Source organism: Kitasatospora sp. NPDC087271 (genome assembly GCF_044744605.1).
Taxonomy (GTDB): Bacteria; Actinomycetota; Actinomycetes; order Streptomycetales; family Streptomycetaceae; genus Kitasatospora.
On the sequence record NZ_JBIUYQ010000002.1, the window covers coordinates 512,449 to 560,375 of the forward strand.

The following is a 47,927-nucleotide window of genomic DNA, read 5'->3' on the forward strand; positions in this document are numbered from 1 at the left end:
GTCCGCCCTTGGCGCGCTTGCGCTAGGACGTCCTACTTGTTCAGGGCTTACAACCCCGAGGGTGCCGCGGGCAGCGCGCCGTCGGAAGGGTGGGGGTGACGGACCGCGTGACGCAGCTCTCAATTCGGGCGCCTTCAGGACACCAGCGCACGTTATCCGGGCGCGAGCCCGTACGTAAGGGGGTTCTCGGTATCGGTTTCGGACCGCCCCGGCCGGACCGCCTGACTGCGGCACCAGGGACGATAGGTCTTCCGTACGGTGATATGGGAGGCTTTGGACGTGACTGATAACGGACAAATCAGGGTTTTCCTGCTCGACGATCACGAGGTTGTCCGGCGGGGCGTGCACGACCTGCTCTCGGTCGAGGACGACATCGAGGTGGTCGGCGAGGCCGGCACCGCCGCCGAGGCGCTCACCCGGATCCCGGCGGTCCACCCCGACGTCGCGGTGCTCGACGTCCGGCTGCCGGACGGCAACGGGGTCGAGGTCTGCCGGGAGATCCGGTCCCGGCTGCCGGAGATCAAGTGCCTGATGCTGACCTCGTTCTCGGACGACGAGGCGCTGTTCGACTCGATCATGGCGGGCGCGTCCGGCTACGTCCTGAAGGCGATCCGCGGCACCGACCTGATCACCGCCGTCCGGGACGTCGCGGCCGGCAAGTCGCTGCTCGACCAGGTCGCCACCAGCCGGGTGCTGGCCCGGCTGCGCGACGGCGGCGAGAAGGAGGACGAGCGGCTGGCGCAACTCACCAAGCAGGAGCGCCGGATCCTCGATCTGATCGGCGAGGGGATGACCAACCGTCAGATCGGCAACGAGTTGCACCTGGCCGAGAAGACGGTGAAGAACTACGTCTCCAGTCTGCTCGCCAAGATGGGAATGGAGCGACGCACCCAGGCGGCGGCCTTCGTGGCACGGCACCAGGCGGACCAGCAGCACTGACCAGAACGGCGATCACAGAACTGACGACTTGTCAAGGGCCCCCGCACGGGGGCCCTAACCTCTGGCTGTGACTTTCAGCCAGACCCTCTCCTGCTCCCCGGCCCGCCCCGACCTCTCCGCGCCGCCGATAGGGACCCTCAGTCCGCCCGTCCCGCGCGCCGCACTCGCCGAGGTCCTGGGCCGCTACCGGGTGGGGGGACTGCTGACCGCCGAACCGGTCGCCGAAGGCCTGCTGAACCGCGGGTACCGGGTCACCACCGAGACCGGCGCGTACTTCCTGAAGTGCTACGTCGACGCCGCCACCGCCAGCCGCCCGAAGATCGTCGCCCACCACCGGGCGATGGCCGGGCTCCAGGCCCTCGGGCTGCCCGTCGCACCCCCGCTGACCTGCGCCGAACGAGCCGGCACGGTGGCCGGCTACGGCGGCCGGCTGTTCGCGCTGTTCCCCTGGGTGGATGGCCGACACCGGCACGGTACCGACCTCTCCCCGCCGCAGTGCGACGCGCTCGGCGCGCTGCTCGGCCGACTGCACGGCGCGCTCGACGACGTGTGCGCCCCCTTCGAACAACCCCCGGGCTACCGCACCGCCGACCCCCTCGACAGCGCCGACCTCGCCCGCGACCTGCGGCGCCACGCCCGCGCCCACCGCCCGTACGGCGACCTGGACGCGCTGGTCGAACGGAGGCTCACCGAAAGGCTGGAACTGCTCGCCGAACACGCCCACCGCCGCCCCGCCCCGCAGACCGCCCCGCCCACCGGCTGGACCCACGGCGACTTCCACGGACTCAACCTGCTGTACGGCGACGGCCCCGACGGCGGCCCGGTCGCGGCCGTCCTGGACTGGGACAAGCTCGGCCCGCAGCCGCGCGCCGAGGAGGCCGTCCGCGCCGCCACGCTGCTCTTCAACGACCGGACGTCCGGCACCCTCGACCTGGTGCGGGTCCGCCACTACTCGCAGTCCTACCGGGCCACCGGAGCCGCCACCGCCGAGCACCTGGCCGCCGCCGTCCACCGGGTCTGGTGGGAGCGGCTGAACGACTTCTGGATGCTCCAGTGGCGCTACCAGCGGGCCGACCACCGGGCCGACCCGCTCTACCCCGCCTCGGCCGGCCAGTTGACGTGGTGGTGCCAGGAGTACGAACAGGTCCTGGACGCCTTCGCCAACTGACCGGTGTCAGCCCGGCCCGATCAGGGCGTCGCCGGCGGCTGGGTCGCCGGCGGCTGGGTGGCCGGCGGGTTCGACTTGGTCGCCGGCGGCGGCGTGGCCGCCCCCGTGCTGCCGCCGCTTCCCGTGCTCGGGGTGGTCGGCGCCGTGCTGGGCGTGCCGGGCGCCGTGGTGGGCGGCTGCGTGTGGCTGGGGGTCTGGCTGGGCGACGCGGGCGTCGAGTGCTTGCCCGAACCCGGAGACGGCGACATGTTGTTGTTGCCGTTGTTGTTGCCGTTGTTGTTGCCGCCGCTGCCGCCGTTGTTGTAGCTGCCGCCGTTGCCGCCGTTCTCGGTCGGCTGCGTCGGGCGCCGGCTGCCGGTGTTGGACGCGGGCGGGCTCTGCGAGCCGCTCTGGGGCGGCGTGCTGGGCTCGGTCGTGCTGACCGCCGGGAGCGGTGTCGGCGGCACGGTGTGCGAGTTCGTGGGTTCGTTGCCGCTGAACGCGAACGCCATGCCGACCCCGGCCGCGAGCAGCACGGCCGCGGCGCCGGCCACCCAGGCCCACGGCCCGCGCCGGCGGCCGGAGCCGCCGTCGTCGTCGCCACCACCGCCGTAGGGGCCGCCGGCCCCCGGGTAGGGCGTCGACGGGGTGTGCGGGCCGCCCGGGCCCCCCATCCCCTGGTAGGGCAGCACCGAGGTCTGGTCGCCGGGGCCGATCGCGCCGAAGGCCGCGGTGGCCGCGGTCTGGTCGGGCCGGATCACCTGGGTGGCGTCGGTGTTCCCCTGCCCCGCGGCGGCCAGCCCGGCCGTGGTGCCGGCCCAGCCCGCGCCGCCCGCGCCGTGCATCTCGCGCAGCGCGTGCTGGACGTGCGCGCGGAACTCGTCGGCGTCCTGGAAGCGGTCGTCCGGGTTCTTGGCCAGCGAGCGCAGCACCAGCTGGTCCAGCCCGACCGGCACCCGGCCGTTGGCCTGCGAGGGCGGCACCGGCATGTCCTGGACGTGCTGGTAGACCACCGAGAGCGGGGTGTCGCCGGTGAACGGCGGGCGCAGCGCCAGCAGTTCGTACAGCATGCAGCCGGCCGCGTACAGGTCGGAGCGGTGGTCGACGGGCTTGCCGAGGGCCTGCTCGGGCGAGAGGTACTGCGGGGTGCCCATGACCATGCCGGTCTGGGTCATGGTGCTGGCCGTGCCGGTCAGCGCCCGGGCGATACCGAAGTCCATCACCTTGACGGCGCCCGCGGTCGTGATGATCACGTTGGCGGGCTTGATGTCCCGGTGGACGATGCCGTTGCGGTGGCTGTACGCCAGCGCCTCCAGCACCCCGGCGATGATGATCAGTGCCTGGTCGACCGGCGGCGCGTCCTCGTCCACCAGCAGCTCGCGGACGGTCCGGCCCTCGACCAGCTCCATCACGATGTACGGCGTGGACTCGTCCCCGGCGTACTCCTCGCCGGTGTCGTAGACCGCGACGATCGAGTGGTGGTTGAGCCCCGCGACGGCGTGTGCCTCGCGGGTGAACCGCAGCCGGGCGATGTCGTCCTGGGCCAGCTCGCCGCGGAGCAGCTTGACCGCGACCGTCCGTCCCAGCCGTACGTCCTCGGCCGCGAACACCTCGGCCATGCCGCCGCGGCCGAGCCGGTAGGTCAGCCGGTAGCGGCCGTCGCCGACCGTGCCCAGCGGCGCGGCCGTACCGCGGCCGGGGGTCTGCGGGCCGCCGGGCCCGACCGGGGGAAACGCGCTGGTCGCGGCGTCGCTGCCGGGTCCGGGCATCCTCGGCGTCCCGCCGGTCCGGCCGTCAGCTCCGGCACCCGTTCCGTCATCCGGCTGCTGCGTCTGTGCCATCGCTCCTCGCCCCGGGCGTTCGCTCGGATCGCGGTGCCCTGTCGCTTCGTATCCCCGAACGCTACCGCCTCCGGCGCGGGCCCGTGGCACGCCCGAACCGGCCGGAAAGCGTCAGAGCAGGCCATTCCGGTCGACCGGAAGGTCAACCACCAGCACCACTGCGGGCCGCTCACCGGTGGTGTGCCCGGTCTTGGTCTTCGACTTGTTGTCCTGCGCCTTGTTGACCACGATCGCGATGATGATGCCGGCCAGCACGAGCACGCCGACGATGATCACGATGACGACCGCGGCCGTCGAGCAGCCGCCGCCGCTGGGCGCCTTCGGCTGCTGGTACGGCGGCATCGGCTGCGGCGGCGGGGTGTGCGCCCGCTGCGGCGGGGCCTGCTGGAGGTACTGGGGGTGCGGCGTGTGCGGCCCCTGCGGACGCGGCGGCTGGAAGGCCGGCGGCGGGGTCCGGTACTGCGGCTGCTGCGGCGGCGGAGGCTGCTGGAGGTACTGGGGGTGCGGGGTCTGCGGGGTCTGCGGCGCCGCGTGCACCGAGCGCGGGCCCTCGTTGATCACCAGCGGCGTACTGGCCTGCAACGGGTGCCCGCTGCCGCCGCCCTTCGCGGCCGCGATCAGCCGCTCCGCCTCGTCCCGCATCGCCGCCGCGCTCTGGAACCGGTGCGCCGGGTCCTTGCGCAGCGCCTGGGCGACGAAGGCGTCCACCGCCGGGGTGACCGACCGGTTGAGGGTGGACGGCGCCGGCGGCTCCTCCTGGACGTGCTTGTAGGCGATCGAGAACGCCGAGTCGCCGTCGAAGACCAGCTGCCCGGTGAGCATCTCGAAGAGCATCACGCCGACCGAGTAGAGGTCGGAGCGGGCGTCCACCGGCTTGCCGAGCGCCTGCTCGGGCGACAGGTACTGCGGGGTGCCGACCACCATGCCGGTCTGCGTCATCGACGTGGCGCCCGGTTCCAGCGCCCGGGCGATGCCGAAGTCCATGACCTTGACGTTGCCCTTGCGATCGAACATGACGTTGCCGGGCTTGATGTCGCGGTGCACCAGGGACATGTCGTGCGAGGCCTCCAGCGCGTTCAGCACGCCGACGACGACCCGCAGGGCCTCCTCGGTCGGCATCGCGCCGTACTGGGCGACCGCCTCGTTGATCGCCTCGCGCAGGCCCTTGCCGTCGACCAGCTGCATGACGATGTACGGGGTGCTGGAGCCGTCCGGCGCGACGTCCTCGCCGCTGTCGTACACCGTGACGATGTTCGGGTGCTCCAGCCGGGCCACCGCCTGCGCCTCGCGGCGGAACCGCTCCTTGAACGAGGCGTCCCGGCCCAGCTCGTTGTGCATGCTCTTCAGCGCGACCTGCCGGTCCAGCACGCTGTCGTACGCGAGGTGCACCGAGGCCATGCCGCCCTCGCCCAGCAGCCGCTGCAGCACATAGCGGCCGTTGCCCAGGGAGGAGCCCCCGACCGCCGCGTTGCCGTGCTCGCTCATGGTCCTCTGCTCCCCCTCGGCGCGGCCGTGGCGCCGCGACCGTGACGTTCGGTCTCGTCCGTGCGTGGTGGGCCGGGCCCGCGGGCCTGGCGGACCCCTGCCGCGGCGGTGCGACCGGCCTGCGACAGGGGTCAGGGTATCGGCTGACGCCGACGGTGATCGGTCCAGGGCCGGTCCTGCCCCCGGACCGCCGGGCGCCCTCCGGCGGCGCCCCGGCCCGGGCGGACCGTCGTGGTACGTCCGGTGTCGGCGGCCCGTTACAGGTACGGGCCGGAGCGGATGCCGCGGCCCTGACCCGGCTCGTCCTCGTCCGGCTCGCCGCCGTGCAGACCGGGCGGCAGAGCCCGCCGCATCTGCTCCAGCTGGGCCCGCGCCGCCATCTGCTGGGCGAACAGCGCGGTCTGGATCCCGTGGAACAGGCCCTCCAGCCAGCCGACCAGCTGGGCCTGGGCGATCCGCAGCTCCGCCTCGGTCGGAATGCTGTCCTCGGTGAAGGGCAGCGACAGCCGTTCCAGCTCGGCGACCAGCTCGGGGGCCAGACCGAGCTCCAGCTCCTTGATCGAGCTGGCGTGGATGTCCTTCAGCCGGGCCCGGCTGGCCTCGTCGAGAGGCGCCGCCCGGACCTCCTCCAGCAGCTGCTTGATCATGCTGCCGATGCGCATGACCTTCGCGGGCTGCTCGACCATCTCGGTCACCGGGAGCTCACGCGGCAGGTCGCCCTCGTCCTCGTCCCCCGCCGAGCCGGCGAACCCCTGGCCCACGGGCAGCCCGTCCGGTCCGACGATCAGCACCTTCTGGCCGTCCTGCGACTGCCCGCCCGCGGCCTGGAATGGCTGCTGAAACGAGCGCTCGTTCATCGGATTCGTCATGAACAACATTCTCTCTCACTGGGGTTGGTCGGGCGGAAGCCCCCGTACAACCGCCGTCCTGAGCCACCGCTGACGACGGTACGCCCCCGGGCGCCGCCCCGGAATCCGTACGGATACTCAGCTCCCGGCCCGCCCCGGCCCCCCTGGGGCGTGCACACACCCCTCACGAAACCTACCCCGCCGCCCCCACCCCGCGACTCACCCCCGGCGCAGCCGCAGCCCGATCAACCCCAGGCCGCAGCCGATCAACCCCAGCCCCGCGCCCAGCGGGAACTGGACGGTCGAGGCGTCCCGCCAGCGGGCGGGCAGGACGGCGGGGACGGCGGCGGCGACGGCCTGGGCGGTCGCGGCGGCGGCCGCGGTGGCGGCGTCCGGTGCGGCGTCGGCGCCGGGAGCCGCCGCGTCCGGGGTGCCCTGGTCGGCCTCGGGCCGGTCCCCCGCACCGGCCTGCCCGGTGCTCCGGTCAGGAACCTGGTCGGGGTTCTGCTCGGGAGCCTGCTCGGGGTTCTGCTCGGGAGCCCGGTCCGGCGCCCGCTCCGGGGCGGTGTCGGCGCGCTCGGGCGCCCACACCACCCAGCGCCGGTAGACCCGGGCGTCGCCCCGGCCGGGGCGCGGGTGCCGCGGCGGCCCGACCGCCGGAACGGCCGCCGGCTCCGGCCTGCCCACGGCGGCGGGCTCAGCGGTGAACGGGGACGGCGACGCCGCCGCCGGCCCGACGGCGGCGGCGGCCGCCGATGCTGCGGCCAGCGGGAGCGTGAGCCCGAGCACGGCCGCCGCGATCAGTCGCTGGGCCCGGCCCGGGCCGGTACGGCGGGTACGACGGTGGTGCGGCGCGGCGGGCAGCGGCCCGAGGAGGTGCGTTGGTGCGGCCACGGTCGGAGGTCCTTCCGACGGCCGACCGCGCGCGGCGGGGTCGGCGGCGGGACAGCTCCGAACCAGCCTCACACAATCCGACGATCAGGGCATTTCGGACGTCCCGCCTCGGGCCGCAGGCCCTCGGACCAGGATCAGGTCCGCAGCACGACCTTGCCGACCTGCTCCCCCGCCTCCAGCACCCGGTGCCCGTCGCCGGCGTCGGTCAGCGGCAGCACCCGGTCGATCACCGGCTTCACCACCCCGGACTCCACCAGCGGCCACACGTGCTCGCGCACCGCCGCCACGATCGCCGCCTTCTCCGCCAACGGGCGCCCACGCAGATTGGTGGCGATCACCGCGGCGCGCTTGCGCAGCAGCGCGTTGAGGTCGAGCTCGCCCTTCACGCCGCCCTGCAGCCCGATGATCACCAGCCGCCCGTTGACGGCCAGCGCGTCCACGTTCCGCTGCAGGTACTTGGCGCCCATGATGTCCAGGATCACGTCCACCCCGGCCCCGCCGGTGGCCTCCTTGAGCACCTCGACGAAGTCCTGCTCGCGGTAGTCGATCGCGATGTCGGCACCGAGTTCGACGCACCGGGCCAGCTTCCCGGCGCTGCCCGCGGTCACCGCGACCCGCGCGCCCACCGCCTTGGCCAGCTGGATCGCCATGGTCCCGATGCCGCTCGCGCCGCCGTGCAGCAGCACCGTCTCGCCGGGCCGCAGGTGGGCGGTGAGGAACACGTTGGACCACACCGTGCAGGCGACCTCGGGCAGCGCGGCGGCCTCCTCGAAGCCCAGGCCCTTGGGCAGCGGCAGCAACTGCCCGGTCGGCACCGCGACGAGCTGCGCGTACCCGCCGCCGGACAGCAGCGCGCACACCTCGTCGCCGACCGCCCAGCCGGACACGCCCGGGCCGAGGGCGACGATCCGCCCGGCGCACTCCAGCCCGGGGTAGGGCGAGGCGCCGGGCGGCGGGTTGTAGTTGCCCTGCCGCTGGAGCAGGTCGGCGCGGTTGACGGCGGTGGCCGCCACCTCGACCAGGACCTCGCCCTCGCCGGGCACCGGGTCGGGCACCTCCGCCCACACGAGTGCCTCGGGACCACCGGGTACGGGAATCGTCATCGCATGCATGCCCCGAACCTACTGCGCGTCATGGCGAGGAGCGGGCAAGGCCCGCGTCAGCCGGTCGACTTGATCACGATCACCCGGTCGGTGAGCTGGAGCACGGCGGCCTCGGGCTCGGTGTAGTTGAGCACCCGCCGGCCGCGGACCACCGCGACCACCAGGTCCTCGCACGCGCGCGGGCTGTGCCCGGCCTCGGCCCGGGTGACGGGGCGCTCGACCACGTCCAGGCCGTTGCCGTAGGTGAGCAGGTCCTCCATGACCGCGCCGGCGTGCGGGCTGAGCATCGACAGGCCGAGCAGCCGCCCGGCCGAACTGGAGCTGGTGACGACGACGTCGGCGCCGCTCTGCCGCAGCAGCGGGGCGTTCTCGTCCTCCCGGACGGCCGCGACCACGGTGGCGCCCTTGTTCAGCTGGCGCGCCGTCAGCGTGACCAGGACGGCGGTGTCGTCCCGTTCCGGCGCGACCACGACCCGGGCGGCGGTGGGCACCTCGGCCCGCAGCAGCGTGTCGGTGCGGGTGGCGTCGCCGACCACGCCGACCAGCCCGTGCCGGGCGGCCTGGTCGATCACCTTGCGCTGCGGGTCGACGACGACGATCTCGTCCTTCTTCACGCCCTGCCCGAGCAGGGTGTCGACGGCGCTGCGGCCCTTGGTGCCGTACCCGATGACGACGGTGTGCTCGCGCACGGTGGACCTCCAGCGGTTCAACCGCCACTGCTGGCGGGTTCGTTCGGTGAGCACCTCCAGCGTGGTCCCGACCAGGATGATCAGGAACACCACGCGCAGCGGGGTGATCACGAAGATGTTGGTGAGCCGGGCGCCGTCGCTGTACGGGGTGATGTCGCCGTACCCGGTGGTGGACAGCGTCACGGTGGCGTAGTACGCCGCGTCCAGGAAGCTGACCCCGTCGCCCGCGTTGTCGTTGTAACCGTCCCGGTCGACGTAGACGATCAGCGTCGTGGCGACCAGGACGGCGAGCGCCAGCAGCAGCCGGGAGCCGACCTGCCGGAGGGCCGGCGCGCTCCGCCGGGCGGGCAGCACGATCCCGGCGTCCGACCACGGCTCGGTCCCCGGGGCGGGCGCACCCCGCAGCCTGCTCATGCGGTCACCTCCCCGCTGTCGTGGGGCGCGCACGCCCCGGTGGGCCCGTTCACGGCGCCTCCAGCAGTTCGACGGGTTCGCCGGCCGCCGCGCCGCCGGGCGGGACCACGGCCAGCGCCTCGGCCCGGGCGAGGCCGCGCAGCATCGCGGGCCCGTCGAAGGCGAGCGGGACGACGCCGTCGGCGGTGCGCCGGACGGGCAGCAGCCGGGTGTCCACCGGGTGCCCGGGCAGGCCGACGGCGGTGGGTGCGAGGGCCGGGGTGACGGCGGACCGCCCGCTGCGGGCGTGCAGCAGCGGCAGGGCGAGGGTGACCGTCCCGGCGACGGCGGCCAGCGGGTTGCCGGGCAGGCCCACCAGGTGCCGCCCGCCCGGAAGCCCACCCGGAAGCCCGGCTGGACCCCCGCCCGGAAGCCCGCTCCGGGCGGGGCCGGCCGACGGGCATGCGGCCGACGGGAGTTCGGCCAGCAGCATCGGGTGTCCGGGGCGGACGGCCACGCCGTCCACCAGCAGCCGGGCCCCGGCCTCGGCGAGGGCCCGGTGCAGGAAGTCGACCGGGCCGGCCGCCGTTCCGCCGGTGGTGACCACGATGTCGGCGGTGGAGTGCCGCAGCGCGTCCCGGAGCAGCCCGAAGTCGTCCCGGACGGACCGCACTTCGGCCACCTCGGCACCGGCCGCCCGCAGCCAGGGCGGCAGCAGCGGCCCGAGCGCGTCCCGGACCAGGCCCGGACCGGGGACGCCCGAGGCGAGCAACTCATCCCCGAGGACGAGCAGTTCGACCACCGGGCGACGGCGCACGGCGAGCCGGTCGTGACCGCAGGCGGCGGCCAGGCCGAGCACGGCCGGGCCGACCAGGGCGCCACCGGGCAGCAACGCCTCGCCGCGGCGGCACTCCTGGCCGCGCGGGCGGACGTCCTGACCGGTGGTCAGTGATTGGTGGCCGCAGTCGTGCAGCAGCGTGCCGTCCGTGCGGCCGTGCTCACGGCGCAGGACCGCGGTGGCGCCGGGCGGCAGTTGGGCGCCGGTGGCGATCTCGACGGCGGCGCCGTCGGCCAGCGGCGCGGACGCGGCCCGGCCGGCCAGCACCCGCCCGGCGACCCGCCAGGGGCCCGGCCCGGCGACCGCCCAGCCGTCCATCGCGGAGGTGTCGAAGGCCGGCAGGTCGGTCAGCGCGGTGAGCGGCTCGGCGAGGGTGCGGCCGAGCGCCTCGGCGAGCGGCAGCCCGACCGCCGGCAGCGGACGCAGCCCGGCCCGGCGGGCGGCCTCGCGGGCCTGCGCCCAGCTCAGCACGCCGGGGCCGGTCGACGGGGCGGCCACGGTGGTCTGGCCGACGGCGCTCACGGCTCGCCCGGCCCGGCGTCGGCGCTCCAGCGCTCGGCGAGCGCGGCGGTCCGCCGGGCGGCCTCGGCCACGGCCTCCGGCCCGCCGCCCTGCTGGGCGGCCGCGTAGCCGATCAGAAAGGCGGTCAGCGGCGCGGCCGGGCGGGCCACCCCGTGCGCGACCACCCGGGCGAGGTCGAGCAGTCCCCGGACGTCGACGTCCAGGTCGATGCCCAGGTCGGCCCTGACCTCGGCGATCCAGTCCTCCAGCGTGCGCTCCATGCGCCCATGCTGCCTGATCGGCGGTTTCCCCGGAGTGTTCGCCCCGTGTGCGGCGCGCGTCGTTTCCCGCACGGACACCCACGCGGGCCGTGAACACGGACCCGGAGGGCGCCCCTACGACCGGTCGCGCTCCCGGGCCTGTTCGAGGTCCTCCCAGGTGTCGCAGTCGTAGGCGACGTTGTCGGTGTCGGCCACCAACTGCCGGGCGAGACCGCCGGTGAGGCGGCGCAGCGGGAGGCCGGCCGGATCGCCGAGGGCGGCCAGCGCGGTGCGCAGCGGGGCGGTGCGGTAGGCGGCGGCGAGCGGCTGGTCGCGCCCGCCGGCGTCGACCAGGACGGCGGCGTCGACGGCCGGACCTGCCTCGGCGAGGGCGGTGACCAGCCGGTCGACGGTCCGCCGGTCCAGGAACGGCAGGTCGGCGGCGAGCAGCAGCACGGTCGGCGCGGTGACCAGGTCGAGTCCGGCGGCGACGGCGGCGACCGGCCCACCGCCCGGCGGCTGCTCCCTGGTCCAGCGGACGCCGGTGCGCGCGGTCGGCCGGCCGGGGCCGACCACGACGGTGGTGCGGGCGCCCGCGCAGGCGGCGAGCACCCGGTCGAGCAGGGTGGTCTCGCCCACGGTCAGCCCGGGTTTGTCGGCCCCGCCGAGGCGACGGGCGGCCCCGCCGGCCGGGACGATCACGTCGTAGGGCGTCATGCGGCCAGTATCCGCCCTACTCTGCTCCGCCCGTCCCGGGCTCCGGGGACTTCCCGGGCTCCTCGGGCTCCGTGGACTCCGTGGACTCCTCGGGCTCCTCGACGAGCTCGTCCTCGACGATCTCCGCCTCGATGATGTCGTCCTCGACGATCTCCGCCTCGACGATCTCGCCCCCTCGCGCCGCCCGGGCGGCGTTGGCGGCGGCGCCCAGTTCCAGGATGGCCGGCAGCGTCAGCTCCCCGTACCGCTCGTTCATCGCGGTGACCAGTGCCTCCGGGTCGTGCGGGTGCTCGGCCAGCAGCCGGTCGAAGTCCTGGAGGTACTCGCCGGTGAAGGCGAGCACCCGGGCGGCGTCGTCGCCCTGGTCGGGGGCGCGGTGGCCGGCGATGACCCGGTCCACGCCGAGGTCGGCGATCCGGCCGAGGTTGTGGCCCCAGGTGGTGCGCTGGGCCGGGGTGGTGTCGGCGGTCCAGACGTGGGTGCCGTTGTAGGCGAAGTCCCCGGCGATCACCGTCCGGATGCTCGGCACGTGGACGACCGTCGAGTCGCCGCAGTCGGCCTGGCCGAGCAGCAGCACGGGGATGACCTGGCGGTCGAGCATGAGCGGCTGCGGCAGCAGCGGGGCGGGGATCAGCGGGTGGTCCGGGATGTCGTCGCCGTAGACCGGCTTCCACTGGGCGACCTTGGCGGCGGCGGTGCGCCGGATGCCGTCGACCACGGCGGGCGCGGCCAGCAGCCGGGCGTCGGGGAAGAGCCTCAGCACCTCCTCGGCGCCGAAGTAGTGGTCGGGGTGGTGGTGGGTGACGACGATGGCGAGCAGTCGGCGGCCCTTGCCGGCGACCCATTCGGCGAGTTCGCGGCCGGCGCTGCGGGTGAGCTGGGCGTCGACCAGGATCGCGGTCCGCTCGCCGAGGATCAGGGTGGAGGTGGCGAAGAAGGCCGATTCGGGGCCGGTGAAGACGGCGACCTCCAGCGGGCGGGCGGGCCGCTCGGGGTCCGGGGCGGCGGCCTCGGCGGCCGTGCGCTCCGCGCCGGCGCCCTCCTCGGACGGGGACGACGTCACTGGCTGCTCCCTCTGGTCGGCGGTCGGACTTCCTGCGCCCTACAGCATGGGAGTACCGGTGTCGGATTGCGCGGAAGGCGCGCCCGGCGGGCCGCGCCTTCCGGCTCAGGTCACACCGCGGTTCAAACGGCCGGCGCTTCGGCGTTGTGGGCGGCCTGCCCCAGGGCACGTAACCGCCCGGGGCCCGTCCGTCGTGACGACGGACGGGCCCCGGGCGGTTACGTCGTGGAGGTCAGCGCTTGACCGCGCCGCGCAGGCGGGCCAGCCGGTCGGAGACGCCCCAGGCGGTCACCCGCCACAGCGCCTCGACCACGATGTTGCGGCTCATCTTGGACGCGCCCAGCTCGCGCTCGACGAAGGTGATCGGCACCTCGGCCACCTTGAACCCGGCCTTCACCGTGCGCCAGGCCAGGTCGACCTGGAAGCAGTACCCGGCCGAGGCCACCTCGTCCATGCCCAGGCCCAGCAGGGTCTCCTTGCGGAACGCCCGGTAGCCGCCGGTGACGTCCCGGATCGGCACGCCCAGCGCCAGCCGCGAGTAGGTCGAGCCGCCGCGGGAGAGCAGCAGGCGCGACTTCGGCCAGTTCACCACCCGGCCGCCCGGCACCCAGCGCGAGCCCAGCACCAGGTCGGCGCCGCGCAGCGCGCCCAGCAGCCGGTCCAGTTCCTCGGGCTGGTGCGAGCCGTCCGCGTCCATCTCGACCAGGACGTCGTAGCCGTGGTCGATGCCCCAGCGGAAGCCCGCGAGGTAGGCGGCGCCCAGGCCCTCCTTGCCCTTGCGGTGCATGACGTGCACGTTCGGGTCCTCGGCGGACAGCTTGTCGGCCAGTTCGCCGGTGCCGTCGGGGCTGTTGTCGTCGGCGACCAGCACGTGGGCCTCGGGGACCGCCGCCCGCACCCGGCCGACGATCCGCTCGACGTTCTCCGCCTCGTTGTAGGTCGGAATGATCACCAGGACCCTGCCGAGATCAGCAAAACTCTGCTGGTTCACGGTCACGTACAAACCTCTCGGCCGATGGCGGGGAGTGTCAGAACACCATCGCCCGCACTCTGGAACGCGGCTCCGCCGGCAGCCCGCCGACGGGGTGACCACGGTGGAAACTGCTGTGCAGGGCGGAGACTACTGCGTCCTGGCATCCTACTACCGCGCCCGGGAACCACCGGTCCGGCCAGGGCACTCCCCTCCGGTACCCGCCGTTTCCTCGCGGGCGACACCGGTCGGCTAGGGTCGATGACCTTGCCCGTGCCCGGCCCCCCGCACCGCCGGGCCCGTTGCCCCGACGATCCGGCACACCCGCCACCCAGCGAAGGAGTAGGACCGCGCGCATGGACAGGCTCATCAACACCGTCCGCCCGTACGCCTGGGGGTCGCTGACCGCCCTGCCCGAACTGCTCGGGCAGGAGCCGACCGGCGAACCGCAGGCCGAGCTGTGGATGGGCGCCCACCCCGGCGACCCGTCCCGGGCCGACCGGGGCGAGGGGCCCCGCCGGCTGGACGAGCTGATCGCGGCCGACCCCGAGGGCGAGCTCGGCGCCGCGACCGTCGCCAGGTTCGGTCCGACCCTGCCGTTCCTGTTCAAGATCCTGACCGCGGGCATCCCGCTGTCCATCCAGGCCCACCCCACGATCGCGCAGGCCCGCGCCGGGTTCGCCGCCGAGAACGCCCTCGGCGTCCCGCTGGACGCCCCCGAGCGGAGCTACCGCGACGCCAACCACAAGCCCGAGATGGTCTGCGCGCTGGGCGCCTTCGAGGGGCTCTGCGGCTTCCGGCGGCCCGCCGAGGCGGCCGGGCTGATGGCCGGGCTCGCGGTGCCCGGGCTCGCCCCGCTGATCGACCTGCTGGCCGTCGAGGACGAGGCCGAGGCGCTGCGCGGCACGCTGGCCGCCATCCTCACCATGGACGGGAAGGCCGCCGAGGAGACCGTCCGGGAGACGGCCGAGGCCCTGGCCCGCACCGACCCGGCCGGCGACTACGGGCCGTACGCCCGGATCGCCGAGGACTTCCCGGAGGACCGCGGCCTGATCGCCGCCCTGCTGCTCAACCACTTCCGGCTCCGGGCCGGCGAGGCGCTCTACCTGGACGCCGGCGTGCCGCACGCCTACCTGGCGGGTGCCTGCGTCGAACTCCAGGCCAACTCCGACAACGTGCTGCGGGCCGGCCTCACCCCCAAGCACGTCGACCTGCCCGAGCTGCTGAAGGTCCTGGTCTTCGAGGCCGGCGCCCCCGAGCTGCTGCACCCCCGCCCGGTCGACGGCACCGCCGGCGAGGAGCTCTACCCCGTCCCGATCGACGAGTTCCGGCTCTCCCGCTTCGTCCTGGACGGCCGGGACCGCGAGATCGACGGCCGCGCCCCGCAGATCCTGCTCTGCACCGAGGGCACCGCCCGGCTCACCGCCGCCGACGGCACCACCCTGGACCTCGCCCGCGGCCGGTCGGCCTTCCTCCCCGCCACCGGCGCCCCCACCCGGCTGTCCGGCACCGCCACGACCCTCTTCCGCGCCACCGTCACCGTCTGACCGCGCCCGGGGGCCACGCGCCGAGGGCTCGCCTCCCGGGTGGGAGGCGAGCCCTCGGTGTGTCCGTGCGGCGGTCAGCCGACCCGTTGCCCCGGGCCGCCGGCTCCGACCTCGACCGGCACCTGTTCCTGATCCTGGCCCCCGCCCTGGCCCTTCTCCCCGGACTGGGCCGGAACAGCCCCGGCGGCCTCGCCGGTCGCGGGCGCCCCGATCGACGCGGCGGCCGCCGGCTGCGGGGCACCGCCCGGCCAGCGGCGCTCGACCGCCTTGGCCACCTTGCGGCCCAGCTTCTGCACGGGCAGCTCCACCAGCCGGTACATCACCCAGCTCGCCAGCATGATCACGACGAGGTACTCGGCCGTCCAGATCAGCTTGCCGCCGGTCGTCGGCGGCACCTTGGGCACGTGCAGCAGCGGCTGGATGGTGTGCACCAGCGGGACGTGCAGCAGGTAGAGCGAGAAGCTGATCCCGCCGAGCCAGGTGAGCGGCTTCGGGAAGCGGCGCTTGCGCAGCGCCATGCCGATGCCGAACGTGATCCAGGCCCCGAGGTAGGAGCCGGCCCAGGCCATCCAGCCGGCCGTCCAGGTGTTCTGCTCCATGCCGTCACGGTTGTACATCCAGGCGACGGCCACCCCCGCGACGACCACGAAGCCGCAGCACAGGATCGCCTGGAGGCGGTCGATCTGGCGGTTCTCGGCCCGGTAGATCGCGGTGCCCGCGAACATCGTCGCGAAGATCATCAGGGTCTCGAACATCGGGGCCCGGCTGTTGTTGTACATCAGCACGAAGCCCAGCAGACCGAGCGTGATCGCCCCGACCCGGGTCAGGTTCGGTCGGCCGCTCAGCACGCAGGCGAAGCCGAACAGCACGATCAGGACGGAGCCCCAGACCAGGTTGCGGGTCGAGGTGATGTCGCTGGTCAGCGTGTGGGAGGCGATGGAGGTGCCGAAGAGCAGCGCCACGCCGGCGAAGCCGACCGCGATCGGGCCGCTGCGGCGGTGCTGGCCGACCGTGAAGAGCGCGGTGACCATGTAGTAGAAGACCATCTCGTAGCTGAGGGTCCACATGACGCCCAGGCCGTTCCAGACGCCCATGAAGTCCTGCAGCATGGTCGAGTTGGCGGCCACGTAGATCAGGTCGTGATCGGTGGCGAAGAGCGCGACCGAGCCGTCGCCCTTCGGGATGATGGCCAGCGCCACCGTGATACCGATGATCACCGGCGGCCAGAGCCGGAAGATCCGTCCGATCCAGAACGCCCGCACGTCCCCGCGGCGCTCCAGCGAGGCCGGGATGATGTAACCGCTGACCAGGAAGAACAGCATGACGCCGTAGAGGCCCAGGTCCGCGTGCCACCAGATGAAGGACGCCACCCCGTCCGGCAGCATCTTCAGGACGTCGAAGTGGTGGAGCGCCACCACCAGGGCGGCCACGCCGCGAAGCGCGTCGAGCCAGCCCAGCCGACTGGCCGATCCGCCCGCCCGAGCCTGCTTGCTTCCCCCGGCCCGGCGGGCGGACAGCTGTCGTATCGTTTTCACCGCACGGACAGTAGCTCATCACACTGATGCGTTCGCCTCGGTGACGGTCGGACGAGGCCCCCCGATGCCCCCGGCCGCTGCTAGTCCCGGGTCATGTCGACGAAGCGCGAGTAGTGGCCCTGGAAGGCCACCGTGATGGTGGCGGTGGGGCCGTTACGGTGCTTGGCGACGATCAGGTCGGCCTCACCGGCGCGCGGGGACTCCTTCTCGTAGGCGTCCTCACGGTGGAGCAGGATGACCATGTCGGCGTCCTGCTCGATCGAGCCGGACTCGCGCAGGTCGGAGACCATCGGCCGCTTGTCGGTGCGCTGCTCGGGGCCACGGTTCAGCTGGGAGAGCGCGATGACCGGGACTTCCAGCTCCTTGGCCAGCAGCTTCAGGTTTCGCGACATGTCGGAGACCTCCTGCTGGCGGTTCTCCGCCCGGCGGGAGCCGCCGGACTGCATCAGCTGGAGGTAGTCGATGACGACCAGCTTGATGTCGTTGCGCTGCTTGAGCCGGCGGCACTTGGCCCGGATCTCCATCATCGACAGGTTCGGGGAGTCGTCGATGAACAGCGGCGCCTCGCTGACGTCGGGCATCCGGCGGGCGACGCGGGTCCAGTCGTCGTCCGTCATGTTCCCGGAGCGCATGTGGTGCAGCGCGACCCGGGCCTCGGCGGACAGCAGGCGCATGGCGATCTCGTTGCGGCCCATTTCGAGCGAGAAGATCACGCTCGGCAGCTTGTTCTGGATCGAGCAGGCGCGGGCGAAGTCCAGCGCCAGGGTCGACTTGCCCATCGCGGGGCGGGCCGCGATCACGATCATCTGGCCGGGGTGGAGGCCGTTGGTGAGCGCGTCGAAGTCGGCGAAGCCGGTCGGGACGCCGGACATCTGGCCGTTGCGGGAGCCGATCGCCTCGATCTCGTCGAGGGCGCCCTCCATGATGTCGGCGAGCGGCGCGTAGTCCTCGTTGGTGCGCTGCTCGGTGACGGCGTAGATCTCCGCCTGGGCGGCGTTGACGATCTCGTCGACGTCGCCCTCGGCCGCGTAGCCCATGCCGGCGATCCGGGTGCCGGCCTCGACCAGACGGCGCAGGACGGCGCGCTCGTGGACGATCTGGGCGTAGTACTCGGCGTTGGCGGCGGTCGGGACGGAGTTGACCAGGGTGTGCAGGTAGGAGGCGCCGCCGACGCGCTGGAGCTCGCCGCGCTTGGTGAGCTCGCCGGCCACGGTGATCGGGTCGGCCGGCTCGCCGCGGGCGTACAGGTCGAGGATCGCACCGTGGACCATCTCGTGCGCGGGCCGGTAGTAGTCGGCCGGCTTGAGCACCTCGACCACGTCGGCGATGGCGTCCTTGGAGAGCAGCATGCCGCCGAGGACCGACTGCTCGGCCGCGAGGTCCTGCGGGGGGACGCGCTCGAAGCCGTCCACGCCGCCCTGGCCCTCGTCGTCGCGGCGCTGCCAGCCGCCGCCACCGCTCTGCGAACCGTCGCGCTGGGAGCCGCTCCGGCTTCCCTTGCCGCCCTTCTGGAAGCCGCCCTCGCGACCGCCGCCGTCCCGGTTGCCCTCCCGGCCGCCGCCCTGGCCGGTGCGGCTGCGGGAGACCGGGAGCCGGTCGCCGGGCCCGTCGGGGAAGGACGCGTCGTCGAAGGCGCCGGCCGGGAAGGGGTCCTCGGCGGGCTGCCAGTCCTCCTCCGGCGGCGGGGCGTCGTGGTCGTCGTACTGGGGGCCGGTCACGCGTGTTCCCCGATCAGCGAGTGGTGCGAGTTGGAGCGGGCCTTGCCGGTGGCTGGGTGGAGCGGATCCGCTCCTCTTTGTACGCCACGGCACCGACAAATCGGACGCCGGGGCGGGCGGGAGTGTCGGGCGGAGGGCCCACGCTAAGGCGCCGGGAGCCGTTCAGCCAAGGCGGTTATCCACAGGGGGTGTGGACGAGCGGCCCCGGGCTGTGGAGAAGTGCCGCAAAGCTGTGGACGCCCCTGTGGAAGGCTCTGTGGATAACCAGACCATCTGCCCACCGTCAACCTGTTGACCAGGCATTACCTCTTACCGGGCCTGTGCATGAGAAATTCTTCACACGCAGCCGGGCGCCCGCGGGCGCGAAGCGGACCGAGCGCCTCGCTCAAGAATTCGAGTAATGGCCAACTGCCACTAGCAGTCATTACCTGTGGATGAGTAGCCTGGAGCCCATGACCGCCCCTCCCGCAGCCCCGACCCCCTCCAGACGCCGGCACGACCGGGAGATCCTCGCGCTGGCCGTCCCGGCCTTCGGCGCGCTGGTCGCCGAACCGCTGTTCCTGATGGCCGACTCGGCGATCGTCGGCCACCTCGGCACCCCGCAGCTGGCCGGGGTCGGCGTCGCCGCCGCCGCACTGTCCACCGCGACCGGCGTGTTCGTCTTCCTCGCCTACGCCACCACCGCGGCGGTGGCCCGCCGGATCGGTGCCGGGGACCGCCGCGGCGCCGTCCAGCAGGGCGTCGACGGCATCTGGCTCGCCCTCGGCCTGGCCGTCCCGGTGGTGCTGCTCACCGTGCTGCTGGCACCCTGGGCGGCCGACGTCCTGGGGGCCTCGGAGACCGCCGCCCCCTACGCCGTGACGTACCTGCGGATCAGCGCCCTGGGCATCCCCGCGATGCTCATGGTGATGGCCGCCACCGGCGTGCTGCGCGGCCTCCAGGACACCCGCACGCCGCTGCTGGTGGCGATCGCGGGCTTCACCGCCAACATCGGCCTGAACGCCGGCCTGGTGTACGGCGCCGGGCTCGGGGTGGCCGGCTCGGCCTGGGGCACCGTGCTCGCGCAGACCGGGATGGCCGCCGTCTACCTGGTCGTGGTGGTGCGCGGGGCGCGGCGCGAGCACGCCTCGCTACGGCCGGACGCGGCCGGCATCCGGGCCAGCGCGAGGGCGGGCGGTCCGCTGCTGGTCCGGACGGTCAGCCTGCGCGCGGTGCTGATGATCGCCACCGCGGTGGCCGCCCGGCTGGGCGACGACCAGGTGGCCGCGCACCAGATCACCATGACGCTGTTCAGCTTCCTGGCCTTCGCCCTGGACGCCATCGCGATCGCCGGCCAGGCGATCATCGGCCGCTACCTGGGCGCCGAGGACGTCCCGGGCGCCAGGGCCGCCACCCGCCGGATGGTCGAGTGGGGCATCGGCTCGGGCGTGCTGCTGGGACTGCTGGTGGTGGCCGCCCGCCCGCTGTACGTCCCGCTGTTCACACCCGATCCGGCGGTGCAGGGGCAGTTGGACACCGCCCTGCTGCTGCTCGCGCTCAGCCAGCCGGTCGCCGGCCTGGTCTTCGTGCTGGACGGGGTGCTGATGGGCGCCGGGGACGGCCCCTACCTGGCCTGGGCGGCGATCGCGACCCTGGCGGTGTTCACCCCGGCGGCGATCGCGGTGCCGGCCACCGGCACCGGGCTGGCCGGACTGTGGTGGGCGATGAACCTGTTCATGCTGGTCCGCGCGGCCTTCCTGGTCGGGCGGGCGCGCGGCGGCCGCTGGCTGGTCACCGGGGCCGTCCGGGGCTGACGGCGCCGGGGCCGAGGCGCCGGCAGCGAACGCTCCAGCACCGAACGCGCCGGAACACGACCGAGGGCCGGACTCCCGGAGGAGTCCGGCCCTCAGGCCACTGCTACGGAACTCAGGCAGCGACGACGGCGACGTCGAGGTTGGCCTGGACGTCGGCGTGCAGCTTGACCGAGACCTTGTGGGTGCCCACGGTCTTGATCGGCGAGGCGATCGCGACGGCGCGCTTGTCCACGGCCGGGCCGCCGGCGGCCTTGATGGCCTCCACGACGTCGGCCTGGGTCACCGAACCGAACAGACGGCCGGCGTCGCCCGAGCGAACGGCCAGCTTGACCTGGACGCCCTCGAGCTTGCCCTTGACCTCGTTGGCGGCCTCAAGGGTCTGGATCTCGTGGATCTTGCGGGCGCGACGGATCGCGTCGACGTCCTTCTGGCCGCCCTTGGTCCAGCGGATGGCGTAGCCACGCGGAACCAGGTAGTTGCGGGCGTAGCCGTCCTTGACCTCGACGACCTCGCCGGCGGAGCCGAGACCCGGCACCTCGTGCGTGAGGATGATCTTCATTACTTGGTCACCCTCTCTTAGCGCGCGGTGCTGGTGTAGGGCAGCAGCGCCATCTCACGGCTGTTCTTCACGGCCGTGGCGACGTCACGCTGGTGCTGGGTGCAGTTGCCGGTGACCCGGCGGGCACGGATCTTGCCACGGTCGGAGATGAACTTCCGCAGCAGGTTCGTGTCCTTGTAGTCAACGTAGTTGACCTTGTCCTTGCAGAAGACGCAAACCTTCTTCTTCGGCTTGCGAGCAGGCGGCTTCGCCATTGTGTGCTCCATTTGGGGTTCACGGCCCGGCCTGCGTCCTCAGGACGCCGGCGGCCGGGCCGCACGAAATCTGTCAGCTCTTAGAACGGGGGCTCTTCCGAGAAGCCGCCACCGGACGGGGCGCCCCAGCTGCCGCCGCCCTGCTGGCCGCCGGACGGAGTGCTGGACGCCCACGGGTCGTCGGAGGGGCCGGACTGGCCGCCGCCGCCGGAGTTTCCACCCCAGCTGCCGCCGCCCTGCTGGCCGCCACCGCCGCCCCAGCCGCCCTGCTGGCCACCGCCGCCGCCCTGCTGGCCGCCGAAGCCGCCACCGGGGCCGCCGGGGCCACCGGACCGGTTGGCCCGGGTGACCTTCGCGGTCGCCGAGCGCAGGCTCGGGCCGACCTCGTCGACCTCGACCTCGAAGACCGTCCGCTTCTCGCCTTCCTTGGTCTCGTAAGACCGCTGGCGCAGTCGGCCCTGCACGATGACGCGCATGCCGCGCTGCAGCGACTCGGCCACGTTCTCCGCCGGCTGCCGCCAGACGTTGCACGTGAGGAAGAGGCTCTCGCCGTCCTTCCACTCGTTCGTCTGACGGTCGAAGGTGCGGGGGGTGGACGCGATACGGAACTTCGCGACCGCCGCACCCGACGGGGTGAAGCGCAGCTCGGGGTCGTCGACGAGATTGCCGACGAGGGTGATGACGGTCTCGCCTGCCATGGTGGTGATGACCTCTCGGGAAGATGTCCGTTCACCGCTGTTTCACGTGAAACAGCGGACGCGAGCTACCCGAGACCCGAAGGCCTCAGAGGTGGCTCAGTGGGTGTCCGGGCGCAGGACCTTGGTCCGCAGAACCGACTCGCTCAGGCCCATCTGGCGGTCGAGCTCCTTGACGACCTCAGGCGTGGCCTTCAGGTCGATGACCGAGTAGATGCCCTCGGACTGCTTGTTGATCTCGTAAGCCAGACGGCGACGACCCCAGGTGTCGACCTTCTCCACCTTGCCGCCGGCGTTCCGGACGACGGTGAGGAAGTTCTCGATCAGGGGGGAGACAGCGCGCTCCTCGACCGAGGGGTCGAGGATGACCATCACCTCGTAGTGACGCATGGGTAACCCACCTCCTTTGGACTCAACGGCCACGGTCTCTCCGTGGCAGGAGGGTTGTGCAGCGTCGGCACCGGAGCAGTGACGACACCGGCCACCGTAGCGGCCGGGTCCGACAATCGGGCCCCGCTCACCCGACGGGGTGGTCGCCCGGAAGAGGGCGCAAGGGGGCACAACTACACCAGTGCAGACGGCACAGCCTACCCGCACCCGGACGGCCGAACAAAACGCATAGGGGTTGTGAGACCGACCCAACCGCCGCAATCTGGACGGAACGGGATTCCTGCCCGTTCGTCTCCACGCCAGGAGGTGGGACACATGGCCCAGTCCGTCCACCGCATGCCCGCGCTCACACTGAACACCGACGGCCACCCGCACCCCCGCGAGAACGCCCTGGTGGGCCTCACCGCCGTGCTGGGCGTGATCGCCTTCACCACCTCGTTCTTCCACAACCTGCACCTGCTGACCTCGTGGACCGGCCTGTTCGGGATCATCACGGGGCTGCTCGGCATGTTCGTCTCGGTCACCACGGCCGAGCGCTTCGTGCTGATGATCACGCTCGGCGCCTCCGCCATCGGCTTCTACCTCGGCATCGCCCGGGGCGGCCTCTGGGGCTGAGCCGCCCCGGTCGCACCGTTCCGGAACCCTCGGCGCCCCCGTGGCGTATCTGCAAGGAGACAGGTACGCGACGGGGGCGCCGTCGCGCCCGCAGCGGCGGGCGCCCGGGCCCCGGACGATAGGGTCAGCCCGAGAACCTGGGCCCACCGCAGCCCGACCGACGAGGAGCACCGAGCAATGAGCCTGCGCCTGAGGACGATCACCCGCGAGGAGCACCTCGCCTTCATCAGGAGCCGCGCCTCGGCCAGCCACATGCAGGTGCCGTCGTGGGGCGACGTGAAGGCCGAGTGGCGCTCGGAGTCGATCGGCTGGTTCGACGAGGCCAACCAGCTCGTCGGCGCCGGCCTGGTGCTCTACCGGCAGCTGCCCAAGCTCAAGCGCTACCTCGCCTACCTGCCCGAGGGACCGGTCATCGACTGGTTCGACCGGGACCTCGACCGCTGGCTCTCCCCGATGCTCGCGCACCTCAAGTCGCAGGGCGCGTTCTCGGTCAAGATGGGCCCGCCGATCGTCATCCGCCGCTGGAACGCCCCCACCATCAAGGAGGCCATCGCCGGCAAGCAGGCCAAGCGCCTGCGCGACGTCGAGGCCGACTGGTACGAGGCGCGCGCCTTCGAGGTGGCCGACCGGCTGCGCAAGGCCGGCTGGCTGCAGGGCGAGGACGGCGGCGCCGGCTTCGGCGACGTCCAGCCGCGCTACGTCTTCCAGGTGCCGCTGGCCAACCGCTCGCTGGACGACATCCACAAGAACTTCAACCAGCTCTGGCGCCGCAACATCAAGAAGGCCGAGAAGAGCGGCGTCGAGGTGTACCAGGGCGGCTACGACGAGCTGCCGATCTTCCACCAGCTCTACCTGGTGACCGCCGAGCGCGACAAGTTCACCCCGCGCCCGCTGTCCTACTTCCAGCGGATGTGGAAGGCCCTCACCGCCGAGGACCAGAACCGGATGCGGCTCTACATCGCCTACCACGACGGCGAGCCGCTGGCCGCGACCACGATGCTGGTGGTCGGCGAGCACGTCTGGTACTCCTACGGCGCCTCGGCCAACCACAAGCGCGAGGTCAAGCCGTCCAACGCGATCCAGTGGCGGATGATGCGCGACTCCTACGCGCTCGGCGGCGGCGTCTACGACCTGCGCGGCATCAGCGACACCCTGGACGAGAACGACCACCTGTTCGGCCTGATCCAGTTCAAGGTCGGCACCGGCGGCCAGGCCGCCGAGTACCTCGGCGAGTGGGACTTCCCGCTCAACAAGCTGCTGCACAAGGCCCTCGACCTCTACATGTCCCGCCGCTGAGGAGGCTGACCCGATGACGCTGTCGCTCTACCTCGACACCGAACGCTGGCGCACCCACCAGCGCTCCGTCCTCGCCGAGTTCCCCGGCCTGGTGCCGGTCGCCAAGGGGAACGGCTACGGCCTGGGCAACCACCGGCTGGCCGAGGAGGCGACGCTGCTGGGCACCGGTGTGCTGGCCGTCGGCACCGCGTACGAGGCGGCCGACGCCGCCGAGTGGTACGGCGGCGAGCTGCTGGTGCTCACCCCGTACCGGGTCGGCGAGGAGGTCCTGCCGCTGCCGCACGCCCGGGTGATCCGGACGGTGGCGAACCTGGACGCGCTGCGGGCGCTGCGCGGCGCCCGGGTGGTGGTGGAGTGCATGACCTCCATGCGCCGCCACGGGGTGAGCGCCGCCGACCTCACGGCCGTCGCCGCCGAGCTGGACGGCGTCGCCTTCGAGGGCCTGGCGCTGCACCTGCCGATGGACCGGCCGGACGGCTCCAGCCCGACCGAGGAGGTCGTCCACTGGGTGGACACCGCCCGGGCGGCCGGGGTGCCGGTGCACACCGTGTACGTCAGCCACCTCGGCGCGGCCGGCATGGAGCAGCTGGCCCAGCGCTACCCGGACATCGTCTTCCGGGCCCGGATCGGCACCCGGCTCTGGCTGGGCGACCACGGCGCGCTGGAGGTCCGGGCCACGGTGCTGGACGTCACCCCGGTGAGGAAGGGCGACCGCTACGGCTACCGCCAGCACCCGGCGCCGGCCGACGGCCACATCGTGGTGGTGGCCGGCGGCACCGCGCACGGCATCGGCCTGGAGGCGCCCAAGTACGTGCAGACCATGGCCTCCCGGGCCAAGGGCATCGCCCGGGCCGGCCTGGCGACCGTCAACAAGACCAAGTCGCCGTTCCACTGGGCCGGCAAGCAGCTCTGGTTCGCCGAGCCGCCGCACATGCAGGTCTCGCTGCTGTTCCTGGACGGCGAGACCAAGCCCCCCGCGATCGGCGAGGAGCTCGGCCTCCAGGTCCGGCACACCACCACGCACTTCGACCGCGTGGTGGACCGCTAGGGCGACCGAAGCGCCCGTGAGCGCCTACGCCTTCTCGGCCGGTTCCGGCAGTCCTGGCTCGTCCAGCCACTGCTCGGAGCCGGCCGGCGCGTATCCGGCGTAGCTCTCCTCCTCGCGCAGCGTCCGGGCGGTGCCCAGCACGAACACGTCCGGGGCCCGGTCGAGCACCCCGCCCGACGGGTCGTCGCTGCCGTCCCAGCGCACCGGGTCGCGGTCCGGCTGCAGGGCGTCGCGGACCACCATGACCACCAGGTAGAGCGTGCCCAGCAGGTGCAGCACGACCGCGAAGTGGTACCAGGCCTCGCCGATCCCGTGCTGCTTGGGCCCGGTGACGAAGCCCAGGTGGGACCAGATGCCCAGGGTGTACAGCACCTCGCAGGCCTGCCAGATCAGGAAGTCCCGCCAGCGCGGCCGGGCCAGCACCGCGAGCGGCAGCAGCCAGAGCGCGTACTGCGGCGAGTACACCTTGTTGACCAGCACGAACAGGGCGACCACCAGGAAGGCCAGCTGCGCGAAGCGCGGGCGGCGGGGCGCCGAGAAGCCGAGCCACGCTATGGCCAGGCAGCCGAGGACCATCAGCACGCCGATGTAGAGGTCGAGGTCGGCCAGCCCCGTGCCCCGGCTCTGCATCAGGATCAGCCAGAACGAGCCGTAGTCCTCGGCGCGGTGCTTGCTGAACACGTAGAAGGTCGACCAGCCCTGCCAGTTGGCCGCCATGATCGGCAGGTTGACCAGCAGCCAGGAGCCGGCCGCGCCGGCCAGCATCACCCGGAACTCGCGCCACTTCCCGGCCCGCCAGCAGAGCACCAGCAGCGGGCCGATCAGCAGCACCGGGTAGAGCTTGGCCGCGGTGGCCAGGCCGATGAAGACACCCGCCCAGCCGGGCCGGGAGCCGGACCACCAGGCCATCGCCACGGCGGCCAGCGCGACCGCGAGGAGGTCCCAGTTGACCGTGCCGTTCAGCAGCAGGACGGGCGCGAGCGCGAACAGCAGGGCGTCCCAGGGGCGGCGGCGGTGGGTGCGCGAGAGCGCCACCACGGCGACCACCGCGCAGGCCATCAGCAGCCCCGCGTTGATCGCCCAGAACCACCGCTCCTGGTCCTGCGCGGTGCCGGCGCCGGGCGTCAGCCAGGCCGCGACCTGCATGAACAGGCCGGTCAGCACCGGGTATTCGAGGTACTGCAGATCCCCCGAGGTGCCCGGGATGCGGTCCACGTACGGATGCAGCCCGGCCGAGAAGCCGCGGCCGGAGAACAGGTGCGGGATGTCGCTGTAGCAGGCGTGGATGTACTGCGGCGAACCCGGCTGGAACCAGGCCTGGTTGTAGCAGGGCGCCTTCTGCACCATGCCGAGCACCGAGACCACGATCACCGCCAGCGCCAGGAAGCGCGCCGGGATCCACCACGAGACGCCCAGCAGCGCCCGACGGCCCGGCGGGCCGCCGATCACCTCGCTGCCGGCCGCCGCCACCGGGTCCTCGTCGGCCGGGACGACCACGGTGTTGACCGGCGGCGCGGCCGTGGCGACGGCCGGCCCGACCGGTCCTGCGGCGTCGCCGGGCCCGGCCGGCCCTGCGGATTCGTCACGATCGCTCGACGTCATGCCGGACATCCTGCCGCACCGGCCCCACCGGGACGAGGAGGACCCCGCAACGGGCCCGGCCTCCGTCGCCCGGTGGCACGGCGAATCATGACGAAACGGCGGTGGCGGCCCTCCGGAGAGGGCCGCCACCGCCGTTCGGTTCATCCGCTCAGCGGGTGGTGGTCAGGGCAACAGCCCGTTCTGTCCACCGCCCCCGCCGGTCGAGGACGGGGTCGACGGCCTGCCGCTCGGCTTGGTGGTCGTCGGCGGGGGGTCCGTCGGTGGCGCCGTGGGCGGGGGCGTGCTGCAGCCGAGGAGGCCGCAGCTGCTCGTCGGACCGGGGTTGGTCGTCTTGTGCGTCGACGTCTGGCTCGGCTGCGTGCCCGGGCAGTCCACGCCCGGGACACAGCCCGGGCCCTGGCTGGACACGGGCGGCTGCGGCTGGTTGTTGTTGGTCGGCGGCGGCTGGTTGTTGGCCGGCTGGGTCGCGGGCGGGGCCGACGGGGTGTCGCTCGTCGTCGGCGTGGGCGTCATGCTCGGCGAGACCGGGGCGCCGGAGGAGTCCACCTCGGTGCCGACCGGCTGCGGGGTCGGGAAGTCCATCTTCTTCTCGTTGGCCAGCGCGGCCTTCATGTACCGGGTGAAGACGTCGGTCGGGATGTCACCACCGTGGATGGACTCCTTGCCGCCGGTGCCGTTGAGCGACAGCCGCTCGTGCTTGCTCGGGTCCTCGCGCCACATCGCGACGCTGGTCACCAGTTGCGGGGTGTAGCCGACCCACCAGGCCGACTTGTTCTGGTCGGTGGTACCGGTCTTGCCGGCCACCGGGCGGCCCAGCTCCTTGGCCTTGAAACCGGTACCGTTCTTCACCACGTTCACCAGCACGTCGGTGACGTTGTCCGCGACGGCCGGCTCCAGGGCGACCTTGGCGTCCTTCTTGCCGAAGCCCGGGCGCTCGATGCCGTTCACCTCGACCTTGGTGACCGAGTAGGGCTCGGCCTCCTTGCCGCTGGCCGCCAGGGTGCCGTAGGCGGTGGCCATCCGGATCGGGCTGATGGTGGAGGTGCCGAGGGCGAAGGTCGGGGTCTTCGGGTCGGCGAAGCTCTCCTTCCTGACGCCCATCTGCTCGGCGATGTTGGCCACGTTCTGACCGCCGACGTCCTGGTTGAGCTGGACGAAGGGCACGTTGAACGAGTTCTGCATGGCCGCCCGCAGCGAGACGTAGCCGCGCTTGCCGGAGTCCTCGTTCTTCTGCCGGTAGGGCTTGCCGTCGTCGCCGATCACCAGCGAGCCGTCCGGCTTGCGGATCTCGGACATGTCGTCGGACAGGTAGCGGCTGTCGGCGTTGATCCGCTTCGGCTTGCCCTTGTCGTCGGTGGCCGTCTGGACGCCGATCTGCATGGCGGTCGCCAGCACGAAGGGCTTGAAGGTCGAGCCGACCTGGACGCCGATGGCGTCGGCGTTGTTGTCGAAGTGGCCGTTCTCCACGCCGTCGCCGCCGTAGAGGGCGACGATCGCGCCGTCGCCGGGGCGGATGCTGGCGGAGCCGAACTGGATGAAGGTGTCGTTGTTGGGGCGCTTCTGGGCGTTGAGGTTCTCGCCCTTGACGTCGTCGACGGCCTTCTTCAGGGCGTCGACCTTGTCCTTCTCGAAGGTGGTGTAGACCTTCAGACCGCCCTTGTCGATCATCTGCTGGGTGATCGTCTTGTCGGTGGCCATCAGGTACTTGTTGGCGGTGTCGACCAGGTAGCTGACCTCACCGTTCATGTTGGAGCTGGGCTTCTGCGGGATCGGGTCGGGGAAGGTGGTGCACTTCGCCCGCTCCTCCGGGGTGATGGCCTTGGTCTTCACCATGTTCTCGAGGATCCAGGCCCACCGCCCCTGGGCCCGCTCCTTGTTGGCCGGGTTGCTGGGGTCGTAGTACGACGCGCCCTTCAACAGGCCGGCCAGCATGGCGCTCTGGCAGAGGTCGAGGTCCTTGGCGTCGACCCCGTAGTAGGCCTGCGCCGCGGCCTGGGCGCCGTTCGAGCCTCGACCGAACCAGCTGGTGTTCAGGTACCCCTTGAGGATGTCCGGTTTCTGCATCTTCTGATTGATCTTCAGCGTGATGAAGAACTCCTTCAGCTTGCGGCTGAGGGTCTGCTCCTGGCTGAGGTACGCGTTCTTCACGTACTGCTGGGTGATCGTCGAGGCGCCCTGGGTCTCGCCGCCCTTGGCCATGTTGTAGACGGCGCGGAGCATGCCCTTGGGGTCGATGCCGCTGTCCTCGCGGAAGGTCTGGTTCTCCGCCGCGATCACGGCGTTCTGCAGGTTGGGGCTGATGTCGGAGAGCTCGACGATCTGACGGTTGGTCTCACCCTTGCGGGTCATCTCCGAGCCGTCGGCCCAGTAGTAGATCGTGTTCTGGTCCTTCATCAGATCCTTGAGCTTCGGGATCTCAGTGGTCTGGTAGAGGTAGAACACCCCGCCCACGCAGGTGGCGAAGACGATCAGGAAGCCGCTCAGCCACTGCCGCCAGGACGGCAGCCAGCGCCGGACGCCGGTCTTGCCGAAGCGCGGGTAGTCGATGAACCGCTTCTTGCCGGGGCCTGCGGCGGCGGCCGCGGACGCGGCGGCAGCACCGCGCCGGCCGCCCTTGCCGCCCTTCTGGGCGGCCTTGCGCATCTCGGCGCGGCCCATCCGGGGCTGCTGAGCGGTCTCCCGTTCGCCCGGGGGGCGCCGGCGGCCGATGCCGTCCGAGCTCACCTCGTCCCGGCCGGGTCCGCCCTGACGGCCACCACCACCCGGGGGCTGCTGCCCGTCACCGCCCGGGCTGGGCGTCCTTCGCCGTCGTTCACTCATGTTGCAGCCACTCCTCGCCAGGCGGTTCCAGCCTGAAGGCAGGGTTCACGTCCGATGCCCGCCAACCGCCCTAACCCCGGAGGTGGTCCTCGTGCACACGCGACAGCGTACGCAGCCGGGAATCCCAACTAATCGGGCATCAGTCCCCAATGACCGCAAAACGGCAGCAGATCATTACACGCCCGTTGCCAATCACTCCTGCGCGTCGGCTTGTGATCACCTTCACGCGTGCCCCCCTTGCCCGTTCCGAGGGCCCGGTTTACTGTTCTCGATATATCGAGCCGATACATCGACGCGGCATACCGCCCGATGCAGCGGCCGGACGACGGCCGAGAGGAAGGAGGACGACGGCAATGGGCAGGCGCTCAGGAGTGCTGGAGTTCGCCGTTCTCGGTCTGCTCCACGACGCCCCGATGCACGGCTACGAGCTGCGCAAGCGGCTCAACGTCCTGCTCGGAACGTTGCGGGCGTTCTCGTACGGAACGCTCTACCCGTGCCTGAAGAGCCTGGTCGCCCAGGGTTTCCTGGTCGAGGACAACCCGGACGTCGAGTACGTCCCGGCCACCGCGCTCAACGGCAAGCGGTCCAAGACCGTCTACCGACTCTCCCCCGAAGGCAAGCAGCGCTTCGAGGAGCTGCTCGCCGACTCCGGGCCCGACGCCTGGGAGGACGAGCACTTCGGCGTCCACTTCGCGTTCTTCGGCCAGACCGACCGGGCCGTGCGGATGCGCGTCCTGGAAGGGCGCCGCAGCCGGCTGGAGGAGCGACTGGAGAAGATGCGCAACTCGCTGGCCCGCGCCCGCGAGCGGTTCGACGACTACACCGTCGAGCTGCAGCGGCACGGACTGGAGTCGGTGGAGCGCGAGGTCCGGTGGCTCAACGAGCTGATCGAGACCGAGCGGGCCAACCGCACCGGCCGGACCGGGCCCGCCACCGGCGGCAACACCACCGCCGTACCCCACAAGACTTCGGACGGCCGTGGCCAGGAGGAAGGGTCCCAGGACCCGCCCGGGCCACCGTACGACCGCCCGGGGCGCTCCGCCCAGGAGCGCTGACACCGCGTCAGCCCTGTGCCGCGCGGCAGGAGTGGGCGCCTCGCGCCCGTACAAGCAGTCATCGAAGAAGCAGGACGAGTGCCGTCGACCCCGGCGGCCCTCATGAGATCACAGGGAGCAACCGGAATGGGTTCGGTTCGCGTAGCCATCGTGGGCGTGGGCAACTGCGCCGCGTCGCTGGTGCAGGGTGTCGAGTACTACAAGGACGCCGACCCGGCCGGCAAGGTCCCCGGGCTGATGCACGTCCAGTTCGGTGAGTACCACGTCCGCGACGTGGAGTTCGTCGCCGCGTTCGACGTCGACGCCAAGAAGGTCGGCTTCGACCTGGCCGACGCCATCGGCAGCAGCGAGAACAACACCATCAAGATCTGCGACGTGCCGCCGACCGGCGTCACCGTCCAGCGCGGCCACACCCTCGACGGCCTGGGCAAGTACTACCGGGAGACCATCGAGGAGTCCGACGAGACCCCGGTCGACGTCGTCCAGGTCCTCAAGGACCAGCAGGTCGACGTCCTGGTCTGCTACCTGCCCGTCGGTTCCGAGGCCGCCGCCAAGTTCTACGCCCAGTGCGCCATCGATGCCAAGGTCGCCTTCGTGAACGCCCTGCCGGTGTTCATCGCGGGCACCAAGGAGTGGGCGGACAAGTTCACCGAGGCCGGCGTGCCGATCGTCGGTGACGACATCAAGTCCCAGGTCGGCGCCACCATCACGCACCGCGTGATGGCCAAGCTGTTCGAGGACCGCGGTGTCATCCTCGAGCGCACCATGCAGCTGAACGTCGGCGGCAACATGGACTTCAAGAACATGCTCGAGCGCGAGCGCCTGGAGTCCAAGAAGATCTCCAAGACCCAGGCCGTCACCTCGCAGATCCGCGACCGCGAGCTGGGCGCCAACAACGTCCACATCGGCCCGTCGGACTACGTGGCCTGGCTGGACGACCGCAAGTGGGCGTACGTCCGCCTGGAGGGCCGCGCGTTCGGCAACGTCCCGCTGAACCTGGAGTACAAGCTCGAGGTCTGGGACTCCCCGAACTCCGCCGGTGTCATCATCGACGCCGTGCGCGCCGCGAAGATCGCCAAGGACCGCGGCATCGGCGGCCCGATCCTGTCGGCCTCCTCGTACTTCATGAAGTCCCCGCCGGTGCAGTACTTCGACGACGAGGCCAAGGAGAACGTCGAGAAGTTCATCCGCGGCGAGGTCGAGCGCTGAGGTCGAGCGCCGGAGCCGGCGGCGGGTGACCGCCGCCGGCCGCGCCGGAGGGCCCACGATCATCGGATCGTGGGCCCTTCACCGTTTCTCGGCGAATGTTTCACGTGAAACGGCGGCCGGTTCCATGGCACTCTGGGCGGGTGGCGATCACCGAGAACGGCAGCACCCACCAGTCCGCACACCGTGCCACGCTTCTCGGTCTGCTCCGCGGCCGGGACTTCCGGCGGCTGCTGACCGCCCGGGTGCTCTCCCAGCTCTCGGACGGCGTCTTCCAGGTCTCGCTCGCCGCCTACGTCGTGTTCTCCCCGGAGAAGCAGTCCTCCCCCGCCGACATCGCCTCGGTGCTGGCCGTGATGCTGCTGCCGTTCTCGGTGATCGGCCCGTTCGCCGGGGTGCTGCTGGACCGCTGGCGCCGCCGCCAGGTGCTCTACTACGGCAACCTGGCCCGCTTCGGGCTCGGCCTGGGCACCGGCGCCCTGCTCCTGGCGGAGGCGCCGACCTGGCTGTTCTTCGCCTCGGCGCTGCTGGTCACCGCGCTCAACCGGTTCATCCTGGCCGGCCTGTCCGCCGCCCTGCCCCGGGTGGTCGAGCAGGACCAGCTGGTCACCGCCAACGCGCTCTCCCCCACGCTGGGCACGGTCGCCGCCGCCTCCGGCGGAGGGGTCGGCTTCCTGCTGCACCAGGTGATGACCCCCGGGCCGAAGGCCGACGCCGCGCTGGTCACGGTGGCCGCGCTGCTCTACCTGTCGGCCGCACTGGCCGCCCGCCGGATGGACCGCGACCTGCTCGGCCCGGAGAAGCACGGCGACCGCCCGGCGCTCGGCCAGGCGCTGGTCCGGGCCGCCGTCGAACTCGGCGCCGCCGTGCGCCACTTGGTGCGGGACTGCCGGCCCGCCGTGCACGCGCTGGCCGCCGTCACCGCGGCCCGGTTCTGCTACGGCGTGCTGATCGTGGTCGTGGTGATGCTCGCCCGGTACACCTTCAACGACCCGGCCGACAGCGCGGCCGGACTGGTCACGCTCGGCCAGGCGGTCGGCCTGTCCGCCGCCGGGTTCTTCGTCGCCGCGGTGATCAGCCCCTGGTGCACCCGGCGGCTCGGCCTGGCCGGCTGGATGACGGTCTGCCTGGCGGCCCCGGTGGTCTTCGTCCCGGCGCTCGGCCTGAGCTTCACCCTGCTGCCCTGCCTGCTCGCGGCGCTGCTGCTCGGGGTGGTCACCCAGGGCACCAAGATCTGCGCCGACACCGTGGTCCAGGAGTCGGTCGAGGACGAGTACCGCGGCCGGGTCTTCGCGATCTACGACGTGCTGTTCAACGTCGCCTTCGTGACCGCCGCCCTGGTCACGGCGCTGGTGCTGCCGCTCTCCGGCCGCTCGGTCGTGGTGGTCGTCGGGGTCGCCGCGGTGTACGGGCTCTCGGCGCTCCTCTACCTGCGCTCCGCCCGGCGGTACGGGCCGCTCCCCGGCGACCAGGCCTCCTGAAGGCCCTCGGCCCCTCGGAACGGGGGCGTCCGACCGAGTCGCTAAGGTACGTCAGACCTGTCGGAGCGACAGCACTCGGCCTCGGGGGACGAACTGATGAGCACACCGCCCGGCCCGTACGGGCCACCTCCGCCGTACGGGCCGCCCCCGCAGCCGGCCCCGCCGTACGGGCAGGTGCCGTACATCCCGTCGCAGCCCCAACCCGCACCGCCCGGCTTCGGACCGCCGCAACCCGGACCGCCCCAGCCCGCACCGCCCGGCTTCGGACCGCCCCCGGCCTACGGCCAGCAGCCGCCCGGCTACGGCGCCCAACCGCCGTACGGCCAGCAGCCGCCCGCCGGCCCGTACGGCTACCCGCCGCCCGCCCCGGCCGACGAGGCGCCCGCCGCGAAGCGCGGCGTCAAGGCGAAGCTGCGGATCGTCGGCGTGGTCGGCGGCTGCCTCGCGCTGGCCGTCGGCTACTTCGTCAGCGGGCCGAGCGTCAGCAGCGCCAAACCCGGCGACTGCGTCCGGGTGAGCGGCACGCGCGATGTCGAGATCGTCAAGTGCACTGACACCAAAGCGAATTACCGGGTCCTTTCGACGTTCGGCGACACCACCGACGTGAACCGCTGCCGGCAGACACCGCAGACCACCAGTGCCGTCTCGGGCAAGAGCGGACGCCGCTGGAACAAGAAGCGGTACGTGCTCTGCCTCGGCCCGATGACCCCGGCCGGCGCCCCGCTGCCGGGGAAGGCCTGACCTCTCCACCACCACCGCATCCCCGGGGGATCTCTTGTCCGTTCCGCCGCCCCAGCTGCCGTACGGTGCCCCGTCGCCCGACGACGGCAACCCCTACGCCACCGGAAACCCCTACGGCCGGCCGACCCCGCCACCGCCGCCGGGCCCGCCGCCCGGCTACGGCTACCCGGCCGCCCCGCCACCGCCCGACCAGCCGTACGGCTACCCCCCGCCGCCCGCGCCCGGCTACGGGTACGGGTACGGATACCCGCCGCCGGCGCCGCAGGACGGTCCCGCCTGCCGCTTCTGCGGCGGCTTCCCGGCCGTGGACGCCACCGTCCGCGGCCACCAGGGCCTGGTCCTGGCCTACCGGATGCTGCGGATGCCGGGCCCGTTCTGCCGCACCTGCGGAACGGCGACGGTGCGCGACCTGTCCGCCCGCACCCTGGTCCAGGGCTGGTGGAGCCCGGCATCGGTGCTGCTGGCGCCGATCACCCTGCTGCTGAACCTCGCCGCCAACGGCAAGGTCAAGCGGCTGCCGCCGCCCGTCCCGGGCAGCCACGGCCCCCAGCTCGACCCCGGCGTCCCGCTGGGCCGGCGTCCGCACGCGCTGATGCTGCTGCTGCCGCTCTCGGTGGTCGTCACGCTCGTCCTGGCCGCCACCGGGGTGCTCGGCCCGAAGGACGACGGCCCGGCCGCGCCGATCGCGGTACCGACGGTGGCGGTGCCCCCGGTGACCACCTTCTCGGCGCCGCCGCTGCCGACCCACGCGCCGCGGCCGTTCCCCTCGCCGACGTTCAGCATGCCGCCGGTGCCCACCATCACGCTGCCGCCGCCGACCGCCCCCAGCACCGCGGCCGACAGCATCGACCGGGCCAACCCCGGCGACTGCCTGCGCAACGAGAACGGCACCGGCGCGACCCACGACGCCAACCCGAAGATCACCATGCTGCCCTGCGGCGACTCCCGCGCCCAGTACAAGGTGGTCTTCAAGTACCTGGCCACGTCCGACGAGAAGGTCTGCGAGAAGCAGCCGAAGTCGGACAGCACCTACACCCGCACCTACTCCAACCTGCCGGCCCTCAACTACGTGCTCTGCCTGCAGAGCCTCCACGGCTGACCCGGCACGCCCGAGGGGTGGTCCCGGCGTCGGCCGGGACCACCCCTCGCAGCGTCGCTCAGCCCTGCTGCTCGGCCCACCAGGCCCGCAGCGCGGCCACCGCCTCGTCGTGCTCCAGCGGGCCGTGCTCCAGCCGGAGTTCGAGCATGTGCTTGTACGCCTTGCCGACCTGCGGGCCGGGCTTGAGCCCGAGCAGCTCCATGATCTGGTTGCCGTCCAGCGCCGGGCGGACGGCGTCCAGCTCCTCCTGGGCCTTCAGCTCGGTGATCCGCTGCTCCAGGCCGTCGTAGGTGCGCGACAGCGCCGCCGCCTTCTTGCGGTTGCGGGTGGTGCAGTCGGAGCGGGTGAGCTTGTGCAGGCGCTCCAGCAGCGGTCCGGCGTCGGTGACGTAGCGGCGCACCGCGGAGTCCGTCCACTCGCCGCCGCCGTAGCCGTGGAAGCGCAGGTGCAGTTCGACCAGGTGCGAGACGTCCTCGGTGAGCTCCTTGGAGTACTTGAGCTCGCGCATCCGCTTGCGGGTCATCTTGGCGCCGACCACCTCGTGGTGGTGGAAGGAGACCCGGCCGTCCGACTCGAAGCGGCGGGTGCGCGGCTTGCCGATGTCGTGCAGCAGCGCGGCCAGCCGCAGGGTGAGGTCCGGGCCGTCCTGCTCCAGGTCGACGGCCTGTTCCAGGACGGTCAGCGAGTGCTCGTAGACGTCCTTGTGCCGGTGGTGCTCGTCCCGCTCCAGCCGCAGTGCGGGCAGCTCGGGCAGCACGTGGTCGGCCAGGCCGGTGTCGACCAGCAGCCGCAGGCCCTTCACCGGGTGCTTGGCCAGCAGCAGCTTGTTCAGCTCGGCCTGGACGCGCTCGGCGGACACGATGGTGATCCGCTCGGCCATCGCGGTCATCGCGGCGACGACCTCGGGGGCCGGCTCGAAGTCGAGCTGGGCGGCGAAGCGGGCGGCGCGCATCATCCGCAGCGGGTCGTCGGAGAAGGACTCCTCGGGGGTCGCGGGGGTGCGCAGCACCCGGGCCTCCAGGTCCTCCAGGCCGTGGTGCGGGTCGATGAAGCCGCGGCCGGGCAGGTCGACGGCCATCGCGTTGACGGTGAAGTCCCGGCGGACCAGGTCCTGCTCGATGGTGTCGCCGTAGGTGACCTCGGGCTTGCGGGAGGTCCGGTCGTACGCCTCGGAGCGGTAGGTGGTGATCTCGATCAGGAAGGAGCCCTCGGGGGTGTCCTTGCGGGCGCCGACCGTGCCGAACGCGATGCCGACGTCCCAGACCGCGTCCGCCCAGCCCTTGACCAGCCTGAGCACCTGCTGCGGGCGGGCGTCGGTGGTGAAGTCCAGGTCGTTGCCGAGCCTGCCGAGCAGGGCGTCCCGCACCGAGCCGCCGACCAGGGCCAGCCGGTGGCCGGCCGCCTCGAACCGACGGGCGATCTCGTCGGCCACCGGCGACACCCGCAGCAGCTCTTGCAGCCCCAGGGTCTGGGCCTCGCTCAGGCCTGGGACGGCCTGGACGGCGGTGCTGGAACGGTCGAGGTGCGCGGTGGACTCATTGGCAGTGGACACGGCTCACAAGAGTACGTGGCCCGGCAGGTCAACCGCCCGCGCGTTTTGGGCGTCTCACCCCAAGGCCCGCAACACTGCACCACGGGCTGCATCGTTACCATGCCGGTGGACGAGTCTCGGGCACCGGACAGGGGATGCGGTGTCGCGTGCCGCCGAGGACGGCGGAGCTCCCGCGGCACCAGCGCGGCGAACAGCGTCAAGCGAAGAACGTCAAGCGAACAGCATCAGCAGCGAGCGATCGAGAACGGCGAGGGCGGAACGAGTGAGTGAGCCGGCACGGCACTCGGGCCTGGGGGCGGACCGACGGCCCGGAAGGACCGAACGCCCCGTCGAAGGGCACGGTACGGGGCGGCGCGCGGGGCGGGCGGCCCGCCGCCTCGCCGCCGTCTGCGGGGCCGCCCTGGCCCTGTTCTCGGCGGTCGCCCCGGCCGCGGCGCTACCCGCCGGGGGCGGCATCCGGCCGACCGCCGACAACGGCGTCTCGGCCGAGTACCCGGTGGAGATGACCATCGAGACGGTGGCACCGCAGGTGGCCAGCCCGAACGGCATCGTGAAGATCACCGGGCACGTCACCAACACCGGCAAGGCGGCGGTCAAGAACGCCCACGCGGCCGTCCGCAAGCCGCTGTCCAGCAAACCGCTGCAGCGGCGCAGCGACCTCTCCCTGGTGACCACCCGCAGCGGCCCGAGCAACTCCGACGGCGTGGAGCTGGACAGCCCGCAGTACGCCCTGCCGGAGCTGGGCCCGGGCCAGAACCAGCCCTACACCCTGAGCGTCTCGGTGAGCGACCTCGGACTGTCCGACAGCGGCGTCTACGAGCTCGCGGTGGACGCCTGGGGCTCGACCGCCGACAACCAGCGCGACCGGCCGCTGGGCATCGCCCGGACCTTCCTGCCGTACAACCCGGGCGGCGCCGAGGCGCAGCCCAGCAAGGTCACCACGCTCTGGCCGCTGGTGCACGCGCCGGTGCTGGCCGCGCAGACCTACTCCGACAACGACCAGCCCGTCCCCGTCCTGCGCGACGACAGCCTGACCGCCGAGTTCTCCCCGGGCGGCCGGCTGTACGAGCTGGTGGACACCGGGGCCAAGATGACCGGGCTGACCTGGGTGGTCGACCCGGACCTGCTGGACACCGCGTTCGCGATGACCAAGCAGTACCGGGTGCAGAAGCCGGGCCAGGACGTCGTCGGCAAACCGGCCAAGGACGACAACACCGTCCCCGGCACCGGCCAGGCCGCCGCCGCGGCCTGGCTCGACAAGCTGCGGACCGCCGTCGCCAAGCCGGGCGGCCAGGTGGTGTCGCTGCCCTACGCCGACCCGGACCTCGCCTCGATCGCGCACAACGGCGCCGACCTGACCGGGATGGGCACCGCCATGGGCAAGGCGGCCACCGCCGGCCGGCTCACCGTCGAGGGCCGGCTGTCCGTCGACACCCGCTCGGACGTGGCCTGGCCGTACCAGGGCTACCTGGACCAGCAGATCGCCGGCGTCGCCCAGCAGGCCGGCAACGGCCTGGTCCTGGTCAACGGCGCGAGCATGCCGGAGCCGGACGCGATGAACTACACCCCGACCGCGGTGCGCCCGATCGGCAACGGGCAGAACGCGGTGGTCGCCGACGAGACCGTCTCCTCGCTGTTCCAGACCGACCTCGCCTCCCCGCAGGCGCAGACCAGGGCGAACCAGCGCTTCCTCGCCGAGACCTACACGATCACCCACGAGCAGCCGCAGAACCAGCGAGGCCTGCTGGTGATGCCGCCGCGCGACCTGACCGCGAGCACCGCCAAGGTGCTGGCGGACGCCCTGCAGACGGCCTCCGACAACAAGTGGCTCGCCCCGGTCAAGCTGGACGCCCTGGCCCAGGCTTCGCCCGACCCGAAGGCCAACACCACCGTCCCGGCGGCCGCCGACTACCCGGCCCAGGTCCGCGCCTCGGAGCTGTCCGCGGCCGAGCTGAGCAGCACCGACGAGATCCAGCAGAACCTGGACACGCTGATGCGGGTGCTCACCCTGCCCCAGCGGGTGCGCGGCCCGTTCAGCGCCGCGATGGTCCGCTCGCTGTCCACCGAGTGGCGCACCAACGCGGCGGCCGGCAGCACCTACCGCGCGGACGTCGCCAAGTACCTGGACGAACTGACCGGGGCCGTCCGGGTGCCGAAGAAGAACGTCGTCACCTTCGCCGGCAACACCGGTCTGCTCCAGGTCAGCGTCCGCAACGACCTCACCCAGACCGTCACCAACCTCAAGCTGGTGCTCACCTCGACCCAGCCGAACCGGCTGCGGGTGGGCAAGGAGGAGGAACTGGTCATCCCCGCCTCCCAGAGCGTCACCCTCCGGTTCAACGCCGAGGCGCACAACAACGGCCCGGTCAACATGACCGCCCAGCTCTGGACCACCGGCCCCAACCCGCAGAAGTACGGCGAACCGCAGCAGTTCAGGGTGGACGTCACCTCGGTGACCAACGGCGTGCTGTACGTCTTCGCGGCCGCCGCCGCCCTGCTGCTGCTGGCCGCGCTGCGCTTCGTGCGCCAGCGCAAGCGGCGGGCCGGGCAGCCGCACGCCGACGGCGACCAGCCGGTCGACGGCCCGGCGGCGGGCGGCGCACCGGCCCCGGCGGCGGACGGGGCCCGGGACGGGGCGCAGGACGCGGGCGGGGACGCGAGCGGGGAGAAGCCCGACGGCGAGGCCGGGGGCGGTGCCGGCGAACCCGCCGGGAACGGCCCCGGCGACGGCCCCGAAGACGGCTCCGACGGCGGATCCGCCGAGGCCGGCCCCGCGCAGACACCGCGCGGCAGCAACGCGGATGGCCGGGATCGGACCGCCAGTGATGAGAAGGTTGGTCCTTGATACCGCCGACCCCCCCGCAACGCCGGGCCGGCCTCCCCCACGACAGCGAAGAGGTGACATGACCGGGCGCAGCGAGGAGCGGCCGCCGGGCCGCGGTGAGAACCGGCCGGGCGCCGAGTCGCCGTCCGGCGACTGGTACGTGGCCGACACCTACGCCCAGGACCCGTACGCGGCCGACGCGTACGGGAACCCGCAGGCCGGCCAGGACCCGTACGGTCTGCGGGCCGACCGGCCCGCGGCGCCTCAGCCGCCGGCCACCGCGTACGACGTGCCGCCGCAGCTGCCGCCGCAGGGCGGCGGCTACCCGACGCCGGTGCCGCCGGCGCAGTACTCGGCGCCGACGCCGTTCGCGGCCCCGGTGCCGCCCGTGCAGCCCGGCTGGGACACCCCGGTGCAGGCCGCCTGGCAGGAGGCCCCGGCTCCGGCCGGCGGCGGCCAGTGGGGCGGCCCTGAGCAGCCCCGGCCGCAGTGGGAGCCGGGCCCGGCGCACTCGACCTGGGACAGCGAGACCACCGAGTACGTCGGGGTGGACGCGCTGTTCGGCGGCCACCAGGCGCAGGCCGCGGCCCAGCCGCCGGTGCCCCCGCCCGCCCCGGCGCACCCGACGGCACCGCCGGTCGCGCCCCCGCCCCCCGCCGCCGCCGTGCCGCCGGTCGCCCCCGCGCCGTACCCGCCGATGGGCGGCTACCAGGGGCAGCAGCAGTACGCCGGCCCGGACGGGCACCGCCCCTTCGTCCCCCCGATCGAGTTCGACCCGCCGCTCTCCGAGGACGAGGCCACCATGCAGGTGGCCGCCGTGGCGGTGCCGCCGGCGGTGGAGCCGCTGGCGGACCTCGTCGCCGAGGAGCGCGCCGCACAGCTGGCGCCCGCGGCCGAGCCCGCCCCGGCGGCCGGCGGCGGCAAGGTCGCGAGCCTGCTGAACTCCAGCGCGATCATGGCGGCGGGCACGCTGGTCTCCCGCGGCACCGGCTTCGTCCGGACCATGGTGATCACCGCGGCCATCGGCGTCGCCGTCATGGGCGACTCGTACAACGCCGCGTACACCCTGCCGACCCTGCTGTACATCCTGATCGGCGGCGGCGCGCTGAACGCCGTCTTCGTGCCGCAGCTGGTGCGCAGCATGAAGAACGACGAGGACGGCGGCACCGCGTACGCCAGCCGGCTGCTCACCCTGGTGATGGTCGGGCTCGGCGGCGTGGTGTTCCTCGCGGTGCTCGGGGCACCGCTGCTGGTGCAGCTGATCTCGCACCCGATGATGGAGAACGCGGAGCGCGCCGAGACCACGGTCGCGCTGGCCCGGTACTGCCTGCCGACCATCTTCTTCATGGGCGTCCACGTGGTGATGGGGCAGATCCTCAACGCCCGCGGCAGGTTCGGCGCGATGATGTGGACCCCGGTCCTCAACAACATCGTGGTGATCTTCACCTTCGGCGCCTACATCTGGGTGTACGGCGGCTACAGCGGCACGCACGTGACCCCCGAGGGCATCTCGCCCGAGGGCGTCCGGCTGCTCGGCCTCGGCACCCTGCTCGGCCTGGTCGTCCAGTCGCTGGCGATGATCCCGTACCTGCGGTCGGCCGGCTTCCGCTACCGGCCGCGCTTCGACTGGCGAGGCCACGGCCTGGGCAAGGCCGCCCGGCTGGCCAAGTGGACCTTCCTCTTCGTGCTCGCCAACCAGGCCGGCTTCCTGGTCATCACCCAGCTGGCCACCGCCGCCGGCAGCGCCGCCGAGAAGGGCGGCCACGAGGGCGTCGGCCTCGCGGCGTTCTCCAACGCCCTGCTGATCTGGCAGCTCCCGCAGGCCGTGATCACCGTCTCGATCATGAGCGCGGTGCTCCCCCGGCTCTCCCGGGCGGCGGCCGACGAGGACGCCGGAGCCGTCCGCGACGACCTGTCGTACGGGCTGCGCACCAGCGCGGTGGCGGTCGTCCCGGGCGCCTTCCTGTTCCTGTCGCTCGGCCCGGCGATCGCCCGCTCGATCTACGGGATCGGCGGCGGTGACCGGGCCCTGGACAACGCGACCAACGTCGGTCTGATGCTGTCGGCCTTCGCGCTCGGGCTGATCCCGTACTCGGCCCAGTACGTGATGCTGCGCGGCTTCTACGCCTACGAGGACACCCGGACGCCGTTCTCCAACACCGTCTGGGTCGCGGTCTGCCAGGCCGGGTTCTCGGTGCTCTGCTGGTTCACGCTGCCCGCCCAGTGGGCCGTGATCGGGATGTCCTTCGGCTATGGTCTGGCCTACGCCGTCGGGGTGGCGGTCGCACTGCCGAAGCTGAAGAAGAAGATCGGCGGGCTGGACAGCAAGCGGATCGGCAAGACCTACAGCCGGCTGGCCACCGCCGGCGTGCCGTCCGCGCTGGTCGGCCTCGGCGTCAGCCTGGCGGTCCAGCAGGTGCTCGACGGCTGGATGGGCAGCGTGCTGTCCCTCGTCGCGGGCGGCGGCCTCCAGCTGGCCGTGTTCGTGCTCATCGCGAAGCGCCTGCGGATCGAGGAGCTCAACGCCATGCTCGGCATGGTGCGCGGCCGGCTGGGCCGCTGATCCACCACACCGACCGACCGGACGAGCGGGCGCCCTGACCGGGTGTCAACGGGAGCCACCGGCTCCTCCGCCCGTCCGGCCGGGTGCCGGGCCGCCGCCCGCGCCCGGCTCCGCCCGGGCCGCGAGATGGCGGCCCGGTGTCGGATCTGCACCACATCTCTCCACCAGCACGCAACCGAGCGCGCCCCTCAGCGGTCGTACTCGGTGGAGAAGAGTGGGCACAATTGTCCTGGAGCACGTGGCCGCCAACCCGCGGGCTCCAGCGACTCTCTCAAGCCGGGGCGACACAAGGGGAGGCAGGACCACGGTGGCTGATGGCACCAAGGCGGTCGTCGACACGTCAGCAGCTGACGCGGCGGCGGACGAGGCCGCACTGGCCGCGGCGATCGACGAGCTCACGGCGGGGAAGGCCGCCCCGGCGGGCGCCGCCGACACCTCCTCCAAGGACCCGGCCGAGGACGCGCCCGAGGACCGGGGCGCCGCCCCGGACACCCCGGTGGCCGCCGACGCGGGCACCGACGCCTCCGACGCCGGCCAGGACACCCCCCTCGGCGAGGAGACCTCGGAGATCACCGCTCCGCTCTCGGCCCACGAGATCGCCGCCGAGCTGGCCGCGGGCACCGCCCGGCGCAAGCCCGCCGCCCCGGAGCCCGCGGCCGCCAAGCGCCGCCCCACCGACCCGCAGCCCACCGTCGACCCGCGCGACACCGCCACCCTGCCCCGCACCCTCCCCGCCCCGCTGCGGCACAGCGGCGACATGATCGGCCACCGGTACCGGCTGGAGGAGTGCATCTCCCAGACCGAGACCTTCAGCAGCTGGCGCGCGGTCGACGAGAAGCTGCGCCGGGCCGTCGGCGTCCACCTGATGGCCTCCGGCCACCAGCGCGCCCGCAAGGTGCTCGCCGCCGCGAAGTCCGCCGCCCTGCTCGGCGACCCGCGCTTCGTCCAGGTCCTGGACGCCGTCCAGGAGGGCGAGCTGGTCTACGTCGTGCGGGAGTGGCTGCCGCACGCCTCCGACCTCGCCAAGCTGCTCGCCGACGGCCCGATGGAGCCGCACGAGGCGTACCAGATGGTCCGCCAGGTGACCGACGCGGTCGCCGCCGCCCACCGGCGCGGCCAGGCCCACCTGCGGCTCACCCCGCGCTGCGTGCTGCGCACCGACAGCGGCCAGTACCGGATCAACGGCATCGCGGTGGACGCCGCCCTGCGCGGGCTGCCCGACGAGGACGGCACCGACGGCTCCGAGCGCACCGACACCCGCGCGATCGGCGCCCTGCTGTTCGCCGCGCTCACCCACCGCTGGCCCTACCCGGAGGACCGCTACGACCTCCAGGGCCTGCCCAAGGGCCTCCAGAACGCCGCGCCGGACCAGGTCCGCGCGGGCGTCCACAAGGGCCTGTCCGAGCTGGCCGCGCGGGCCCTGTTCGACCACCCGCCGCACCACGCCGAGCCGATCACCACCCCGGAGGAGCTGACCCGGGCGATCGCGCGGATGCCCCGGATCCGCCAGCCCGAACCGGAGCTGCCCGCCTTCCCTGCCCCGCCCCGGCACAACACCCACGCGCTGCCGACCGCGCCCAACCCGACCCGGGTGGCCGACCCGGCCGTCGCCCCGCTGCCCGCCTCGTCCCGGCCGACCTCGAACCGGCGCACCCGGCGGCGGCTGCGCCGAGTCGTCAAGGCGACGGCCTGGACGGTCGCTCTGGGCGCCATCGGCGTCGCCTCCTGGCAGTTCGTGGACAACCTGCGCAACACCGGACCGGGCACCCCCCCGCGGGCCTCGGCCACCAGCGACGCACCGACCCCGCAGGCCAGCACCCACAACCCGACGCCGATCGCGCCCAGGGCCGCCCTCTCGTACAACCCGAAGGGCGACTCGGCGGAATCCGCCTGGGCCCTCCCCAAGGCCATCGACGGCGACCCCAGCACGAGCTGGCCGACCTTCGGCTACGACGACCAGTTCGTCCCGGGCGGCTACAAGGAGGGCACCGGTCTGCTGATCGACCTCGGCTCGCCGCACGCCGTCAGCTCGGTGAACGTCCAGTTCGTCGGCACCACCACGGCCGAGCTGCGGATCCCGAACGGCCAGGCGGCGGACAACCCGCAGAAGGCGCCGCTGACCTCCTTCACGACCGTGGGGAAGAAGAGCGGCAGCAGCGTCGACTTCGCCCTCAACGCCCCGACGAACACCCGCTTCCTCTTGATCTGGCTGACCAGCCTGCCGAAGGATACGGATGGCAAGTTCCGCGGGCAGGTCGCCGAGGTCAAGGTCTCCGGCTGACCGGAGGTCCGGCCTGCGGAACGACGGCGAGGGGGGCGAGGGGTGACGGTGGCGGAGGACGACGCGGCGCTGCTCGCCCGGCACGTCGCCGGCGACCCGGACGCCTTCGGCCTCCTGGTGAACCGCCACCGCGACCGGCTCTGGGCGGTCGCCCTGCGCACCCTGGGCGACCGCGAGGAGGCCGCCGACGCCCTCCAGGACGCCCTGGTCTCCGCCTTCCGCGCCGCCCCCGGCTTCCAGGGCCGCTCGGCGGTCACCACCTGGCTGCACCGGATCGTGGTCAACGCCTGTCTGGACCGCGCCCGGCGCAGCGCCACCCGCCGCACCACCCCGCTCGACGAGGACCCGCGGCGCCTGGACACCCTGGTCGGCGCCGCGGAACCGGCCGACTCCCCGGTGGTCCGGGCCGAGGTGCAGCGCGAGCTGGCCGCCGCGCTCGCCGAGCTGCCCGCCGAGCAGCGGGCCGCGCTGGTCCTGGTCGACATGCAGGGCTACCCCGTCGCCGAGGCCGCCGAGCTGCTGGGCGTCCCGGTGGGCACGGTGAAGAGCCGCTGCGCCCGGGGCCGGGCCCGGCTGCTCCCGCTGGTCCGCCACCTGCGCGAGAGCGGCGGCGGAACGGATGTTTCACGTGAAACACCGAACGCCCCCGGCGCGGCCCCGCCACCTCGGCGGAACGCGCCGGGGAACCCGACGGGCACCGGCACCGTCACAGGGACAGGCCCGAACACCGGTCGGACGGTTCTGGAAGGAGACGCGAGCACGCGATGACGGCCCACCTCTCCTCCCCCGGCCCCGCCGGTCCCGCCGAGGACCACCCCTCCGTCGACGAGCTCGCCGACCTCGCCGAGGGGCTGGTCGAGTCCGCCGACGCCGCCCGGACGCTGCGTCGGCACCTGGACGGCTGCGCCGAGTGCCGCGAGAGCGCCGACGCGCTCGGCGAGGTCCAGGCACTGCTCGGCGCCGTCGAAGCCCCGCCGATGCCCGCCGACGTCGCCGCCCGGCTGGATGCCGCCCTCGCCGCGGCCGCCTCCTCCGCAGCGGCGGAGGAGGCCGAGAAGGCCCCCCTCGCAGCCTCCCGGGCCACCGCCCCTGCCCCGGCCGCCCGGGCCGCCGCGGCGCCCGCCGCACCCCCTTCCCGGCCCGCCGCTCCCACCGGCCCGGGCCGCCCCCGCCCCCGGCGGCGGCGCGCCGGCCTGCTGCTCGGCGCGACCGCCGCCCTGGCCGCGATCGCCCTCGGCGCAGCCCTGCTGCTGCACCCGGCCGGCCAGGACGACCAGCACCCGGCCCTGTCCGCCGGCGCCCCGGCCTCCGCCTCCCTCGGCACCGGCGCGAGCCCCGGCACGGCACAGAGCTCCCGCGCCGACCACGCCGCGGGAGCCGGCCCGACCTACCAGGACGATCAGCTCGCCACCCAGATCCAGCAGCTGCTGGCCCGGTCGGGCACCGCCCCCGGGCTGCGCCCGACCGGGCCCGCCAAGCCCTCCGCCGCGATGCCCGCCGACGGCCGCCAGGAGCTCACCGCCCAGGCCTCCCCGCCGTCGTCCCCGCCGTCCTGCCCGGCCCCCGCCGAGGGCGTGCCGCTGGCCACCGACCACGGCAGCTACGCGGGCGCCCCGGTCGAGGTCCTGGTCTACCCGGCGCCCGGCCGGCCCGGGTTCGCGGACGTCTACCTGCGCTCCCCCGGCTGCGGCCCGGTCGTGCTGCAACGCACCGTCCCCACCCGTTGACGTCCCGGGGATCGGAGGTCCCGGGGATCGGGGCTCCGTTCCCATGCGATCGACGAGCGGGGCGCCGCGCCGCTCCCACAGTGCGACTGCCTGGTACTGATCCGCCTGGGAATGCGAGACACTGGTCAGTCGTTGTCCCGGGCGGCGGAGCAGAACCGCCCTCCCCGCACCTAGCGCGGGTCGCGATGCGAACCAGGAGATGCAGTGAGCGACGTCCGTAACGTGATCATCATCGGTTCCGGCCCGGCCGGCTACACGGCCGCGCTCTACACGGCGCGGGCCTCCCTCAAGCCGCTGGTGTTCGAGGGGGCCGTCACCGCCGGCGGCGCCCTGATGAACACCACCGAGGTCGAGAACTTCCCGGGCTTCCGGGACGGCATCATGGGCCCCGAGCTGATGGACAACATGCGGGCGCAGGCCGAGCGCTTCGGTGCCGAGCTGATCCCGGACGACATCGTCTCGGTCGACCTCACCGGTGACATCAAGACCGTCACCGACTCCGAGGGCAACGTGCACCGGGCGCGCGCCGTGATCGTCACCACCGGCTCCCAGCACCGCAAGCTCGGCCTGCCGAACGAGGACAAGCTCTCCGGTCGCGGTGTCTCCTGGTGCGCCACCTGCGACGGCTTCTTCTTCCGCGACCAGGACATCGCGGTGGTCGGCGGCGGCGACACCGCCCTGGAGGAGGCGACCTTCCTCTCCCGCTTCGCCAAGAGCGTCACGATCATCCACCGCCGGGACAGCCTGCGCGCCTCCAAGGCGATGCAGGAGCGCGCCTTCGCCGACGAGAAGATCCGCTTCGAGTGGGACAGCGCGGTCGAGGCCATCCACGGCGACCCGAAGCTGAGCGGCGTCACCCTGCGCGACACCACCACCGGCGAGACCCGCGAGCTGGCCGTCACCGGCCTGTTCATCGCGATCGGCCACGACCCGCGCACCGACCTGTTCAAGGGCCAGCTGGACCTCGACGCGGAGGGCTACCTCAAGGTCGAGGCGCCCTCGACCCGGACCAACATCCCGGGCGTGTTCGGCGCCGGCGACGTCGTGGACCACACCTACCGCCAGGCCATCACGGCCTCCGGCACCGGCTGCTCCGCCGCGCTGGACGCCGAGCGCTACCTCGCCGCCCTGGACGACCTGGAGGCCAAGGCCACCGCCGCCGTGGCGGTCTGACCCCCTCGCCACCGACCGACCCCCGCGGGGGTGTGACACCCGTTTCACGTGAAACACCCCCGCCCCGGCCAGGGCGAAACAGAACGGGCCCGCCCGTTGTTCACCTGGCAGCAGCCCCCTCCGTCCGAACCCGAGGAGTTCCCGTGGCCGGCGCCACCACCACCGTCACCGACGCGACGTTCAAGGCCGACGTCCTGGACAGCGACAAGCCCGTGCTCGTCGACTTCTGGGCCACCTGGTGCGGCCCGTGCCGCCAGGTCGCCCCGATCCTGGACGAGATCGCGTCCGAGCACGGCGACAAGCTGACCATCGCCAAGCTGGACGTGGACGCCAACCAGGCGACCGCCGCCCAGTACGGCGTCATCTCGATCCCGACCCTGATCCTCTACAAGGGCGGCGAGCCGGTGAAGTCCATCACCGGTGCCCGTCCGAAGGCCGCGCTGCTGCGCGAGCTGGACGGCTTCATCTAGGTCGACCGGTCGTCGACCGTACGGCGGCGGGGGGGGGCCCCCCCCCCGGCGCCCCCCCCCCCGCGGGGGCCCCCCCCCCCCCCCCCCCCCCCCCCCCCCCCCCGGCGGCCCCCCCCCCCCCCCCCCCCCCCCCCCCCCCCCCCCCCCCCCCCCCGGACCCCCCCCCCCCCCCCCCCCCCCGGGGGGCGCCCCGCC

At 73.0% G+C, this 47,927-nt stretch carries 37 protein-coding genes and 2 pseudogenes; 19 read left to right on the plus strand and 20 right to left on the minus strand.

The window, feature by feature from the left end; all coding sequences use genetic code 11:
• Positions 1–279 precede the first annotated feature (279 nt).
• Both ACIO9K_RS05425 and ACIO9K_RS05430 read left to right on the plus strand, forming a co-directional pair.
• Positions 280–939 (plus strand): response regulator transcription factor, encoded by a 660-nt coding sequence (locus ACIO9K_RS05425; RefSeq protein ID WP_350876661.1) that lies wholly within the window; start codon positions 280–282, stop codon positions 937–939.
• A gap of 67 nt (positions 940–1,006) precedes the next feature.
• Positions 1,007–2,107, plus strand: a complete 1,101-nt coding sequence (locus ACIO9K_RS05430) for a phosphotransferase (RefSeq protein ID WP_363619424.1) — start codon at positions 1,007–1,009, stop codon at positions 2,105–2,107.
• A 20-nt stretch (positions 2,108–2,127) separates the two neighbouring features.
• On the opposite strand, the gene ACIO9K_RS05435 is transcribed toward ACIO9K_RS05430, so the two are convergent.
• The 11 genes and pseudogenes from ACIO9K_RS05435 to ACIO9K_RS05485 all read right to left on the minus strand — a co-directional run bounded on the left by ACIO9K_RS05435 (position 2,128) and on the right by ACIO9K_RS05485 (position 13,715).
• The gene (locus ACIO9K_RS05435; protein WP_363619423.1) at positions 2,128–3,855 is read right to left on the minus strand and encodes a protein kinase domain-containing protein; all 1,728 of its coding nucleotides are present in this window, start codon (positions 3,853–3,855) and stop codon (positions 2,128–2,130) included.
• Positions 3,856–4,038: 183 nt separating this feature from the next.
• Positions 4,039–5,412, minus strand: coding sequence for a protein kinase (locus tag ACIO9K_RS05440; protein ID WP_400327240.1), 1,374 nt, complete (start codon positions 5,410–5,412; stop codon positions 4,039–4,041).
• A gap of 257 nt (positions 5,413–5,669) precedes the next feature.
• Entirely contained in the window at positions 5,670–6,281 is a 612-nt protein-coding gene (locus ACIO9K_RS05445) for a bacterial proteasome activator family protein (protein ID WP_350876669.1), read from the minus strand.
• Between the two features lie 198 nt (positions 6,282–6,479).
• Positions 6,480–7,154 (minus strand): hypothetical protein, encoded by a 675-nt coding sequence (locus ACIO9K_RS05450; RefSeq protein ID WP_400327242.1) that lies wholly within the window; start codon positions 7,152–7,154, stop codon positions 6,480–6,482.
• Between the two features lie 134 nt (positions 7,155–7,288).
• Positions 7,289–8,266, minus strand: a complete 978-nt coding sequence (locus tag ACIO9K_RS05455) for an NAD(P)H-quinone oxidoreductase (RefSeq protein ID WP_363619420.1) — start codon at positions 8,264–8,266, stop codon at positions 7,289–7,291.
• Positions 8,267–8,313: 47 nt separating this feature from the next.
• The gene (locus tag ACIO9K_RS05460) at positions 8,314–9,360 is read right to left on the minus strand and encodes a potassium channel family protein (protein WP_363619419.1); all 1,047 of its coding nucleotides are present in this window, start codon (positions 9,358–9,360) and stop codon (positions 8,314–8,316) included.
• A gap of 49 nt (positions 9,361–9,409) precedes the next feature.
• Complete coding sequence (locus tag ACIO9K_RS05465) at positions 9,410–10,699, minus strand: molybdopterin molybdotransferase MoeA (RefSeq protein ID WP_400327245.1); 1,290 nt, start codon at positions 10,697–10,699, stop codon at positions 9,410–9,412.
• Positions 10,696–10,977, minus strand: a pseudogene (locus tag ACIO9K_RS05470) (DUF6457 domain-containing protein); the annotation flags it as partial. The gene ACIO9K_RS05465 and the pseudogene ACIO9K_RS05470, both read right to left, overlap by 4 nt.
• Before the next feature lie 108 nt (positions 10,978–11,085).
• Positions 11,086–11,655 (minus strand): annotated as a pseudogene (locus tag ACIO9K_RS05475) (molybdenum cofactor guanylyltransferase); the annotation flags it as partial.
• 16 nt (positions 11,656–11,671) lie between these two features.
• Positions 11,672–12,718, minus strand: coding sequence for an MBL fold metallo-hydrolase (locus ACIO9K_RS05480; protein ID WP_400327247.1), 1,047 nt, complete (start codon positions 12,716–12,718; stop codon positions 11,672–11,674).
• Between the two features lie 232 nt (positions 12,719–12,950).
• The gene (locus ACIO9K_RS05485; protein WP_363579852.1) at positions 12,951–13,715 is read right to left on the minus strand and encodes a polyprenol monophosphomannose synthase; all 765 of its coding nucleotides are present in this window, start codon (positions 13,713–13,715) and stop codon (positions 12,951–12,953) included.
• A 329-nt stretch (positions 13,716–14,044) separates the two neighbouring features.
• On the opposite strand from ACIO9K_RS05485, the gene manA reads away from it, so the two are divergent.
• Positions 14,045–15,235 carry a mannose-6-phosphate isomerase, class I gene (gene manA / locus ACIO9K_RS05490; protein WP_400327249.1) on the plus strand — a complete coding sequence of 397 codons (1,191 nt, stop codon included), beginning with the start codon at positions 14,045–14,047 and terminating at the stop codon, positions 15,233–15,235.
• 74 nt (positions 15,236–15,309) lie between these two features.
• Here the strand turns inward: manA and ACIO9K_RS05495 are convergent, their stop codons facing one another.
• The gene (locus tag ACIO9K_RS05495; RefSeq protein WP_363619415.1) at positions 15,310–16,770 is read right to left on the minus strand and encodes an acyltransferase; all 1,461 of its coding nucleotides are present in this window, start codon (positions 16,768–16,770) and stop codon (positions 15,310–15,312) included.
• A gap of 80 nt (positions 16,771–16,850) precedes the next feature.
• Positions 16,851–18,488 (minus strand): replicative DNA helicase, encoded by a 1,638-nt coding sequence (gene dnaB / locus ACIO9K_RS05500; RefSeq protein WP_363619414.1) that lies wholly within the window; start codon positions 18,486–18,488, stop codon positions 16,851–16,853.
• Between the two features lie 452 nt (positions 18,489–18,940).
• On the opposite strand from dnaB, the gene ACIO9K_RS05505 reads away from it, so the two are divergent.
• Positions 18,941–20,281 carry an MATE family efflux transporter gene (locus ACIO9K_RS05505; RefSeq protein WP_363579856.1) on the plus strand — a complete coding sequence of 447 codons (1,341 nt, stop codon included), beginning with the start codon at positions 18,941–18,943 and terminating at the stop codon, positions 20,279–20,281.
• A 112-nt stretch (positions 20,282–20,393) separates the two neighbouring features.
• On the opposite strand, the gene rplI is transcribed toward ACIO9K_RS05505, so the two are convergent.
• From rplI to rpsF, 4 genes are all read right to left on the minus strand, one after another.
• The gene (gene rplI, locus ACIO9K_RS05510; protein ID WP_063348488.1) at positions 20,394–20,840 is read right to left on the minus strand and encodes a 50S ribosomal protein L9; all 447 of its coding nucleotides are present in this window, start codon (positions 20,838–20,840) and stop codon (positions 20,394–20,396) included.
• Positions 20,841–20,857: 17 nt separating this feature from the next.
• The gene (gene rpsR / locus ACIO9K_RS05515) at positions 20,858–21,094 is read right to left on the minus strand and encodes a 30S ribosomal protein S18 (protein WP_030304537.1); all 237 of its coding nucleotides are present in this window, start codon (positions 21,092–21,094) and stop codon (positions 20,858–20,860) included.
• An 80-nt stretch (positions 21,095–21,174) separates the two neighbouring features.
• Positions 21,175–21,792, minus strand: coding sequence for a single-stranded DNA-binding protein (locus ACIO9K_RS05520; protein WP_363619413.1), 618 nt, complete (start codon positions 21,790–21,792; stop codon positions 21,175–21,177).
• Between the two features lie 96 nt (positions 21,793–21,888).
• Entirely contained in the window at positions 21,889–22,179 is a 291-nt protein-coding gene (rpsF, locus tag ACIO9K_RS05525; protein ID WP_063348486.1) for a 30S ribosomal protein S6, read from the minus strand.
• A 315-nt stretch (positions 22,180–22,494) separates the two neighbouring features.
• On the opposite strand from rpsF, the gene ACIO9K_RS05530 reads away from it, so the two are divergent.
• From ACIO9K_RS05530 to ACIO9K_RS05540, 3 genes are all read left to right on the plus strand, one after another.
• On the plus strand, positions 22,495–22,794 hold the full coding sequence (locus ACIO9K_RS05530) for a hypothetical protein (RefSeq protein ID WP_063348485.1): 300 nt from the start codon (positions 22,495–22,497) through the stop codon (positions 22,792–22,794).
• Between the two features lie 177 nt (positions 22,795–22,971).
• Complete coding sequence (locus ACIO9K_RS05535; RefSeq protein ID WP_063348484.1) at positions 22,972–24,090, plus strand: peptidoglycan bridge formation glycyltransferase FemA/FemB family protein; 1,119 nt, start codon at positions 22,972–22,974, stop codon at positions 24,088–24,090.
• A gap of 13 nt (positions 24,091–24,103) precedes the next feature.
• On the plus strand, positions 24,104–25,138 hold the full coding sequence (locus ACIO9K_RS05540) for an alanine racemase (RefSeq protein ID WP_363619412.1): 1,035 nt from the start codon (positions 24,104–24,106) through the stop codon (positions 25,136–25,138).
• 24 nt (positions 25,139–25,162) lie between these two features.
• Here ACIO9K_RS05540 and ACIO9K_RS05545 read toward each other — a convergent pair whose 3' ends face one another.
• Both ACIO9K_RS05545 and ACIO9K_RS05550 read right to left on the minus strand, forming a co-directional pair.
• Positions 25,163–26,740: a glycosyltransferase family 87 protein gene (locus ACIO9K_RS05545; RefSeq protein WP_400327254.1), complete on the minus strand. Its 1,578-nt coding sequence runs from the start codon at positions 26,738–26,740 to the stop codon at positions 25,163–25,165.
• A 162-nt stretch (positions 26,741–26,902) separates the two neighbouring features.
• The gene (locus tag ACIO9K_RS05550) at positions 26,903–29,560 is read right to left on the minus strand and encodes a transglycosylase domain-containing protein (protein WP_363619410.1); all 2,658 of its coding nucleotides are present in this window, start codon (positions 29,558–29,560) and stop codon (positions 26,903–26,905) included.
• Positions 29,561–29,913: 353 nt separating this feature from the next.
• Between ACIO9K_RS05550 and ACIO9K_RS05555 the strand changes: the two genes are divergently transcribed.
• From ACIO9K_RS05555 to ACIO9K_RS05575, 5 genes are all read left to right on the plus strand, one after another.
• Positions 29,914–30,615 carry a PadR family transcriptional regulator gene (locus ACIO9K_RS05555; RefSeq protein WP_063348480.1) on the plus strand — a complete coding sequence of 234 codons (702 nt, stop codon included), beginning with the start codon at positions 29,914–29,916 and terminating at the stop codon, positions 30,613–30,615.
• 126 nt (positions 30,616–30,741) lie between these two features.
• A complete protein-coding gene (locus ACIO9K_RS05560) occupies positions 30,742–31,824 on the plus strand; it encodes an inositol-3-phosphate synthase (RefSeq protein ID WP_363579861.1) in 1,083 nt (360 codons plus the stop codon).
• A 140-nt stretch (positions 31,825–31,964) separates the two neighbouring features.
• Positions 31,965–33,302 (plus strand): MFS transporter, encoded by a 1,338-nt coding sequence (locus tag ACIO9K_RS05565; protein WP_363619409.1) that lies wholly within the window; start codon positions 31,965–31,967, stop codon positions 33,300–33,302.
• Between the two features lie 96 nt (positions 33,303–33,398).
• The gene (locus tag ACIO9K_RS05570) at positions 33,399–34,043 is read left to right on the plus strand and encodes a hypothetical protein (RefSeq protein WP_363619408.1); all 645 of its coding nucleotides are present in this window, start codon (positions 33,399–33,401) and stop codon (positions 34,041–34,043) included.
• A 34-nt stretch (positions 34,044–34,077) separates the two neighbouring features.
• A complete protein-coding gene (locus ACIO9K_RS05575; RefSeq protein ID WP_400327257.1) occupies positions 34,078–35,142 on the plus strand; it encodes a hypothetical protein in 1,065 nt (354 codons plus the stop codon).
• 58 nt (positions 35,143–35,200) lie between these two features.
• On the opposite strand, the gene ACIO9K_RS05580 is transcribed toward ACIO9K_RS05575, so the two are convergent.
• A complete protein-coding gene (locus tag ACIO9K_RS05580; protein ID WP_400327508.1) occupies positions 35,201–36,601 on the minus strand; it encodes a CCA tRNA nucleotidyltransferase in 1,401 nt (466 codons plus the stop codon).
• A gap of 355 nt (positions 36,602–36,956) precedes the next feature.
• Here ACIO9K_RS05580 and ACIO9K_RS05585 point away from each other — a divergent pair, with 355 nt between their 5' ends.
• From ACIO9K_RS05585 to trxA, 7 genes are all read left to right on the plus strand, one after another.
• Positions 36,957–39,539, plus strand: a complete 2,583-nt coding sequence (locus ACIO9K_RS05585; RefSeq protein WP_400327259.1) for a DUF6049 family protein — start codon at positions 36,957–36,959, stop codon at positions 39,537–39,539.
• Positions 39,540–39,597: 58 nt separating this feature from the next.
• Positions 39,598–42,081 (plus strand): murein biosynthesis integral membrane protein MurJ, encoded by a 2,484-nt coding sequence (gene murJ, locus ACIO9K_RS05590; RefSeq protein WP_363619405.1) that lies wholly within the window; start codon positions 39,598–39,600, stop codon positions 42,079–42,081.
• Between the two features lie 307 nt (positions 42,082–42,388).
• Positions 42,389–44,362, plus strand: a complete 1,974-nt coding sequence (locus tag ACIO9K_RS05595; RefSeq protein ID WP_363619404.1) for a serine/threonine protein kinase — start codon at positions 42,389–42,391, stop codon at positions 44,360–44,362.
• Between the two features lie 48 nt (positions 44,363–44,410).
• Entirely contained in the window at positions 44,411–45,130 is a 720-nt protein-coding gene (gene sigM, locus ACIO9K_RS05600; protein WP_363619403.1) for an RNA polymerase sigma factor SigM, read from the plus strand.
• Positions 45,127–46,089: a hypothetical protein gene (locus ACIO9K_RS05605; protein ID WP_400327262.1), complete on the plus strand. Its 963-nt coding sequence runs from the start codon at positions 45,127–45,129 to the stop codon at positions 46,087–46,089. The genes sigM and ACIO9K_RS05605 overlap by 4 nt, the downstream gene beginning before the upstream one ends.
• 204 nt (positions 46,090–46,293) lie before the next feature.
• Complete coding sequence (gene trxB, locus ACIO9K_RS05610; protein ID WP_363619401.1) at positions 46,294–47,262, plus strand: thioredoxin-disulfide reductase; 969 nt, start codon at positions 46,294–46,296, stop codon at positions 47,260–47,262.
• A 143-nt stretch (positions 47,263–47,405) separates the two neighbouring features.
• Complete coding sequence (trxA, locus tag ACIO9K_RS05615) at positions 47,406–47,732, plus strand: thioredoxin (RefSeq protein ID WP_363579871.1); 327 nt, start codon at positions 47,406–47,408, stop codon at positions 47,730–47,732.
• Positions 47,733–47,927: the final 195 nt, after the last annotated feature.

What these genes read in the sequence shown, in the direction of transcription:
- ACIO9K_RS05440 (WP_400327240.1), bottom strand. Translation starts at nt 5,412, where the DNA reads ATGAGCGAGCACGGCAACGCGGCGGTCGGGGGCTCCTCCCTGGGCAAC.
- ACIO9K_RS05570 (WP_363619408.1), top strand. Translation starts at nt 33,399, where the DNA reads ATGAGCACACCGCCCGGCCCGTACGGGCCACCTCCGCCGTACGGGCCG.
- ACIO9K_RS05560 (WP_363579861.1), top strand. Translation starts at nt 30,742, where the DNA reads ATGGGTTCGGTTCGCGTAGCCATCGTGGGCGTGGGCAACTGCGCCGCG.
- rpsR (WP_030304537.1), bottom strand. Translation starts at nt 21,094, where the DNA reads ATGGCGAAGCCGCCTGCTCGCAAGCCGAAGAAGAAGGTTTGCGTCTTC.
- rpsF (WP_063348486.1), bottom strand. Translation starts at nt 22,179, where the DNA reads ATGCGTCACTACGAGGTGATGGTCATCCTCGACCCCTCGGTCGAGGAG.
- ACIO9K_RS05605 (WP_400327262.1), top strand. Translation starts at nt 45,127, where the DNA reads ATGACGGCCCACCTCTCCTCCCCCGGCCCCGCCGGTCCCGCCGAGGAC.
- ACIO9K_RS05435 (WP_363619423.1), bottom strand. Translation starts at nt 3,855, where the DNA reads ATGCCCGGACCCGGCAGCGACGCCGCGACCAGCGCGTTTCCCCCGGTC.
- ACIO9K_RS05550 (WP_363619410.1), bottom strand. Translation starts at nt 29,560, where the DNA reads ATGAGTGAACGACGGCGAAGGACGCCCAGCCCGGGCGGTGACGGGCAG.
- ACIO9K_RS05455 (WP_363619420.1), bottom strand. Translation starts at nt 8,266, where the DNA reads ATGCATGCGATGACGATTCCCGTACCCGGTGGTCCCGAGGCACTCGTG.
- ACIO9K_RS05535 (WP_063348484.1), top strand. Translation starts at nt 22,972, where the DNA reads ATGAGCCTGCGCCTGAGGACGATCACCCGCGAGGAGCACCTCGCCTTC.
- ACIO9K_RS05545 (WP_400327254.1), bottom strand. Translation starts at nt 26,740, where the DNA reads ATGACGTCGAGCGATCGTGACGAATCCGCAGGGCCGGCCGGGCCCGGC.
- ACIO9K_RS05505 (WP_363579856.1), top strand. Translation starts at nt 18,941, where the DNA reads ATGACCGCCCCTCCCGCAGCCCCGACCCCCTCCAGACGCCGGCACGAC.
- ACIO9K_RS05520 (WP_363619413.1), bottom strand. Translation starts at nt 21,792, where the DNA reads ATGGCAGGCGAGACCGTCATCACCCTCGTCGGCAATCTCGTCGACGAC.
- ACIO9K_RS05555 (WP_063348480.1), top strand. Translation starts at nt 29,914, where the DNA reads ATGGGCAGGCGCTCAGGAGTGCTGGAGTTCGCCGTTCTCGGTCTGCTC.
- murJ (WP_363619405.1), top strand. Translation starts at nt 39,598, where the DNA reads ATGACCGGGCGCAGCGAGGAGCGGCCGCCGGGCCGCGGTGAGAACCGG.
- manA (WP_400327249.1), top strand. Translation starts at nt 14,045, where the DNA reads ATGGACAGGCTCATCAACACCGTCCGCCCGTACGCCTGGGGGTCGCTG.
- ACIO9K_RS05530 (WP_063348485.1), top strand. Translation starts at nt 22,495, where the DNA reads ATGGCCCAGTCCGTCCACCGCATGCCCGCGCTCACACTGAACACCGAC.
- rplI (WP_063348488.1), bottom strand. Translation starts at nt 20,840, where the DNA reads ATGAAGATCATCCTCACGCACGAGGTGCCGGGTCTCGGCTCCGCCGGC.
- ACIO9K_RS05540 (WP_363619412.1), top strand. Translation starts at nt 24,104, where the DNA reads ATGACGCTGTCGCTCTACCTCGACACCGAACGCTGGCGCACCCACCAG.
- ACIO9K_RS05460 (WP_363619419.1), bottom strand. Translation starts at nt 9,360, where the DNA reads ATGAGCAGGCTGCGGGGTGCGCCCGCCCCGGGGACCGAGCCGTGGTCG.
- ACIO9K_RS05445 (WP_350876669.1), bottom strand. Translation starts at nt 6,281, where the DNA reads ATGACGAATCCGATGAACGAGCGCTCGTTTCAGCAGCCATTCCAGGCC.